At 59.0% G+C, this 55,357-nt stretch carries 55 protein-coding genes, 2 riboswitches and 1 other annotated feature; of the genes, 16 read left to right on the top strand and 39 right to left on the bottom strand.

Annotation, left to right across the window (positions count from 1 at the left end):
* Window positions 1-219 precede the first annotated feature (219 nt).
* The 12 genes from ACFFSY_RS17010 to cobJ all read right to left on the bottom strand — a co-directional run bounded on the left by ACFFSY_RS17010 (window position 220) and on the right by cobJ (window position 12,555).
* The gene (locus ACFFSY_RS17010) at window positions 220-771 is read right to left on the bottom strand and encodes a DUF1697 domain-containing protein (protein WP_377496130.1); all 552 of its coding nucleotides are present in this window, start codon (window positions 769-771) and stop codon (window positions 220-222) included.
* Window positions 772-923: 152 nt separating this feature from the next.
* On the bottom strand, window positions 924-1,484 hold the full coding sequence (locus ACFFSY_RS17005) for a nitroreductase family protein (RefSeq protein WP_377496128.1): 561 nt from the start codon (window positions 1,482-1,484) through the stop codon (window positions 924-926).
* 18 nt (window positions 1,485-1,502) lie between these two features.
* Complete coding sequence (locus ACFFSY_RS17000) at window positions 1,503-2,957, bottom strand: cobyrinic acid a,c-diamide synthase CobB (protein ID WP_377496126.1); 1,455 nt, start codon at window positions 2,955-2,957, stop codon at window positions 1,503-1,505.
* Entirely contained in the window at window positions 2,954-4,105 is a 1,152-nt protein-coding gene (locus ACFFSY_RS16995) for a cobalt-precorrin 5A hydrolase (RefSeq protein ID WP_377496124.1), read from the bottom strand. Before ACFFSY_RS16995 ends, ACFFSY_RS17000 begins: the two co-directional genes overlap by 4 nt.
* A complete protein-coding gene (gene cobM, locus ACFFSY_RS16990) occupies window positions 4,102-4,878 on the bottom strand; it encodes a precorrin-4 C(11)-methyltransferase (RefSeq protein ID WP_377496142.1) in 777 nt (258 codons plus the stop codon). The genes ACFFSY_RS16995 and cobM overlap by 4 nt, the downstream gene beginning before the upstream one ends.
* 8 nt (window positions 4,879-4,886) lie before the next feature.
* Complete coding sequence (cobI, locus tag ACFFSY_RS16985) at window positions 4,887-5,636, bottom strand: precorrin-2 C(20)-methyltransferase (RefSeq protein WP_377496121.1); 750 nt, start codon at window positions 5,634-5,636, stop codon at window positions 4,887-4,889.
* Window positions 5,633-6,871: a precorrin-6y C5,15-methyltransferase (decarboxylating) subunit CbiE gene (gene cbiE / locus ACFFSY_RS16980; RefSeq protein ID WP_377496119.1), complete on the bottom strand. Its 1,239-nt coding sequence runs from the start codon at window positions 6,869-6,871 to the stop codon at window positions 5,633-5,635. The genes cobI and cbiE overlap by 4 nt, the downstream gene beginning before the upstream one ends.
* Before the next feature lie 14 nt (window positions 6,872-6,885).
* On the bottom strand, window positions 6,886-7,995 hold the full coding sequence (locus ACFFSY_RS16975; RefSeq protein WP_377496117.1) for a cobalt-precorrin-5B (C(1))-methyltransferase: 1,110 nt from the start codon (window positions 7,993-7,995) through the stop codon (window positions 6,886-6,888).
* Between the two features lie 9 nt (window positions 7,996-8,004).
* Complete coding sequence (locus ACFFSY_RS16970) at window positions 8,005-8,655, bottom strand: precorrin-8X methylmutase (protein ID WP_377496115.1); 651 nt, start codon at window positions 8,653-8,655, stop codon at window positions 8,005-8,007.
* A 19-nt stretch (window positions 8,656-8,674) separates the two neighbouring features.
* Window positions 8,675-9,466, bottom strand: coding sequence for a precorrin-6A reductase (gene cobK / locus ACFFSY_RS16965; RefSeq protein WP_377496112.1), 792 nt, complete (start codon window positions 9,464-9,466; stop codon window positions 8,675-8,677).
* Window positions 9,463-10,626 (bottom strand): sirohydrochlorin chelatase, encoded by a 1,164-nt coding sequence (locus ACFFSY_RS16960; protein ID WP_377496110.1) that lies wholly within the window; start codon window positions 10,624-10,626, stop codon window positions 9,463-9,465. The genes cobK and ACFFSY_RS16960 overlap by 4 nt, the downstream gene beginning before the upstream one ends.
* Before the next feature lie 48 nt (window positions 10,627-10,674).
* Window positions 10,675-12,555 (bottom strand): precorrin-3B C(17)-methyltransferase, encoded by a 1,881-nt coding sequence (cobJ, locus tag ACFFSY_RS16955; RefSeq protein ID WP_377496108.1) that lies wholly within the window; start codon window positions 12,553-12,555, stop codon window positions 10,675-10,677.
* 194 nt (window positions 12,556-12,749) lie between these two features.
* A riboswitch (cobalamin riboswitch) is annotated at window positions 12,750-12,997 on the bottom strand.
* Between the two features lie 1,533 nt (window positions 12,998-14,530).
* Here cobJ and ACFFSY_RS16950 point away from each other — a divergent pair.
* Window positions 14,531-14,692: a hypothetical protein gene (locus ACFFSY_RS16950; protein WP_377496106.1), complete on the top strand. Its 162-nt coding sequence runs from the start codon at window positions 14,531-14,533 to the stop codon at window positions 14,690-14,692.
* A 317-nt stretch (window positions 14,693-15,009) separates the two neighbouring features.
* On the opposite strand, the gene erpA is transcribed toward ACFFSY_RS16950, so the two are convergent.
* On the bottom strand, window positions 15,010-15,372 hold the full coding sequence (gene erpA / locus ACFFSY_RS16945) for an iron-sulfur cluster insertion protein ErpA (RefSeq protein ID WP_377496104.1): 363 nt from the start codon (window positions 15,370-15,372) through the stop codon (window positions 15,010-15,012).
* 389 nt (window positions 15,373-15,761) lie between these two features.
* Between erpA and mqnE the strand changes: the two genes are divergently transcribed.
* Both mqnE and ACFFSY_RS16935 read left to right on the top strand, forming a co-directional pair.
* On the top strand, window positions 15,762-16,865 hold the full coding sequence (gene mqnE, locus ACFFSY_RS16940; protein ID WP_377496102.1) for an aminofutalosine synthase MqnE: 1,104 nt from the start codon (window positions 15,762-15,764) through the stop codon (window positions 16,863-16,865).
* A 90-nt stretch (window positions 16,866-16,955) separates the two neighbouring features.
* A complete protein-coding gene (locus ACFFSY_RS16935; protein ID WP_377496100.1) occupies window positions 16,956-18,023 on the top strand; it encodes an NAD(P)/FAD-dependent oxidoreductase in 1,068 nt (355 codons plus the stop codon).
* A gap of 15 nt (window positions 18,024-18,038) precedes the next feature.
* Here the strand turns inward: ACFFSY_RS16935 and ACFFSY_RS16930 are convergent, their stop codons facing one another.
* Window positions 18,039-18,311, bottom strand: coding sequence for a YuzB family protein (locus ACFFSY_RS16930; RefSeq protein WP_377496098.1), 273 nt, complete (start codon window positions 18,309-18,311; stop codon window positions 18,039-18,041).
* An 83-nt stretch (window positions 18,312-18,394) separates the two neighbouring features.
* Here ACFFSY_RS16930 and ACFFSY_RS16925 point away from each other — a divergent pair, with 83 nt between their 5' ends.
* A complete protein-coding gene (locus ACFFSY_RS16925) occupies window positions 18,395-18,637 on the top strand; it encodes a NifU family protein (protein ID WP_148931986.1) in 243 nt (80 codons plus the stop codon).
* 102 nt (window positions 18,638-18,739) lie between these two features.
* On the opposite strand, the gene ACFFSY_RS16920 is transcribed toward ACFFSY_RS16925, so the two are convergent.
* The 16 genes from ACFFSY_RS16920 to ACFFSY_RS16845 all read right to left on the bottom strand — a co-directional run bounded on the left by ACFFSY_RS16920 (window position 18,740) and on the right by ACFFSY_RS16845 (window position 36,406).
* Window positions 18,740-19,519, bottom strand: coding sequence for an SDR family oxidoreductase (locus tag ACFFSY_RS16920; RefSeq protein WP_377496096.1), 780 nt, complete (start codon window positions 19,517-19,519; stop codon window positions 18,740-18,742).
* Window positions 19,520-20,122: 603 nt separating this feature from the next.
* A complete protein-coding gene (locus ACFFSY_RS16915; RefSeq protein ID WP_377496094.1) occupies window positions 20,123-20,836 on the bottom strand; it encodes a Cthe_2314 family HEPN domain-containing protein in 714 nt (237 codons plus the stop codon).
* Window positions 20,837-20,940: 104 nt separating this feature from the next.
* On the bottom strand, window positions 20,941-21,870 hold the full coding sequence (locus tag ACFFSY_RS16910; protein ID WP_377496140.1) for a COX15/CtaA family protein: 930 nt from the start codon (window positions 21,868-21,870) through the stop codon (window positions 20,941-20,943).
* 267 nt (window positions 21,871-22,137) lie between these two features.
* On the bottom strand, window positions 22,138-22,482 hold the full coding sequence (locus tag ACFFSY_RS16905) for a thioredoxin family protein (RefSeq protein WP_377496092.1): 345 nt from the start codon (window positions 22,480-22,482) through the stop codon (window positions 22,138-22,140).
* Between the two features lie 47 nt (window positions 22,483-22,529).
* Window positions 22,530-24,068 (bottom strand): copper amine oxidase N-terminal domain-containing protein, encoded by a 1,539-nt coding sequence (locus ACFFSY_RS16900; protein WP_377496138.1) that lies wholly within the window; start codon window positions 24,066-24,068, stop codon window positions 22,530-22,532.
* Window positions 24,069-24,157: 89 nt separating this feature from the next.
* Window positions 24,158-25,801, bottom strand: a complete 1,644-nt coding sequence (locus tag ACFFSY_RS16895; protein ID WP_377496090.1) for a putative polysaccharide biosynthesis protein — start codon at window positions 25,799-25,801, stop codon at window positions 24,158-24,160.
* Window positions 25,802-25,828: 27 nt separating this feature from the next.
* Entirely contained in the window at window positions 25,829-26,551 is a 723-nt protein-coding gene (locus ACFFSY_RS16890) for a ThuA domain-containing protein (protein ID WP_377496088.1), read from the bottom strand.
* A gap of 44 nt (window positions 26,552-26,595) precedes the next feature.
* Entirely contained in the window at window positions 26,596-27,078 is a 483-nt protein-coding gene (locus ACFFSY_RS16885) for a DUF456 domain-containing protein (protein WP_377496086.1), read from the bottom strand.
* 7 nt (window positions 27,079-27,085) lie between these two features.
* Window positions 27,086-27,838: a Cof-type HAD-IIB family hydrolase gene (locus ACFFSY_RS16880; RefSeq protein WP_377496084.1), complete on the bottom strand. Its 753-nt coding sequence runs from the start codon at window positions 27,836-27,838 to the stop codon at window positions 27,086-27,088.
* An 842-nt stretch (window positions 27,839-28,680) separates the two neighbouring features.
* A complete protein-coding gene (locus tag ACFFSY_RS16875; RefSeq protein WP_377496081.1) occupies window positions 28,681-29,559 on the bottom strand; it encodes a metal ABC transporter permease in 879 nt (292 codons plus the stop codon).
* Window positions 29,556-30,500, bottom strand: a complete 945-nt coding sequence (locus ACFFSY_RS16870) for a metal ABC transporter permease (protein WP_377496079.1) — start codon at window positions 30,498-30,500, stop codon at window positions 29,556-29,558. The genes ACFFSY_RS16875 and ACFFSY_RS16870 overlap by 4 nt, the downstream gene beginning before the upstream one ends.
* A 2-nt stretch (window positions 30,501-30,502) precedes the next feature.
* Entirely contained in the window at window positions 30,503-31,300 is a 798-nt protein-coding gene (locus ACFFSY_RS16865) for a metal ABC transporter ATP-binding protein (protein ID WP_377496077.1), read from the bottom strand.
* Between the two features lie 33 nt (window positions 31,301-31,333).
* Window positions 31,334-32,302 (bottom strand): metal ABC transporter solute-binding protein, Zn/Mn family, encoded by a 969-nt coding sequence (locus ACFFSY_RS16860; RefSeq protein WP_377496075.1) that lies wholly within the window; start codon window positions 32,300-32,302, stop codon window positions 31,334-31,336.
* A gap of 300 nt (window positions 32,303-32,602) precedes the next feature.
* Window positions 32,603-34,657, bottom strand: a complete 2,055-nt coding sequence (locus ACFFSY_RS16855; protein WP_377496073.1) for a peptidoglycan D,D-transpeptidase FtsI family protein — start codon at window positions 34,655-34,657, stop codon at window positions 32,603-32,605.
* Window positions 34,658-34,722: 65 nt separating this feature from the next.
* Complete coding sequence (locus ACFFSY_RS16850) at window positions 34,723-35,883, bottom strand: transglutaminase domain-containing protein (RefSeq protein ID WP_377496070.1); 1,161 nt, start codon at window positions 35,881-35,883, stop codon at window positions 34,723-34,725.
* Between the two features lie 64 nt (window positions 35,884-35,947).
* A complete protein-coding gene (locus ACFFSY_RS16845) occupies window positions 35,948-36,406 on the bottom strand; it encodes a hypothetical protein (protein ID WP_377496068.1) in 459 nt (152 codons plus the stop codon).
* Between the two features lie 750 nt (window positions 36,407-37,156).
* Between ACFFSY_RS16845 and ACFFSY_RS16840 the strand changes: the two genes are divergently transcribed.
* Together ACFFSY_RS16840 and ACFFSY_RS16835 are read left to right on the top strand one after the other, a co-directional pair.
* The gene (locus tag ACFFSY_RS16840; RefSeq protein WP_377496066.1) at window positions 37,157-38,356 is read left to right on the top strand and encodes an MFS transporter; all 1,200 of its coding nucleotides are present in this window, start codon (window positions 37,157-37,159) and stop codon (window positions 38,354-38,356) included.
* A 410-nt stretch (window positions 38,357-38,766) separates the two neighbouring features.
* Entirely contained in the window at window positions 38,767-39,138 is a 372-nt protein-coding gene (locus ACFFSY_RS16835; protein WP_377496064.1) for a toprim domain-containing protein, read from the top strand.
* Here ACFFSY_RS16835 and ACFFSY_RS16830 read toward each other — a convergent pair.
* From ACFFSY_RS16830 to cyoE, 3 genes are read right to left on the bottom strand one after another with little or no spacing between them, the layout of a single operon-like run.
* Window positions 39,129-40,061: an AEC family transporter gene (locus tag ACFFSY_RS16830; RefSeq protein ID WP_377496062.1), complete on the bottom strand. Its 933-nt coding sequence runs from the start codon at window positions 40,059-40,061 to the stop codon at window positions 39,129-39,131. The genes ACFFSY_RS16835 and ACFFSY_RS16830 overlap by 10 nt on opposite strands.
* A 6-nt stretch (window positions 40,062-40,067) precedes the next feature.
* On the bottom strand, window positions 40,068-40,694 hold the full coding sequence (locus ACFFSY_RS16825) for an SCO family protein (protein WP_377496060.1): 627 nt from the start codon (window positions 40,692-40,694) through the stop codon (window positions 40,068-40,070).
* A gap of 59 nt (window positions 40,695-40,753) precedes the next feature.
* Complete coding sequence (gene cyoE, locus ACFFSY_RS16820; RefSeq protein WP_377496058.1) at window positions 40,754-41,614, bottom strand: heme o synthase; 861 nt, start codon at window positions 41,612-41,614, stop codon at window positions 40,754-40,756.
* 262 nt (window positions 41,615-41,876) lie between these two features.
* Here cyoE and ACFFSY_RS16815 point away from each other — a divergent pair, with 262 nt between their 5' ends.
* Together ACFFSY_RS16815 and gerQ are read left to right on the top strand one after the other, a co-directional pair.
* Complete coding sequence (locus tag ACFFSY_RS16815; RefSeq protein ID WP_377496056.1) at window positions 41,877-42,299, top strand: cell wall hydrolase; 423 nt, start codon at window positions 41,877-41,879, stop codon at window positions 42,297-42,299.
* Between the two features lie 80 nt (window positions 42,300-42,379).
* A complete protein-coding gene (gene gerQ, locus ACFFSY_RS16810; RefSeq protein WP_377496054.1) occupies window positions 42,380-43,063 on the top strand; it encodes a spore coat protein GerQ in 684 nt (227 codons plus the stop codon).
* On the opposite strand, the gene ACFFSY_RS16805 is transcribed toward gerQ, so the two are convergent.
* Window positions 43,060-43,341, bottom strand: coding sequence for a hypothetical protein (locus tag ACFFSY_RS16805; protein ID WP_377496052.1), 282 nt, complete (start codon window positions 43,339-43,341; stop codon window positions 43,060-43,062). The two genes, gerQ and ACFFSY_RS16805, sit on opposite strands and share 4 nt — an antisense overlap.
* A gap of 99 nt (window positions 43,342-43,440) precedes the next feature.
* On the opposite strand from ACFFSY_RS16805, the gene ACFFSY_RS16800 reads away from it, so the two are divergent.
* Window positions 43,441-44,427, top strand: coding sequence for a metal-dependent hydrolase (locus tag ACFFSY_RS16800; protein WP_377496050.1), 987 nt, complete (start codon window positions 43,441-43,443; stop codon window positions 44,425-44,427).
* 160 nt (window positions 44,428-44,587) lie between these two features.
* Here the strand turns inward: ACFFSY_RS16800 and ACFFSY_RS16795 are convergent, their stop codons facing one another.
* On the bottom strand, window positions 44,588-44,812 hold the full coding sequence (locus ACFFSY_RS16795) for an alpha/beta-type small acid-soluble spore protein (protein ID WP_148932012.1): 225 nt from the start codon (window positions 44,810-44,812) through the stop codon (window positions 44,588-44,590).
* A gap of 134 nt (window positions 44,813-44,946) precedes the next feature.
* On the opposite strand from ACFFSY_RS16795, the gene ACFFSY_RS16790 reads away from it, so the two are divergent.
* Window positions 44,947-45,123 carry a DUF5325 family protein gene (locus ACFFSY_RS16790; RefSeq protein ID WP_377496048.1) on the top strand — a complete coding sequence of 59 codons (177 nt, stop codon included), beginning with the start codon at window positions 44,947-44,949 and terminating at the stop codon, window positions 45,121-45,123.
* Window positions 45,124-45,167: 44 nt separating this feature from the next.
* Here the strand turns inward: ACFFSY_RS16790 and trpS are convergent, their stop codons facing one another.
* Window positions 45,168-46,154 carry a tryptophan--tRNA ligase gene (trpS, locus tag ACFFSY_RS16785; protein ID WP_377496046.1) on the bottom strand — a complete coding sequence of 329 codons (987 nt, stop codon included), beginning with the start codon at window positions 46,152-46,154 and terminating at the stop codon, window positions 45,168-45,170.
* 423 nt (window positions 46,155-46,577) lie between these two features.
* Window positions 46,578-46,826, bottom strand: a binding site (T-box leader).
* A 158-nt stretch (window positions 46,827-46,984) separates the two neighbouring features.
* Here trpS and ACFFSY_RS16780 point away from each other — a divergent pair.
* The 3 genes from ACFFSY_RS16780 to ACFFSY_RS16770 all read left to right on the top strand — a co-directional run bounded on the left by ACFFSY_RS16780 (window position 46,985) and on the right by ACFFSY_RS16770 (window position 49,309).
* Window positions 46,985-48,019 (top strand): permease, encoded by a 1,035-nt coding sequence (locus ACFFSY_RS16780; protein ID WP_377496044.1) that lies wholly within the window; start codon window positions 46,985-46,987, stop codon window positions 48,017-48,019.
* A gap of 34 nt (window positions 48,020-48,053) precedes the next feature.
* Window positions 48,054-48,980, top strand: a complete 927-nt coding sequence (locus ACFFSY_RS16775; RefSeq protein WP_377496042.1) for a TIGR03943 family putative permease subunit — start codon at window positions 48,054-48,056, stop codon at window positions 48,978-48,980.
* Window positions 48,981-49,078: 98 nt separating this feature from the next.
* A complete protein-coding gene (locus tag ACFFSY_RS16770) occupies window positions 49,079-49,309 on the top strand; it encodes an alpha/beta-type small acid-soluble spore protein (RefSeq protein ID WP_377496040.1) in 231 nt (76 codons plus the stop codon).
* 120 nt (window positions 49,310-49,429) lie between these two features.
* Here the strand turns inward: ACFFSY_RS16770 and ACFFSY_RS16765 are convergent, their stop codons facing one another.
* Window positions 49,430-49,852 carry an O-methyltransferase gene (locus tag ACFFSY_RS16765; protein WP_377496038.1) on the bottom strand — a complete coding sequence of 141 codons (423 nt, stop codon included), beginning with the start codon at window positions 49,850-49,852 and terminating at the stop codon, window positions 49,430-49,432.
* Between the two features lie 279 nt (window positions 49,853-50,131).
* Between ACFFSY_RS16765 and ACFFSY_RS16760 the strand changes: the two genes are divergently transcribed.
* Window positions 50,132-51,382 (top strand): methyl-accepting chemotaxis protein, encoded by a 1,251-nt coding sequence (locus ACFFSY_RS16760; RefSeq protein ID WP_377496036.1) that lies wholly within the window; start codon window positions 50,132-50,134, stop codon window positions 51,380-51,382.
* Window positions 51,383-51,479: 97 nt separating this feature from the next.
* Here ACFFSY_RS16760 and ACFFSY_RS16755 read toward each other — a convergent pair whose 3' ends face one another.
* Window positions 51,480-52,442 carry an alpha/beta fold hydrolase gene (locus ACFFSY_RS16755; protein ID WP_377496034.1) on the bottom strand — a complete coding sequence of 321 codons (963 nt, stop codon included), beginning with the start codon at window positions 52,440-52,442 and terminating at the stop codon, window positions 51,480-51,482.
* A 185-nt stretch (window positions 52,443-52,627) separates the two neighbouring features.
* Between ACFFSY_RS16755 and ACFFSY_RS16750 the strand changes: the two genes are divergently transcribed.
* On the top strand, window positions 52,628-53,524 hold the full coding sequence (locus tag ACFFSY_RS16750) for a polysaccharide deacetylase family protein (RefSeq protein WP_377496032.1): 897 nt from the start codon (window positions 52,628-52,630) through the stop codon (window positions 53,522-53,524).
* An 86-nt stretch (window positions 53,525-53,610) separates the two neighbouring features.
* Here ACFFSY_RS16750 and ACFFSY_RS16745 read toward each other — a convergent pair whose 3' ends face one another.
* Window positions 53,611-54,282 (bottom strand): 3D domain-containing protein, encoded by a 672-nt coding sequence (locus ACFFSY_RS16745; RefSeq protein WP_377496136.1) that lies wholly within the window; start codon window positions 54,280-54,282, stop codon window positions 53,611-53,613.
* Between the two features lie 108 nt (window positions 54,283-54,390).
* Window positions 54,391-54,702, bottom strand: a riboswitch (cyclic di-AMP (ydaO/yuaA leader).
* Window positions 54,703-54,979: 277 nt separating this feature from the next.
* Between ACFFSY_RS16745 and ACFFSY_RS16740 the strand changes: the two genes are divergently transcribed.
* Window positions 54,980-55,186: a DUF5316 family protein gene (locus ACFFSY_RS16740; RefSeq protein ID WP_377496030.1), complete on the top strand. Its 207-nt coding sequence runs from the start codon at window positions 54,980-54,982 to the stop codon at window positions 55,184-55,186.
* Window positions 55,187-55,357 lie beyond the last annotated feature (171 nt).

Below are 55,357 nucleotides of genomic sequence, written 5' to 3'. Positions count from 1 at the left end.
TAAGCAGTTCGAGGACGCACGTTAGGCGTCAGGACGGCCAGCATGCCACAAAGAACCGCCGGGGACGTTACGCGCCCCGGCGGTTCTATTTCATTCGCGCGGACTTGGCTTGACGGCAATTCCGCTTATATCGACGCATCGATTGCTGCTGCCAAGCTTAGTCCCCCGCGTCCGCGCGCAAGATCGACCCTAGCCTCATCGAGCATTCGTTTGCTCAAGCTAGCTGTCTCGCATCGCGTTCGCCATCTCCTGCAGCTTCAGCATCGTGCGCCAGTTGCGCGTCGTGACTGTATTGCGCAGCTTGACCAAATTGTCCGCCAGCTTCGATTCCGACATGCGCTGCCGAAGCAGCAGGTAGAGCTCGCGCCCGATGACCCGGTATTCGTCTTGCTCGTTACCGGGATCGAGCTTGCGCGCGATCTCCTCGGGACCCGGCGCGTCGTCCGCGAGCAGCGACACCTGGATGCTCTCCGCTTCGCCGAGCGCCGACGCCTCGTACGGACAATCGCGAATAATCGCATCCCACTCCTCGGCCGTTCGGATCATGACCCGAACGCGAAAGCCGAACCGGCTCTCGATCGCGTCCTCGATGCGAAGCGCCAGCGCCGGCGCTTCCTCCGCTTCCGCCTCGAAGACGACGTTGCCGCTCTGGATGTACGTCTGCGCACGGCCGTGTCCCATCCCTTGGAACATCAGACGAAGCTCGGCCATCGGTATTTTGTTGTGGCCGCTGACGTTAATGCCGCGCAGCAGCGCGATATACACCTGCATAGGGAACCCTCGTTTCCTTTTTGCACCAGTATACCATGTCCGGCCAAACGCAGCAGCCTATCCGCCCGCGATGGTTCCGCGGCTCCCGCCGCCTTCAACAGGCGTTAGCTCTCCCGTGAAGACGGCTATCGACCCTGCGGTATATCATCGGTTCAATTCAACCAGGTCGTCTTCGCGCCAGCATCCGTCCGCTTCGTCTCCGGCGTCTCCTCCGCCGGGTAGCCGACGAACAGCGTGCCGATGACTTGGCGCCCTTCCGGCGCGCCGAGCAGGTCGTGCATGCCGCCGTCGTGCACGAGACCGATGCCGCGCGTGCGCCAGACAAGACCGAGCCCAAGCTCCGAAGCGGCCAGCCACATACCGTGGATCGCGCAAGCCGCGGCGTATTCGTTATCGCGCGTTGCCGCAGGGTCGCCTTCCACGATATCGGCGGTGACCGCAATGACGACCGGCGTCCCGAGCAGGGCTTTCATCGATTCCTCCACGAGCTTCGGCTTCGTTGGAAACCGTGCCTGCAAGTAGGCGGCAGCCGCTTCCTCGTAACGACGCTTTGATTCGCCCCGCAGGACGTAGAAATGCCACGGCTCGCGCAGCCGGTCGTTGGGCGCCCACACGGCCGCCTCCAGCAGCGCGCGAATTCGCGCTTCTTCCACTTCGGCCGGCAGCAGCTGCCTCACCGCCCGCCGCTTGCGCAGCGCGGTTGTAATGGACATGAGGGATTCCTCCTCCGTTTATGATTGTACGCTATCTAGCGCAATTCGCCGCCGATTCTCCCGCTCCGCTTCGCACAAATCGAGCCAGCTGCCGACAAGCGCGGGGTTCGAGGCGAAATGCAAATGCGCGTAACCCGCCACAAGATTCCCGGTCGCCATGCCTTCCGGCTTGACGCCGCGCATGCCTTTGGACATGTAGGCGGGCGCTGGCGCAGCCGGCTGCCCGCCCGCTTCGGATTCGACCTCCGCTTGGGCAACAGGCGGTTCGTACACCGAGTAATGAAACTCATGCCCCTTCGCCAGTCCGCCCTCGCCGAGCAGCGCGTTGCCCGCCATGCCGGTAAGCTCCCGGTAGCCGAGCGCCGCCAGCTTGCGCTGCATCCGCACCTCGCCAGGCAGCACCCCGGCCATCGGATAGCGGCGTCCTTCCGTGTCGATAATCGCTTCGGTCAAATACATGAAGCCCCCGCACTCCGCGATGATCGGCATGCCGCTCATCGCTGCCGCGCGCACCGAGGCTTGAACCTTCTCGTTCGCCGACAGCACAGAGGCGAATTGCTCCGGGAATCCGCCCCCGATATACAGACCGGCCGCATCCTGCGGCACCGGCTCCCCGGCCAGCGGCGAGAAGTACGTAAGCTCCGCCCCGTTCGCTTCGAGCAGCTCGAGATTCTCGGGGTAGTAGAAATGAAAAGCCGCGTCCTTCGCGACCGCGACGCGCACGGGTCCGCCTGCGCGCGAATGGCCAGCCGCCGCGAACAGCCGATCCTGCACGTCGATCGCCGGCGACTCCGCGATGGCGAGAATGCGATCCAAATCAAAACCCGCTTCGATCCGTGCTGCGAGCCCTTCGAACAGCCCCGACAGCTCCCCGCGCTCGATGGCCGGCACCAGTCCCAGATGACGCTCCGGCATATGCAGCTCCTCGTCGCGCTTCAAATTCCCGACTACCGGGATGCCGCATTCCTGCTCGATAGCCGCTTGCACGAGCCGGTAGTGATTGTCGCTGCCGACCTGGTTGGCGATGACGCCGGCGATCCGCGCGCGCGGCTCCAGCAGCTGGAAGCCTCGCACGACCGCGGCCGCGCTGCGCGCCATGCTGCGGCAGTTGACGACAAGGAGCACCGGCGCATCCAGCAGCAGGGCGATCTCTGCCGTGCTGCCTTCGTTCGCGAGCGGGTCGCGCCCGTCGTAGAAGCCCATGACGCCTTCGATGATCGAGACGTCCGCATCCGCGCCGCCCCGCGCGTAGATCTCGCGTACCGTGTCGGCCGGGAACATCCAGCCGTCCAGGTTGCGCGACTGCCTACCCGTGACGGCGGCATGGAACGTCGGATCAATATAGTCCGGTCCGCACTTGAAGCCCTGCACGGCCAACCCCCTGCGGGCGAACGCCGCCATCAGCCCGATCGCAGCCGTCGTCTTGCCAACGCCGCTGCCTGTCCCGGCAATGACTAGTCTTCTGTCCGTCATGGCGCCCCGCTCCCTCCCTTGGCCGGAGGAAACGGCATGATGCCGACCGATATCGTCACATTGCCGGACTTTTTCTTCACGAGCGCAAGCTCGCTCGCTCCGGTGTACCGCTTGACGGCCGGCTCGCTGACGCCGTACGCTCCCGTGAATTTGAACACCGTCTCCGACGGCGCCTCCATCGGCATCTCGTTCAGCTCCGCGGCCGTATAGACGCGAAGCGGCCAGCCGTTCCGATCGCATACGGCGAGCAGGCCCTCCTCGTCCTGCTTCAGATCGATCGTACAGACGGCTTTGACGCTCTTGCGCGACATCCGCAGCTCGTCCAGCGTCTCTGCGATGACCGCCTCGATCTCCTCGGCGGAGGTGCCCCGGTTGCAGCCGATTCCGATGGCGATCACCTTCGGCCGGTACAGCACCCCGTTGCGCAGAATCGCTTCCTCTTCCGGCGCGAGCAGCCGGTGCGTTACGACGAGCGCCGCATCCGGCTCGTCCGCCAAAGCCTCCGCGACCGTGCCATAGACATGGATCGTCGCCGGCAGCGGCGCCTCATGCGTCCACCAGTCCGGCTCGCCGGACTCCTGCACGACCGCTACTCGCTCCTCGTTCACGACTGACGCGCTGACCGGCGTCAGCTTGTCCGCCGACTCCCAGCTCCAGCCGAAACGGCGGCCGAACAGGTCGACGGCGATCGTCTTCTGCACGTCGGAGGCGGTCGTGACGACGGCGCGCGCGCCAATGGCCGCCGCCACCTCCTGCGTCAGCTCGTTCGCCCCGCCAAGATGCCCGGACAGCACGCTGATGACGTGCTCGCCTTTGTCGTCGATGACGACGATGCCCGGATCTACTTTCTTGTCCTTCAAGAGCGGCGCGATCATCCGCACGACCGCGCCGAGCGAGATGATGCAGATAATCCCTTTATACCGGGGGAACAGCGCCGGGAACAGCAGCCGCACGCTGCCTTCGAACAGCTGAATCCCCCGCGCCGCCTCGTCGCCGCGCGCGAATTTGCCCATGTAATACGTATCCGAATTGCCGAATTCGTGCTGCATGCGCCTGGCCAGCTCGACGCCGTGCTTCGTTATCGCGACGACCGCGACGTCGCCGCTTACATCGATGCGCGGCATTTGCCCTTCGGTCAGCGCAATCATTCCTTCACCCCGCGGCGGAACCGATGCGTGAATGTCTTATCGTACAACTTGGAGCGATACTGCTCCTTATGGTGGATATCCGGATCGAGCGCCCAGCCCGCGAGAATCATCGCGTGCGAGCGGATGCCATGCTCGCGCATCCGCATCTCCAGCTCGCCCACCGTCGTCCGGATAATGAGCTGGTCCGGCCAGGTCGCCCGCTGCACGACGGCCACCGGCGTATCGTCGCTCCAGCCGGCCTCGCGCAGCTCGGAGATGACCTTCCGGACGAGCGTCGCGCTCAAGAACAGCGCGATCGTCGTATGATGAGCCGCCAGGTCGCGCAGCTTCTCGAGATCCGGCACCGGCGTGCGGCCCTCGGCGCGCGTAAGAATTAGGGTCTGCGTCAATTCGGGAATCGTCAGCTCCGCCCCGAGCGCTGCCGCGGCGGCGAATACAGAGCTGACCCCCGGCACGACCTCCACGCCGATTCCTTCCTTCTTCAGCAGCGCGACCTGCTCCATAATCGCGCCGAAGACGGACGGATCGCCCGTATGGACGCGCGCGACCATTTTCCCGGCCCGTACGCGTTCAACCATGATGCCGACCATCTCGTTCAGCTCGAGTCCCGCGCTCTTAATGACCTCGGCTTCCGGCTTTGCCTTCGCGATGAGCGCCTCGCTGACGAGCGAGTCCGTGTACATGACCACGTCCGCCTCCTGCAGCAGTCGCAGCCCTTTGACGGTAATCAAGTCCGGGTCGCCCGGTCCCGCTCCGATGAGATATACTTTCATGTCCGCGTTCATTTTCGCACCACCATCAGCGTCAAATATTCCAGCTCGCGCCCTTCCAGCTCTTCGACGCGCCGCCAAATCTGCTCCTCGCCCGAAGTGACTTTGGTCAGCACGGCTGCCTTGTCTACGAGCTCCAGATCGCGCAGCACGCGCAGCATGAGATCAATCACCTTCGCCACCTTGATAAACACGACGCACGCATGCGATTCGATCGCGCGGCGCATCGTATCGTAATCGCCTGTCGCCGGCACGATCGCTACCTGCTCGTCCCCGTCCGCAAGCGGCACGCCAAGCCGCGAAGCCGAAGCGTTCACGGACGAGATGCCCGGCACGGCAACCATCTCGACCTCGGGATGGCGCTCTGCCATGAGGCGCATGAGATGAATGTAGGTGCTGTAGATCATCGGGTCGCCTTCCGTCACGAACACGACGTCCTTCCCGGCCTGCAGCCGCTCCCAGACCGCCTCCACCGTCTTCCCCCACTGAAGCGCCAGCGCTTCAGGGTCCTTCGTCATCGGGAACGTTAGGCCGAGCATATCCTTCTCCGCCGTGTTGACGTACAGCTCGACGATCGCCAGCGCGTAGCTTTTGGCCCCCATCTTCTTGCGCGGGTATGCGATCACCGGCGACTCCTTCATGAGCCGGAACGCCTTGATCGTAATCAGCTCCGGATCGCCAGGACCGACGCCGACGCCGTACAGCCGGCCGAGCTTGGCCGGCGCTTGCGCTGCCGCGCCCGAGGTTGCTCCTCCATTCATCCTTGGTCCGCCTCCTCTTCCTCTCTTCGCCACGCCGTCACGATGAATACCGGGTTGAGCGCCTCGAACCGGGTCAAATCGAGAATCGGCTTGCTGCGCGACAACTGCGCCAGCGTCATTCGCGTCTCGTATCCTTCCGCCTCGAACGCCTGCGCCGCCTCGTGCAAGTTCTCGAGCGTGACCGCATTCAATACGATGCGTCCGCCGGCTCTCAGCCTCGCGCAGCACACGGATAGCAATTCGCGCATCTCCCCGCCCGTGCCGCCAATGAAAACGGCATCGGGATCGGCGAACGTCTCCAGCCCATCTGGCGCCTTGCCGTGAACGGCCGTGATATCGGCGCGGAACTTACGCATGTTCGCCTGACAATTCGCCAGATCGCCCTCGTTCTTCTCGATGGCGTATACGGCGCCGCGGGGCGCCAGCTTCGCCGCTTCGATCGCGACCGAGCCGGTGCAGCAGCCGATATCCCAGACGATGCTGTCTTGGCGCAGCGCGAGCTCGGCCAGACTCAGCACGCGCACCTCGCGCTTCGTGATCAGCCCCTTGTCCGGCTTGCGCTGCGCGAATTCCTCATCCGGAATGCCAAGCGGCCAGTGCGTCACGACATCCCCGGCGTCCTTCTTCAGGATGACGACGTTAAGCGGGGAGAACGCATCCGCCGGCTGCTCGGCCAGCTCCGCCAGTTCGTGCCAGCTTGTTCTCTCCGTCTCGCCGCCCAAATTCTCCGCCACGAATGCCCGGTATTCCGTCATGCCGAAATCGAGCAAATACCGCGCAATCGCCCCCGGATGATTGTCCGCGTCCGTCAGCAGCGCGGCCTTCGCCTTCCCGTCAAGCTGCTGGGCCAGGCCGCGCAGGCTTCTGCCGTGCACGCTGAGCAGCTCCGCGTCCTGCCAGCTTTCGCCAAGCCGCGCGAAGGCGAGCTGCACCGAGCTGACATTCGGGTAAATCTCCGCCTTCAGCTTGCCCCCCAGATAGCCGCCGATGCCATAGAAGAGCGGATCGCCCGACGCCAGCACGACCGTGTCGCGCGTCTCCTTGGCCAGCTCGTCCGCCAGCAGCGCGAGCCCGCCTTTAATGACCCGCTTCTCCCCCTCATATTCCGGGAAAAAGTCCAGCTGCCGCTCGCCGCCGACGAGCAGCCCGCTTCCCTTGATCCAGGCCAACGCCTGCAGCGGCAGGCTGGCCTGACCCTCGTCGCCGATGCCGATGATTCTTAGCGACCTTTCCATGTTCTTCATCTCCCTTACGCTTCCCCTTGCTTCTCTACCCGTCCTAGAATGACGCCCTTCATCGACATGATGACCGTCTCCAGCACATACGAAGCTTTTGCCTCTCTCAAACCGTTCTCGCAGCAAGCGGCGCACAGCTGGCCGAAGAACGCCAGCTGGCCGCGCTCCTGCATCATGTCCCCGACCTGCGCGGCGGTATTAGCGTCCCGGATCTCCGCGACCGTCCCCGGATCGGCCCCTGCCTGCTCCGCCGCGGCCGCAAGGAAGCCGAAGTCGACCGGCGCGCTCTTCGAGTGCACCATCATGACGCCCTGGGCCACCTTCGAGAACTTGCCCATCATGCCGGAGAGCGTCACCTTCCCGACGCCCTGCCTGGCGCACATCGTCAGCGCGAAGCCGACGAAATCGCCCATCTCGACGAACGCCTCCTCCGGCAGCTCCGGATATAACCCCATCGCGACCTTCTCGCTTCGTCCGCCGGTCGACAGCACGATGTGCGTGCAGCCGCTCTTCACCGCGACGCGAATCGCCTGCGCGACGCTCGCCTTGTACGCGGCCGTCGAGAACGGGACGACGATGCCGCGCGTGCCAAGGATCGAGATCCCCCCGATGATGCCAAGCCGCCCGTTCAGCGTCTTCTTCGCGATCTCCTCGCCGTCCGGCACCGAAATGACCACGCGAACGCCGCGTTCCAGCTCGAAACTGTCCAGCGCGGACTGGACCGACTCGCGAATCATTCGGCGGGGGACGGGATTAATGGCCGCCTCCCCGATGTCGACCGGCAGACCCGGCTTCGTCACGCGGCCGACGCCGATGCCGCCGTCGATCTCGATGCCTTCCTCGTCCCGCCACCGGACCTCGGCCACGATACGCGCGCCGTGGGTCGCGTCCGGATCGTCGCCGCCGTCCTTGATCACCTCGCACGCCGCACGATCCGAATCGTATTCGCAGCCATGCATCAAGAACGTGACCTCCTGCCCGATCGGCAGCATGATCGCGGACTCCCGCTGCGGCTCTTGGAGAATAAGCGCCGTTACCGCCGCCTTGGCCGCCGCCGCCGCGCAGGAGCCCGTCGTATAGCCGTACCGCAGCGGCTTAGCCTCTTTCTCCTCCTCCATCGCCATCCGCCGCTCCTATCCGAGTCGTTCCGCCATGAGCGAGATCGCGTTAACCGCCGCGACCGCCACCGGACTGCCGCCCTTGCGCCCCAGGTTCGTGATATATGGAATGTCGAGCTTCGCCAGCTCCTCCTTCGATTCCGCAGCGGAGACGAAGCCGACCGGCACGCCGACGACGAGCCCCGGCTTCGCTTCGCCTTCCTTCACGAGCCGAATTAGCTCCAGCAGCGCCGTCGGCGCATTGCCGATCGCGTAGATGCCGCCGTCCGCCTCGCGGATCGCCTTGCGGATCGAGATGATCGCGCGCGTCGTGTTCAGCCGCTTGGCCTCCGCCATGACATCCGGATCGGAGATGTACACCTTCACTTCGCCGCCGAATTTCTCGATGCGCGGCTTGCTGATGCCGACCTGCACCATCTGCACGTCCGCGACGACCTTGCGTCCTTGCCGGATCGCCTCGATGCCAGCGCGGATCGCGTCCTTGTGGAACAGCAGGCTGCGGCCCAGCTCGAAATCAGCCGACGCGTGGATGACGCGCTGCACGACCGGATACTGTTCCTCCGTGAACGGGTGCGGTCCGAGCTCCTCGGTAATCATCTCGAAGCTTCTCTCCTCAATCTCCTGCGGCTGTACCGTCAACGGTTTAAACTCCGTCTTGAAATCCATCTCTTCGCCACGCTCCCTCTTATGCATCGCCGCGGCCCGTATGTCCGCGCAGTCCGTCCAAATGCGCGATGACCGCGCCGTAATCCGAATACATCGTGCCGAACTCGATGTCCGGCCGGCCGATGACGATCGTCTCGATGCCCATCTCCGCCGCCGCTTCGAGCTTCTCGTCCACCGCGCCGGCTTTGCCGCTCTCCTTCGTAATCATGAGCGTAACACCGTAATGGGCATAGAGCGCCTTGTTCAGCTCCTTCGAGAACGGTCCCTGCATGGCGACGATGTTCCGCTGCGGAATGCCGAGCTCCTCGCATTTGACCATGTTGTCCACGCGCGGCAGCATGCGGGCGATCAGCGTCACGTCCGGCAGCCCGTGCAGCCGCGCGGCGAAAATATGCAGCGTCTTGCTGCCCGTTGTCAGCATGACGACGCCGCCTCGCCGGGCAGCCAATTCGGCCGCTTCCTCGTAGTCCGCGGCATACGTGATGAGGCTGCCGCGGCCGCCTCCGCTCTCGCGTTCCCGCTCGAAGCGGATGTACGGCACGCCGGCGATCGACGCCGCGGCGATCGCGTTGCGGTGCGCCTCTTCCGCGAACGGGTGGCTCGCGTCCACTACCGCCGTCATGCCCTTCTCCCGGACAAGCGCCGCCATCTCGGCGGCGGTCAGCCGGCCTGTCCGCACGGCGAGGCCTGCCGCCGCAAGGCTCGCGGCCGCGCTCTCCGTCACGACCGAGGCGAGCGGCTCATAGCCGCTTGCTTGGACCCGCACCGCCAGCTCGCGCGCATCGCTCGTCCCGCACAGCATGAGGATCATAGCAGTCCCTCCGACGCGAGCGCGGCAGGGCGGGCCTGTTGGCCGCGCTCATCATCATGACGACGACCATCGTCGCGGCCGTGATGATGATCATGGTCGTGATTTTGTTCATGATCGGATTCATGACGATGCTCGTGACCGTGATGATCATGGTCATGGTGGTGATGCTCATGATTGCCTTGGACATACTGGTGTTCATGGTCGTGCATGCGGTGATGCTCATGTCCGTGATGATCGTGATGGTGATGCTCGTGATCATGTTCGTGATTATGATCATGTTCGTGGTGATGCCCGTGATCGTGTCCGTGGTGTCCGTGGTGATGACCATCATCGTCATGATGGTGGTGGTGATGCCTATGCTCCGCGGCCGCAGCAAGCCGGTATTGGCACATGTCGCAGTTCATCTTCACTTCTTCACCAAGCGCCTCGCGCGCCCGTTCAAGCAATATCGTCTGCAAGGTCGGGTGGAAGCCGAAATACCGGGCGAGCGTGAAGACGTGCTCGGGATAACGCGCCTGCAGGCTCTCCAGCATATCCTCCATCCGCTTGATCAGCACGCCGGTGAACAAGAAATAAGGCAGCACGATGACATGCTTCGCCCCCAGCTTCAGGCATCGTTCCGCGCCAGCCTCTACGAGCGGATCGGTCACGCCCATGAAGGCGGTCTCGACATAGCCGACCTTCAGCCGCTCCCAGAACAGCCGCGAGATTTTGAACAAGTCGCTATTCGCGTCCGGATCGCTGCTGCCCCGCCCGACGACGAGCACCGCCGTATCGCGCAGCTCCGCTTCCGGATCAAGTCCGGATTCTCGCAGCCTGGCGGCGAGAATCTCCAGCACCTGATCATGCACGCCGATCGGACGGCCGTAGATGAATTGCACGCCTGCGTGCCGCTCCCTCGCTTCGTCGATCGCCGCCGGAATGTGCAGCTTCGCGTGGCCGGCAGAGAACAGCGTGATCGGAATCACCGCCACCCGCTTCGCGCCCAGCGCCGCGCACTTGTCAAGCCCTTGATCGAGCGTCGGCTTCTCGAATTCGAGAAAGCATGTCTCAACTAGAAGCCCTTCCAGCCGATCCGCAATCGCACTAACGAACGCCCTGACCTCATCATTTCCTTCGGCATCCCGGCTGCCGTGGCCAACAAATAATACTGCATCCATCTTTCGTCCGCTCCTCTTCCCCTGAGAATCCTGACGGTCTTTCGGCCGTCAGTCGCCGCATACCGCGTTATCGATCGCGAACACGGGCAAGTCCTGCTGCCTATAACCCTCGAGTTCTTTCACCCGCTTGAAAAACTTATGGAACCGCTCGTTCGGATGCCCTTCCTCCCGAAAGCGCGCCACGATCCGCTCCACCGTCGGCACGAGCGCGTCCGGTTCGATGCCTTCTGCGACGGGCTGGGCGGCATGCGCGTTGCGCCCAACCGTCTTCCCGCCCAAGAACAGATCGAACTTCCCCCGTCTGAACACGATGCCGATATCCTCGTTGACCGCGCCATAGCACGCCATCCCGCAGCCGTTGAAGCCGATACGCATCTCCTTGGGCACTTTCGCGCCGCCAAGTCCCGCGCCGAGCTGCTCCAAATACGGCACCGATTCCGCTTTCTCCATATCGCAAAAATCGCACGCCTTAATCTGCACGACGTCGCCGACCGGCGCAAGCGCAAGCCCGGCCTCGCGCAGCCGGACCGTCGCCGCAGCCGGGTCATCCGTCCGCAGGCGAACGATGAACTGATGATGCGGCGTATATTCCAGCTCGCCCGCTTCGCCGACGATTTCGGCGAGCAGCGTCATTTGGGCCGCGCTCAGCTTCTTGTTCGCAAGCCCCGGGCCGACCGCGAATTCGAAAATCGCTTCCTGCCGGAACGGCGCTCCGATGTCCGCCCCCGCGCCGATCGCATCAGGCTCCGCGCGTTCGACGCCTCGGCTTGCGTCGACAAGACGAATCGCCTCCATCGCAAGAGACAGCGGTGAAGTCTCGCCCGCGGAGATGTACGAAGTCGGTGAATTAGGCGAGGGAACCGCGGCCGTTCGAAGCGCTCTCTCCCCGAGCGAATGGCCAACGATTCGATCGACCGCTATCTCCCCCCTCGAAGCCGCCAGTCCTGCTGCCGTCTCTCCCGTCCCGATAACGGCCGCGCCGACTGCAATCGAAGTTGGCTCTTCGCCCAATTCCCCGTCCGCTCCTAGGCCTTCCTCGTCACTCGACACTCCGACCGGGCCCCAGTCGTCCTGTTCGCTCAAAACCCCGACTGTCTCCAGCGCCCAAGGCTCCGCTTCGGTCCGCAGCCGCTCGTGCGGGCGCAGCGGCTGCACGTCGGCGCCGAGCGTGTACTTCCGCTGATAGCCGCGTGGCGTGATCATTAGACCTTCATATACGCTCGTGGCCGAGTTGCCGATGATAACGGTCGTCAGCATCCCGATGTCGTGCTCCAGCATGTCGCCGAGCGTCGTAATCACGACATCCTGCCGGTCGCGGTACGCGCTTTTGACGATACCGACCGGCGTCTGCGGCGAACGATACTTGAGAACGATCCGCTGCGTCTCGACGATCTGGCGCGTCCGCCGCCCGCTGCGCGGATTATACAGCGCGATGACGAAATCCGCGGAGGCGGCCGCTTCGACGCGCCGCTCGATCACCCGCCAAGGCGTCAAATGATCGCTCAAGCTGATCGTGCACGCATCGTGCATGACAGGCGCGCCAAGCAGCGACGCCGTCGAATTGATCGCCGAGATGCCTGGAATGATTTCTACCGCGACGCCCGTCTCCCGCCGCCACCCCCGCTCCATCAGCACCTCGTACACGAGGCCGGCCATGCCGTAGACCCCTGCATCTCCGCTTGAGATTACCGCCACCACGCGCCCGGCTTCCGCCTGCCGCACCGCTTCCTGCGCCCGGCTGACCTCCTCGGTCATCCCGGTCCGCACGACCTGCTGCTCGCTCAACAATCCGCGGATCAAATCCACATACGTGTTGTAGCCGATGACGATATCGCTCTCCTGAATCGCTTCCTTCGCCCGTTTCGTGATATGCTCGAAGCTGCCCGGGCCGAACCCGACGATCAGCAGCTTGCCCGTTGTCCTCTCCATGCGATCCCGCCGCTCCTTCCTTGGCTTAGATGCCATTTTCCGCACAATACAAAAAGGCATCCCCAACACAAAATGTGTTAGAAATGCCTGTGGCTAACAAACGAATCCAAACGGCCGCCCCGCGCGCATGCGCATAGGGAGGCATCGTTCCTGCTTGTCCGATCTCTAACACCACCCTAATTCCGCGTAGGTTAACAGTGCTGTTGAAACAGGCAGGTCTCCTGACTTAAAGCGGTGCGGCGGCGGTCTTCCCGGGAGGCAGTCTCCCAGTGACTTCGGTTGCGTCGCACCTGTCGCCCGGCCTTCGATCGGCCGGCAGACAAGCTTCTTACAGTGGCGGGTCCGTGTCGGTTTTGCACCGAACTTCCCTATTAAGCCTCGGCGCGAATCATGCATTCCCCGCATGCTGCGCGCTCGTGGCACCTGTTCCCGATATGCAATTGTCTCGACCATCATACAAGAGCCTGCCATCATCTGTCTATGAAAATAATGGTACGAGCCCTGCGGCAGCGTTTCGCTTTCCCGGCGCATATCTTCCGCCCAATCCGGCCATCCTATTTTTGACGGCGTGAAGAGAGGTGTGGTTCCATTGAGCCAAATGGTGAAAGGACTCGACACGCGAGGTAAACGGAAGTAAACACATTTTGCATAGAAGCGAGGGGTTGTGCCGCAGAGCATTCTGAGGGACACGTTACCATCAGGTAAACCGGATTTCTAACGGATGTGAAACAGAAGTTGTCTCATTCTACGCATCGCCGTCGGAGAAGAGCCCTTAAAACGGGCTCTTTTTTCGTTCCCTTCCCTTCTCGTTCCCGTTCCCGACGTATTGCCCGTGGATCCATAAGCTGCCCGGCCTGAAGCATAAATACGCCGCATTGAGATCCATTCCGTCATGCATACAACCGACCGACTCGGGACATTCTAATTATCGACGGTGAGAAGAGAGGTGTGGTTCCATTGAGCCGAATGGTGAAAGAACACAACACTAGAGGTACACGGAAGTAAACACATTTTGCATAGAAGCGAGGGGTTGTGCCGCAGAGTATTCTGAGGGACACATTACCATCAGGTAACCGGATTTCTAACGGATGTGAACAGAAGTTGTCTCATTCTACGTATCACCGTCGGAAAAGAGCCCTTAAAACGGGCTCTTTTTTCGTTGCGCGCAAGGCCGCACGAGGTTTGACTGCCAACGCGTGACCGAGCACCGCACGTCGGAAGGCGAGCGCGGTGGCATCGCGGCTGCTTACGACACCCGGGTCACTCTGTAACATTTAGTCGTTCCCTCCCGCATAGAACCGCCCTTGTCCGGACATAATAATTTCGACGGTGAGAAGCGAGGTGTGGTTCCATTGGACGGCATAGTGCAAGGACTCACTAGAGGTAAACGGAAGTAACACATTTTGCATAGAAGCGAGGGGTTGTGCCGCAGAGTATCTCTGAGGGACACATTGCCATTAGGTAACCGGATTTCTAACGGATGTGCAGCAGAAGTTGTCTCATTCTACGTATCACCGTCGGAGAAGAGCCCTTAAGGGGCTCTTTTTTCGTTGCGCCCTAAGTCGAGCTGAGCTGTTGGTTGTGCTGATCCGTCGAGCTCCCAATAACCGGACGAGCGATTGGCTTGGCGCTTTGCCGCCTCTTCGTCTTTTCTTTGGCTCAATCCCGCATAGAACCGCCCTTGCCCGGACATGATAATATCGACGGTGAGAAGCGAGGTGTGGTTCCATTGGACGGCATAGTGCAAGGACTCACAAGAGGTAAACGGAAGTAACACATTTTGCATAGAAGCGAGGGGTTGTGCCGCAGAGTATTCTGAGGGACACATTACCATCAGGTAACCGGATTTCTAACGGATGTGCAGCAGAAGTTGTCTCATTCTACGTATCACCGTCGGAAGAGAGCCCCTGTAGCGGGCTCTTTTTTCCTGTTAACCACGGCCGTGCGGAGGCTATCGACTATTCCTAGGAGGATTATGATGAACGACGAATACCGCCCCGCCCAACTGAACGACGAGCAGCTGGAGGAACTGAGGCAGACCGAAGCGCATCTGCGCTCGGCCTCAAGTCCGAACATCGTGCTTATCGCTTATGACAAAGACGCCGCTTCCGCGGCGGACGGAAAGGGGCGCGGCTAATCCATGATCGCGCTATTCGATCTGTTTCGGGAAGTGCTGCTTGCCGGAAGCATCCATGCGCTGGAGCACACGTTCGAGCTGTTCGAGTCCTCTTAATCGCATAGGATGGACCAAGGAAAAGCCGTAGTCGGGGACTGCGGCTTTTCCTCACTCCTTCAAACAATCGACGCTCAATGTCCCGTCCCCTCAGCTTCCCTTTACGAGCGCCTCCCCACTCTCCAAGCCCGCTTATTCCCAGCGCAAAAAGCCCCCTGCCACGGTTCGAACTGCGCATTCTACCGTAGAGGGGACTTATCGTCATGACGCTTGATCGCGGATTAGCATTCGCCCGGCGCGCTTGGTTTGCCGGCTGCCGTGGCCGTGCGGAAGCTGGAGCCGCAGCCGCATGTCGCGGTTGCGTTCGGATTCTCGATGGTGAATCCGCCCCCCATCGCCGATTCCTTGAAATCGATCTGAAGGCCGTTCAAGTAACGGATGCTTTCGCCGTCGACGACGACTTTAAGCCCGGCAAACTCCATGACATTGTCATCGTCCTTCTGCTCGTCGTCGAAGCCCATGCCGTAGGAGAAGCCGCTGCAGCCGCCTTCCTTGACGCCGATACGAAGGAACAGATCCGGCGTTTCTTCCGCCGCGAGCATTTCTTTTATTTTCTCATTTGCGCTTTCGCTAATGGTAATCATTCGTATTCCCTCCCTGACTGCGGCGTTCGTCCCGTGCAGCTGACTGCGACTTCGGCAGGTCCGGTGGTCGAACGGCGCTTTATAATTTATAGTATACACCGCTTCCGGATATCACTCAAGGGACTCGCATCCGCCTCGATGCCGCCTTGGCGCGTTCGGCATGGTTCGACTTTTGTAGTTGCCGCCCCCCGAAGTGAAGGTTTATAATAGGGGGTAGCTTTTGCTCGGACGATCGGATGCGGCATCAACAGGCTGCGTATGTTATTTTTTTCACATAGTTGAATTTATTGCTCCCTTTGGCTGAAGAACGCCCGTGCGCGCAGCATTTCCCGCTCTACATTACCCATTGACCGGACCAGAAGCGCCCGGCGGACAAGGAGGAACCCTTCATGAACGTCGCAATACCGACAGAAGACAAACAGATGCAGGCTATTATCGAGAAAGTACGCGCTGGCGAACGCCTCTCCCGCGAGGATGGCATTTTCCTGTACAAATCCGACGACCTGCTCACGATCGGCCAGCTAGCCAACGAAGTCAACCTGCGCAAGAACGGCCGCAAGGTATACTTCATCGAGAACATGAGCCTCTACTTCACGAACGTCTGCGAAGCCCACTGCGCCTTCTGCAACTTCCGTAAGGACGAAGGACAGCCCGGAGCGTACACCCTCAGCGGCGAGCAGATGATCGAGTACGTCGAGCAGCACATCCATCCCGGCGTTCGCGAATTCCACATCGTCGGCGGCCACAACCCGCATGTTCCGTTTCAATATTATGTGGATTCGTTAAAAGCATTACATGAACGCTACCCGGACGTGACGCTGAAAGCCTATACGGCAGCGGAGATCGACTTCTTCTCCCGAATCAGCGGCCTCAGCTACCGCGAAGTGCTCCAGGAACTGATGAAGGTCGGCCTGAAGAGCTTGACCGGCGGCGGCGCCGAGATTCTGTCCGACGAATACCGCCGCAAAATGAAAGTAACCAAAGCAGACGTCTCCCAGTACCTGGACGTTCACCGCAACGCGCACGAGCTTGGCCTGCGCACGCACACGACGATGCTGTACGGTTCGGTCGAGAAGCACGAAGACCGCATCGACCATATGGCGCAAATACGCGAGCTTCAGGACGAGACGAACGGTTTCCTCGTCTTTATTCCGTTGTCCATGCAGCCGATCAGCCCGAAAGCCGGCATCCGCAGACGCAATTCCGCGTTCGAGGATTTGAAGACGATCGCCATCAGCCGTCTCATGCTCGATAACTTCCAGCATATTAAAGCGTATTTCATCAACATCGGAACCCAGCTGACCCAAGTCTCGCTCACGATGGGTGCGGACGACGTCCACGGCACGATCGTCAAGGAACGGATCAGCCACTCGGCCGGGGCGCTGACGCCGGAAGGCATTACGCGCGAAGATCTGATCTGGCTCGTCAAAGGCGCGGGCCGCATTCCCGTCGAGCGCGACACCTTCTACAACGAAGTCAAGGTCTACGAGTGATCGGATGCGCCTTATTCGCGCATACTACGCGTATGTTGCGGCGTATCACCAGGTTTACACACAATCGCTGAAACAAAGGTTGGGATTCAGATGAAACGTTTTGTAGTATTAGGCGGCGGATACGGCGGGCTGACCGTCGTACACGAGCTGCTCGAAGGCGAACTTCCGGATGATACCGTCATCGTCCTCATTGACCGGATGCCGCACCAAGGCCTCAAGACAGAGTATTACGCATTGGCGGCGGGAACGGTTTCGGATTTGGACCTTCGGGTACAATTCCCTTCCGATCCTCGTCTGATCGTCACGTACGGCGAGGTGACCGACGTCAATCTCGACGCGAAGCAAGTTATTCTCGCCGGCCAAGAGCCGCTCGAATACGAGCGCTTGGTTATCGCGCTGGGCTGCACGGACAAATATCACGGCATCGAAGGCGCGGAGCTGTATTCCAACAGCATCCAGACCTTCTCGTCCGCACGCAAGACGTACCAGAAGCTCAATGACATCAAGCCTTACGGGCAAGTGTCGATCATCGGCGGCGGCTTAAGCGGCGTCGAGGTGGCGGCGGAGCTCCGCGAAAGCCGGCCGGATCTCAACATCCGCATTATCGATCGGGGCGGCTCCGTCATGTCCGCGTTCCCTGGCAAGGTGCAGGAGTACGTCGCCTCTTGGTTCCTCGAACACGAAGTCGAGATGCGCAGCCACGTCTCGCTGAACCGCGTCGAAGAAGGCATCCTGTATGACGCCAACTCGCCGGATCCGATTTATACGGACGCCACCGTCTGGACGGCTGGCATTCAGCCGGTCTCGCTCGTACAGCGGATGGCGCTGCCTAAGGACAAACAAGGACGTCTTGTCATTAACGAATATCATCAGCTGCCGGACTATCCGGAAGTATTCATCGTCGGCGACTGCGCTTCTGTACCGTTCGCGCCGAGCGGGCAAGCCGCGGGCGCGCAGGGCAAGCAGGTCGCGCAGGTTATGCAGGCGATTTGGCATAACAAAACGCCCCGGCTTGGTCCAATGAAGCTCAAGGGCGTTCTCGGTTCGCTCGGCAAGAAAGCCGGCTTCGGTCTTATGGGCAAAACAACGCTCATGGGACGCGTGCCGCGCATGCTCAAGAGCGGCGTGCTCTGGAAATCCAAACACCACATCGGCTAATCGCCGGCGTGATCGCTACAGATCGTCAATTATCCGATCTAGCGCTTCCCGTTCCGCCTGTTGGGCCTTCACCTCTTCGAGGATGCGCTCTTCCAGCCCTTCGGCGGTTTCGGCCGCGACGATCTCGCCGTTCACCATGGCGAACGGGAACAAATAACATTCGCCGCAATTGCCCAGACAGCCGTATTCGATCACATCATAATCCGGATTTTGTTCCAGTCGCTTCATGACTTGATCGGTCCCGTGGTGCATATTGCTGGCGCAGAACTCTATAATTGGTTTTAACATGTTTGATCACCGGCCTTACGTTGATATCCATTTTCATTTGCGCGTCTTTGTACTATAATAGAGTAAGAAAGGAGTTGATTGCAATGAGCGAAAATACGGCAACGATGTATGATGAGGTACTGGATGTCCTCGATAAGCTTCGTCCGTTCCTGCAACGCGACGGCGGCGACGTTGAACTCGTAGACGTCGAAGACGGTATCGTCAAGCTGCGTCTGATGGGTGCATGCGGCAGCTGCCCAAGCTCCACGATCACGCTCAAGGCGGGCATCGAACGCGCCCTCCTGGAAGAGGTCGAAGGCGTACAAGAGGTAGTTCAAGTATTCTAATTGTCCCGACCGCTCGATGACGGTTTTGTTTGCACGAAGAGTCTTGCCCCAGCGCGGAAGCGTGAAGGCAAGACTCTTTTTCTTTGCCGATGGAGAAGACGACTAGCGGATGGACGTCTTGATCGGATCGAAGCCGCCGTTGACGTCGACGACGTTGCCGGTCAAATAATCCGAATGCGGCAGACAGAGAAAGGCGATTACGCGGGCCACGTCTTCCCCGCTGCCGGGCCTTGCGGTCGGCGTATCGTCCTCCTGCTCGGTCATGACATCCACGATGGAACGCTCCTTGTTCTTGCCCCTAATGTCGCCGGGACATATCATATGTACCGTAATGCCCGTAGCCGCTTCCTCGACGGCCAATGACTTCGTGAACGAGACAAGTCCCGTCTTCGCCGCCGCATAGACCGCCCTGTGGGGCCAGGCGCGTCCCTCTCCGGCATGGCCGAAGCCAAAATGGATGATCCGCCCCCACTTCTGCGCCCGCATCCCCGGCAGCATGCGGCGGTCGAGCAGCATGACGCCCAGCAAATTCCCGTTCACCAGGCTAATAATGTCCGTGTCTTCGTAATCCGCGAACAACTCGCGCTCCCTTCGGAACGGCCCTGCGTTATTGATCAGAATATCGATAATTCCCGTATTAGACCATTGGAGCGCCTGCTCCGCCATAGCGTCCACGTCATCCGGCCGGGCGACGTCTCCCCGAATAGCGGTCGCGCGGACGCCCACATGCCGAATCTCTTCGGCGAGCTGCTCCGCTTCTTCTTTGCTCGTCACATAGTTCAGCACGATATCGCAGCCCATCTTCGCCAGCGCGAGCGCAGTCATTTTGCCAAGACCCTTGGCGCTGCCCGTAATGAATGCCGTTCTCCCCTGCAGCTCCATCCTCGTTTCTCCCCTCTTGAACAAAAGGGCTTCGCCCTTCAAATCTTCTTGTTGCTCCCTCCCCCTTCCCCCTCCGCCGAAGGGAACCAAAGGACTTCGCCCTCTGGACTCCCTTCTTCGTGCGGACACCATTGTTCGCGGTCGACGGGTTGACTTGAGCGGGGCTCGCTTTTGCCCTAGCGGACAAAGCTTCAGTGGGTTTTGGTAGTCATTCCTAAGACATAAGCCTGTTAACTATAGGCCATTGGTGGCTTCACCCGTCGTTTTTCCTTAACCTGACAGCATTGCCCCGGCCAGGCTCTTGTTCGGGCTTCGTTCGTTACGTTTGGACTTCGGATGTTATCCTCTAGGTTGTCTACTTGATGAGCTCCGTGCTGACCTTCGCTTTCGCCGTTTCCGCGTACACGCTTTACGCTTTTATCCCTATCATGAGCGGTTGCATCTTTCCTTAGTTCTTGGCATCAAGGTGAAACGGATTCCGTGACAGGATGATTTATATGCGTGAAATGAATAAATTCTGTATGTAAACAAAGAAAAAGACTTAAAGCGGGCCGGATACCGGCGGCCGCTTAAGCCCTGTCGCTCATCGAAGAGTATAGCATATTATGAATACCGTTTCCTCAACTGACGAATCGCGTACTCGAACATAATCCGGAGGCTTCGCGTAGCAAGATCGAGCCCTTCCTGCGCATCCGCCAGCTGTGCTTTCAGATCCTCGATCTGGTGCGCGTCTCCGTAATGCTCATGGTTTTGTTTCAAATCATCCTGCAGCTCGGCGTTCATATGATGGATCTCGATATTGCGGCGCCGACGCAGCCGGTTGGTCGCTTCCTTGTGCTTCTCCTTCAACTCGTCCAGCCCAGCGGACAGCTCCGGATGCAGCTTGCGCTGGCGCATGTTGCGCAGCACGGTGAAATACGAGAAATGCGGCTTGATCCGCTCCGTCTCGAGCCCGAGAAAGTCGTTCAGCATATTGCCCATCTTGTCCAGGATGGCGAACAGACGGATGAATCCGTTCTTATCGAAATAGACATGCCGCTGGTAATTCAGCCGCTCGGCCGGGGACATCGCCTCCAGCGATTCGCTCTTCACGAGCTCGGCGAACTTCTTGGCCGCATAATGCGACTGCTCCAACTCATCGAGCGAAGCGATCAGCCCATGCGTCCATACTTCATACTTCCGAAGCGTATGATCGCGGTCGCGTCCGGCGGAGATGCGTTTGTGCACCGTCTGCGCGAATTGCTCCATCGTCCGGACCGTCTCGTACATATCGCCCTGCAGTTCGCGCGGCTTCTCGCCAAATATCATCCGCAGCATGGGACGAACCTCCTCCTCCGCGTGTGACTTATCGGCTTGTCATCTAGATTACCCCGACGCCAGACGCGTCAATCGTGGTAATATCCGAAGCGACGTTCGCGCGCCTACGGCCGGTAACGTCCTTCCCTCCACTTCCAGGAACGGATGGCCAGATCGCACATGAAGGCGAACAGGACCGAGATGATCGTATTATGAATCAGGCTCGTGAACAGGAACCAATCTTCGTTCGTCAGCGTCGCCGTCAGCAGCGCGCCGCTGAAGATTTGGCAGACGACCAGTATGAAAACGTGACGTGCACTGCGGCGGATGGCCGGCTGCGCTTGCGCGTAACGTACCGTTCTCGACCAGATCAGTCCAAGCAGCACGGTCAGAATAATCGCCCCAACCCGGTGGTAGAACACGATTCGGGTCGCGCCTTCAAGCTCCGGAATGAATTCGCCATTGCACAGCGGCCAACCAAGGCATCCGCCCGAGGAGTCCGTATGACGAATGAATGCCCCCAAATAAATGACTACGTACGAGAACACAAGCGCCGCGATTGTCAGGGTGAAAATTTGCGGATGTACGGGCGTAGACGGTCTGTCCGCTTCAATGCCGTCTTTCATGCGTCTCGCCCACATGACAAGCAGCAGCGTACATGTAAAGGCCATGATGGAGAACCCGAAGTGAAGCGCCATTACCGGCGGGGACGTCGGCCATATAACCGCTGCGGCTCCCAACAGCGCCTGCAGCACGGTGAAGAACCCTGTACCCGCCGAGTATAGGACCGCTTCCTTATGCTGCCGGTAGTCCTTGATCGTCAAGATAAAGACGGCCAGCACAATCAACCCGACAATGCCTGTGACGAGGCGGTGGGAATATTCAATCATCGATTCAATCGTATATGCCGGAATAAATTTGCCATGGCAGAGCGGCCAGTCGTCGCCGCAGCCTCTTCCGGACTCGGTGTTCGTCACCAAAGCGCCCGCGAGCAGCACGAGCAGCATCCCGATACAGGCGGCAAGCGCAAGCTTCCGATAGCGGTTAGAGATCATCGTCATCACCTGTTTCTTCCGTATAATTCTTCTCAATTATAGCGAGTCGGTTTATTAAATACCATGATGAAAATGTGAACTCAATCACAAAGTCCGAAGTTGTGACAATTTTCGAGCGACGATCCCCTTATGGTTCAGGCGCAGCCTTATCGTATATAGCATAACCAGAAAGAGGCGCGGTCAAATAAAACAGACCCGCTGTTTTCTCTTACCGCCACCGGGCGGATTGAAAAACAACGGGTCCATCATGTCACGCTTGACTATCCTTTACTTGCCAAGCGCCCCTGCCACTTCCAACGCGCGATCGAGGAACTGTTCGATCTCTTCCCGCGTCTTGCGAAGCTTGCTGACGAAACGAACGACTTCGCTTCCGCCGCGGAAGGCGATGAAGCTTGGAATGCCCAATATGTTCAGCTCGCTGCACAGATCCGGCAGATCGTCCCGGTCAATCTCGTAGAAGCGGATGCGTCCTGCATAGTTGGCCACGAGCTCCGGCATGAACGGATCGATGAAATGGCAATCCTTGCACCATGTTGTCTTGAATACGACCACGGTTAGATCCTCTGGCGCGGTCGCTTCGCGAAACGACGCATCATCACGGATTCTCTCCATTCGCATTCACCTCCTTGAGCGCTCATTAAAGCGCGAGTCCAGCCGTCTTACGGTTCGCGCGTAACGACGAGATAGCTGTAATCATCGCTCTCCGTCTCCCAGTATAACGTACCTTGGAGCGCCTTGACAAAGTCACGCGCCGGCACGTAGGTCGCGCCATTGATGACGGTCGTCGGGTACGACCATTTGACGTTCTTCCCATTCACGGATGCCCAGCTGCTGCCGACCGTCAGGCTCAGTTTCGTGCCTGTCGCGCCGTCCTTCAGCTCGATCTTCTTGCCCTTGGCGTCGGATTTGATCGTCGCGCCCAGTTGTTGGGCGGTATCGCGGAGCGGAATAAGTGTGATGCCCGAGGCCGTTACGATTGGTCCGTACAGGTCGTAATCCGGCATCAAGTATACCTCTTGGCGCGTGATGTGCAGATCATTGCGCAGCAGCGCATACAGATCGGACTCTTTCTCGAACAGCTCCAGCGCCTCGTAGCCTTGCAGCTCCGCCACTTGCTCGAACGCGATCGCGTCGTCGCCCGCTTGGACGGCATCCGGCACGACCGTCTCGTTGACTTTGGTTTTCTCGGATACGGCCTTGATGGAGATGCCCGTGAAAGGCACGCCTTCTTCCTCGGCCGCCGCGCCGAAATCGATCAATGCTTCGAATTCGGATTTGCGAATGTTCAGCTTCGTATCGACGTACAAGCCGAATTTCGCTTTGTTGTTCTTATTGAAAATCGCGTTGAACGATTCCGGGTCTTCCGTTTTCGCCTTGGCGAGCCCATCCTTGGCTTCTTTCAGGCCATCGATCATCGAGGCGACCGCCTCTTCGATGTCCTGATCGGACGTCTCTTCAACCGTTGTGCCGAACAGCTCCTCGGCGCCGCCCAATTCCTCGAGCGTTCCAGCTTGCTCTTCGAACAGCTTGACGAGTTCGGTCGTCACCGCCGTTAGCCCCGCCTTGTCGGCAACCAGCGCGTCGATGAACGAGTTCAGCCAGCCGAACAGCTGCTCGCCGTCGATCTCGGCCACCACGTGCATGGCGTTCACCGTCTCTCCGCCGATCGTCACGGAGGCTGGCTCCGCGCTGATGGACGATGGGTTCGGCAGGTGATCGATGACGAAGCCGGATACCGTATCGACCAGCTTCTCGGCCGCCGCCGTGATGCTCTCCGTCTCGGCCGATGCTTCATTGAGGTCGCTCATGTCCAGCACGAACGGCTGCTTGGCGCCTTCAAGCGCGATGACCGCCTGCTTCTCGTCGATCGAAGCTTCGAAGCCGATGCGCTTGCCGTTAAACTCCAGGCTGCCTTTCACCGAACCGTGCTCGGCGTCTTTCAACTTGACGCTTGTCAATTGCAGCTTCGTGTTTGCGAGCATGCGCGCGATCTCCGCATCTTCTTTCGACACGTCTTTGCTCTCGCTCGGCACGAGTTTGATTTCGACCGATTCCGTCCCCTCGTAGGAGTCGACCTTCAGCGATTGTTTGAGCATTTGGTTCAAATCGACGCCGCCGACGGCTTGACAGCCCGCCACGATGACCATGACAACGGCAAGCGCTGCCAGCAGCAGTGCTCTTTTTCCTTTTATGAACATTTTCAAAAAAATTCCCCTCCTCGGATAAAAAAGACCAAGGTCTATTCTATCACGAGGAAGGGATGCCTGAATAGCGCTTTTACGCTAGATTAACCTCGGGTTGCGGCACGTTTCGGCGCCAGTCGCATGAGCGGTCCGAGCAGCTTGCGAAGCGGCCCCGGGAACTGCTTGACCTCCTCCGGGCGTATAACGCGGAGCAGGATGAGCAAGACGGCATAGACGGCAAGAGAAGCGATGCCGGTCGCCGCCGCGGCGAAGAAATACGTCACCTTCGCGGGCAATCCGTCGAGCAGCGAACGCGCCAGTCGATCCACCGCGTAACCCGCTCCGGCCGACGCCGCGATCGTCACAAGATAACCGCCCCAACGGCTGCCGAGCACCGTATGGCGCACTTCGCGTCCAATCGCGCGGAGGTTCAACGTAGAGATGACGATAAAGCAAAGCGTGGATGCGATAATAAGCCCATATGCGCCGAGCAGCGGCGCGAGCGCCAGACTGCCGACGACTTTGACGACGAGCCCGATAATGGTATGACGCATCGGAATGCGCGCTCTGCCAAGACCGAACAGCACCGAGTTGCTTGTCATCATCGTAATTTGGAAGATCGTCCCCGCGGTCAAGGCGGCGACGAGCCCGCTGCCCCCCGTACCCTCGAAGAAGAAGCCGGTAACGGAGACGGCCGCCACGGTCAGCGCCAGCGCCGCCGGCACGCCGGTGAAGACGACGATCCGCATGACGAGCGACGTCTGGCGCTCCACCTCGTCCATATTCCGCACGGAATAAGCCGCCGAGATGACCGGGATGATCGACGTGCTGAGCGCGATCGCCAGGATCGGCGGAATGCCCGCCAGCGACTGCGCCCGGATAGCCAGCCAGTCGAGCGCTTCGCGCGCGGCGTCCTTGCCGCCATAGAAGCTGTCGGTCAGCATGTGGAACAGGTTCGTGTCGAAATTGTACATGAACTGCACCGTAATGGCGGCCACGACGATCGGCACCGAGATGGAGAACATCTCCCGGTAGATCGAACGGTAAGACAGCGCCGATGCCGCGCCAGGACGCTCCTTGGAGACAGGCGGCTCGGCTGCGTCTTGCAGGCGCAGTTTACGGGCGTAATACACCATGACCGCGAACGCCCCGATGCTGCCGAAGACCGAGCCGAACGTCGCGGCGGCGGCGATCCACCGGTCGCCCCAGCCCCAATTGAGCACGATCAGCGCGAGACCGACGGCCGTAAGCACGCGCGCGATCTGTTCGATGATCTGCGAGATGCCGCCGGCGGTCATCATCTGGCGTCCTTGGAAGTAGCCCCGCATCATCGCGATGACGGGGAAGAGCAGCAGCGCCGGCGCGATCGCCATGATGGATAGATCTGCGCCCTCTTCTTTGGATATGTACTCCGCATACAGCGGCGCGAGAAGAAACATCAATAAAGCCATGACGACGCCTGCGATCATGCCGAAGCGAAGCGCCGCGCCGTAGATGCGCTGCGCCTCCCACGGCTTGCCGAGGGCGTACCGTTCGGACACCATTTTGCTGATCGCGCTCGGAATGCCCCCGGTGGCGACGAGCAAAAGGAGCAGATACAGCGAATTGGCGATGCCAAAATAGACGCCGCCTTTGCTTCCCATCATATAATCGAGCGGAATGCGCTGGAAGAGCCCGAGAACCCGGGCTACCAGCGCTGCCGCCGCTAATATTATCGTGCCTTTAATTAGCGAATCTTTCTTAACCATGCGAACAACCTACCGCCTTCTGCCTCATTATTTCGGCTGGATTGCCTCAAGCGGCTGGTGATTGCCGCGAACCGGTGCCGCCGCGCCCGATGGCGCCGCCCAGCGGATGCCGTTGCGGATAACTTGACGTACGTTGTCGTTGTAGTACGTCGGGTACGTCTCATGGCCCGGACGGAAGTAGAAGATCTTGCCTTGGCCGCGGAAGAACGTCACGCCGCTGCGGAACACTTCGCCGCCCTCGAACCAGCTGATGAAGACCGTCTCGTCCGGGGACGGAATGTCGAAGTGCTCGCCGTACATTTCTTCTTGCGGCAGCTCGAAGTACTCCGGCAGGCCGCCGGCGATCGGATGCGCCGGGTTCACCGTCCAGATCCGCTCTTTCTCGCCCGCTTCGCGCCACTTCAAATCGCAGCCCGTGCCCATCAGCTTCTTGAAGATCTTCGAGAAGTGGCCCGAATGCAGCACGACCAGACCCATGCCGTTCATGACGCGCGCGTGCACGCGTTCGACGATCGCATCCTCGACCTTGTCATGGCCCATATGGCCCCACCAGATGAGTACGTCCGTGTTGGCGAGAACATCTTCGCTCAAGCCATGCTCGGGCTGATCCAGCGTCGCCGTGCGTACCATGAAGCCGTCCGTGCCTATGCCTTCCGCAATGACTTTATGTATGCCTTCCGGATATACCTTCTTGACTTCCTCATGCACGTTCTCGTGCAAAAACTCATTCCATACCGTTACCTTGATCACCGATGCCGCCTCCTAGAATGTTGATATGCTTGAACGATAATGCCTTAGTTGAAGAGCCAAATGAAGAAGATGACGATCATAATGGCTTGAAGCAATATCTTGACGAAGATGCTCGAGAATAACCCGACGACCGACCCGAAGCCGACCTTTAGCGCCTTCTCGAAGTTCGAGCCCGCGATGAGCTCCCCGATCACGGCGCCAAGCAGCGGACCGAGCAGCAGACCGAACGCGGGAATGACGAACGGACCGATCAACACGCCGATCGTGCTGCCGATGACCGATGCCTTGGAGCCGCCGAACTTCTTGACGCCCCACGCGTTCACCGCGTAATCGGCGATGAACAGCACCGCGACGATCATCGTTTGGAAGGACCAGAACCAGAAGCCGAAATGCTCGAACGACACGAAGAAGCCGTAGACGAAGAAAGCGGCGTAGATCGCAAGCGCGCCCGGCAAAATCGGGTACACCGCCCCCGCCATCCCGACGATGAACAACAGCGCGACGATAATCCATCCGGCAATGATCATGGCCGCATCACCCCTTCAGCACGTAATGCTCGATCAAGTGCGCCACCGCATGCTCCGTATTCTTCACGATGACCGCATCCGCCGCTTCCTTCACGACCTCCTGCGCGTTGCCCACCGCGACGCCCAAGCCCGCTTCGCGGATCATGGCGATGTCGTTCAAGCTGTCGCCCATCGTGGCGACCTCGCTCATATCGATGCCCAGCACGCCGCACAGCTCGCGAAGCGCGCTCGCCTTGGATACGCCTTCCGGATTCATCTCCCAGTTCCACGGCGAGGAATTCGTAATTTCGATGCCGCCCGAGCCGGAAGTTTCTTCGTAAATCTGTTGGCGGATCGCGTCATCCTCGGTGTAATAGCCGAACTTGAGCCAATGATGCGACTCGTAATCGTCCGCCGGCGCGATCCATTTCTCCTTATTGAAAATCCCGTTCACCGTGTACGCCCAATACCAAGCGCTCTCGTGCTTCAGCGCTACCTCGTGCAGCCGCTTGATCGTAGCCGCCGGCATGAGCGATCGCCGGTGCAGCACGTGCGGCTTATGCCAAATCTCGCCGCCGTTGACCGTGATCATCGGCGTGTCCAGTCCAAGCTGCTCCGCATACGGCAGCGCGCTCTGAAAGCCGCGGCCGGTGGCGAAGCAGACCAGCACGCCGGCGTCCAGCGCCTTGCGGATCCACGTCGCGTTCTGCTCGCTCACTTCCTGCACGTCGTTGAGCAGCGTGCCATCCATGTCGAGCGCCACCAGTTTGATTCGTCGCATTGATTCGTGCCCCCTTACGTTGCGGCTGCCCTTATCGCGCGCCTATTTCGCCGCTTCGCGGCTAGCGAGCGTCAAGGGGCCGGTCTAACGTTCACTAGAAGAATTTTAGCACAAAACGCGCGGATTCCAAACCGAACCGTGCTCTCTTCGGCGCCTCTACGCCGGGACTCATTCATTATAGAATCTCTCGCCGCGCCGCGCCCTACCGGATCTTGGGCAATTTGTGTCTGATTTTGTTCCCTCGCCGAACGTTCGAAAAAAGAAAATGCCGCCCGGCAAGCGAATTGGTTTGTGTGTACAGCCGAGGCTGGACATACGGCATTTCGCTGCTACGGACGGCAATTGGTTTGCGTGTACGGCCGAGGCTGGACATACGGCATTTCGCTGCTACGGACGGCAATTGGTTTGTGTGTACGGCCGAGGCTGGACATACGGCATTTCGCTGCTACGGACGGCAATCGCGAGCCGTATTCGTTCACGTTCGTGCGAGTTCAAAACGGCGGCCATTTAGCACCGAGAAGGTTGCGAGAAGGCGAAGAAGGAGGAGCGGAGTTTAGGCCAACCTAAATGAGCACCGGACTTCAAGCCTGAACGCAAGATGCGATGCCGCGTTACTTCTTGAATGGCTTCGTGATCAAATGGCGGCTTTTTGAACTACCTTTAAAATACCAGTTCAAAAAGCCGACATTTCAGCACCGAGAAGGTTGCGAGAAGGCGAAGAAGGAGGAGCGGAGTTTAGGCCAACCTAAATGAGCACCGGACTTCAAGCCTGAACGCAAGATGCGATGCCGCGTTACTTCTTGAATGGCTTCGTGATCAAATGGCGGCTTTTTGAACTACCTCTATGCGCGGCGGCTGTTCAACCTGCGCCACAACTGCCGGGCCAGAAGGCCATGGGTCGGCGAGAAGACGAACGCGATCGCGAACAGCAGCGCGGCCGCGCATACCATGCAGCCCGCAATCGACGCATCGAGCACGACCGCCGCCCCATAGCCGATCGCCGTGCTGGCGATGCCGATCGCGACGCTGATGACGATCATCCGACCGAGCCGATCCGTCAGCAGGTAGGCGGCGGACGCCGGAATGATCAGCATGCCGACGACGAGAATTGCACCAACGCTCTCGAAGGAGCTGACCGTCGCCATCGAGACGAGTCCCATCAGCAAGTAGTGGAACAGCGCGACAGGAATGCCGACGGCAGCGGCCAGCATCGGATCGAAGGCGCACAATTTGAACTGCTTGTAGAACAAGCCGACGACGAGCACGATGACCAGCAGCGTGAAGCCGAGCATCCAGACGGCCTTCGGCCCCATATCCGTGCCGTGTACCGTCCAGGTATTCCAATGCACGTGCGCGATCTCCCCGTACAGGACGCAGTCGAGATCAAGATCGACTTGGCGAAGATTCAAGCTGACGAGCACGACGCCCACGGCGAACAGCGCGGTGAACACGACTCCGATCGAAGCGTCCGATTGGACGCCGCTCTGCTGGAACAGCTGGATGAGGAACACCGTCACGAGCCCGAGCACCGAGGCGCCGAGCAGCATGATAATCGAATCGCGTGAGCCGCTCACCATGAAGGCGATCACGATGCCCGGCAGCACGGAGTGACTGATCGCGTCGCCAATAAGCGACATGCGGCGCAGGACGAGGAAGCAGCCGAGAATCGAACAGCAGGCCGCGACCAGCGAGCCCGTCAGCAATATCCAGAAATCCGTCATAATGGCCGCTCTCCCTTCCCGCTAACATTGACCTGCAGCGATTGTTCGTGAATAACCGTTCTGCGTGCCCTCGTATGGGCTAGCCGCTTCGCCAGCAAGCCCCGCTTTGGTCCAAGCAGCAGCGACGCGCCGAACAGCAGCGTCTGCGCCAGCACGCTCACCGGCCCCGTCGGCAAGCTCGCCGTCGTCGAGCTCAGCCAAGTGCCGACCGCGCCGCTCAATAGACCGAATGCCCCGGCCAGAATGACCATCGTGCCGAGCCGATCCGTCCAATAGCGGGCCGATACGGCGGGGGTGATCAGCAGCGCGGCGACAAGGACGACCCCGACCGCCTGGATGCCGGCGACGACCGAGACGACGATGAAGAACATGAGCAGTTGATCCAGGAACGCGACCCGGAAGCCGAGTCCGCGGGCAAATCCGGGATCGAAGGCGAGCAGCTTGAATTCCTTGAACAGCAGCGTGCACGCCGCGATGATGACGATGCTCACGATCAGCATGGCGTTCACATCCGAGCCGATCATCGAGGCCGCTTGGCCGAACAGAAATTTATCGAGGCCGCTCTGGTTGCCGTAATCGCTATGTTGAATCTGCGTCAGCAGCACGATGCCAAGACCGAAGAAGCTGGATAGGACGATGCCCATCGCCGCGTCCGTCTTAATTCTGGAATATCGGGTAATGAGGCCAATGCCGAAGGTAGCCAGCAGCCCGGCGGCCCCCGCGCCGAGCAGGAACAAGCCGATCGACTTGGTGCCCGTCAGCATGAAGGCGATGCAGATGCCCGGAAGCGCCGCGTGCGCAAGCGTGTCGCCCATCAGGCTTTGCTTGCGCAAATAGGCGAAGCACCCGATGACGCCGCTGCACAGCCCGAGCAGCATGCAGCCGAGCAGAATCCATTGGGCGTTCGGGTCGGTGACCATCGCCCGGAGCGAATCCAGCATGCTCACCCTCTCCCTTCGGCAGCCGAAGCGGGCTCGGCCGAATCGGCTTGCCGGTTCAGGAACGCGAAGCGGCCGCCGTACGTCCGCTGCAGGTTCTCCTGGGTGAACGCGTCTTCCGTCTTGCCGTACGCCTGCACGCTCACGTTCAGCAGCAGCACGGAATCGAAATACTCCTTCACCGTCGCCAGATCGTGGTGCACGACCATCACGGTCTTGCCTTCTTGCTTCAGCTCCTGCAGCAGGTTGATGATCGCCTTCTCCGTAGCCGCATCCACACCCGCGAACGGCTCATCCATCACGTACAGGCTCGCGTCCTGCGCCAGCGCTCTGGCGAGGAAGACGCGCTGCTGCTGCCCGCCGGACAACTGGCTGATCTGCCTGCTTGCGTAATCGGCCATGCCGACCTTCGCCAGACATTCCAGCGCGATCGCCTTCTCCTTGGCGCCCGGCCGCCGGAACCAGCCCAGCTGCCCGTAGCGCCCCATCATAACGACATCAAGGGCGTTCGTCGGGAAATCCCAGTCGACCGATTCCCGCTGAGGCACGTAGCCGATCAGCTTGCGCTGCTCCGCGCATGGTTTGCCGTACACCGTCACTTCGCCTGTCAGCTTCGGGATCAAGCCCAGCGCCGCCTTGATCAACGTCGACTTCCCCGCTCCGTTCGGGCCGATGACGCCGACAAGCTCCCCTTCCGCAATCTCGAATGAGACGTCGCGCAGAACCGGCTTCTTCTGGTACGCCACGCTTAAGCCCCGAATCGCAAGCGGCGGCTGCTTCGTCGTTACTGTGCTGCTTGGCATTTCGCCACTCTCCTCGTCATTTTCGTCTCTTTGTTATTTGAGCGCGCCGACTATGGTATCGACGTTATGCTTCACCATGCCAATATACGTACCTTCATTCGTCCCTGCTTTCCCGAGCGCATCCGAGAATAGCTCACCGCCGATTGCGACCTCATGCCCCATCTTGCTCGCGCCTTCGATAACCGCCTCGATCGATTTCTTCGGCACGCTCGATTCCACGAACACCGCTTTAATCTTGTTCTCGACGAGGAAATCGCGCAGCGTCGATACATCCTTCGATCCGTATTCCGACGCCGTGCTGATCCCTTGCAGCCCCATGACCTTGATGCCGTAAGCATCGCCGAAGTAACCGAACGCGTCATGGGCGGTGACGAGCACGCGGCTTGCTTCCGGGATGGAGGCGATTTGCTCCGCCGCGTAAGCGTCCAACTTCTTGAGCTCGGCGATATAAGCGTCCGCTTGCGTACGGTAGTCGTCCTCGTGGGCTGAATCCTTGGCGATGAACGTATCGCGAATAACCTCCGTCGCCGAAATCCAATTCTCCACGTCGAACCAAATATGCGGATCGTGCGCGCCAGACGGATCGGTTCGCAGCGACGATTCAGGCAGATTGCGCGCGACGGCGACCGTTGGCTTCTTCTTCTCCATCTTCTCGAACATCTCGGCCATTTTCCCTTCTAAGTGAAGCCCATTGTAGAAAATGATGTCGGCGGTATCCAGTTTCTTGATATCCCCTTGCGACGCCTTGTATAAATGCGGGTCGACGCCCGATCCCATAAGTCCGGTTACTTCCGCATGTTCGCCGCCGACTTCGGCTGCCGCATTGGCGATCATGCCCGTCGTCGCAGTCACCTTCAGCTTCCCGTCGCCCGCGGCGGGCTCGCTGCCACCGCTGCCGTTGCCGCCTCCTCCTCCGCAACCCGCCAGCACAACCGCGCTGACCACCAAATAGACCATCGCATACATCCACCGCCGGATGGCCGAATTCGTTCTCTTTCGCATCTCTCATCCCTGCCTTTGCCTTAATCGTGTTACTCCCGCGCCTACGAAGCGCTTCCGCATTGCCGGACAACTTTTACCCTAGACCAATACTATTTCCTTTGTACATACTATTTTACCTTATGCCTTTTTTTTAATAATATACAAAAAAGTTTCATTAGTGCAACAATTCGTCCGTATTTTTCTATTGCCGGCGACCTTCTCATTCGGCGAAATACCAAAAGACCAGCAAATACGGGCGATTCCCGTCTCTGCTGGTCTTTCTTATTCACGAAATCTTTAATCGCTAGCTTACGCCGACTCTTAATTCGTCGTATTCGACTGGCTCTCCGTGCCAGTCGTTGTATTCACTGCGGTGTTCGTCGTTGTCTTCGGCTTCTTCGGCACGCCGTTCATGCCGATCTCGTAGTCATAAGCATCGAGAATTTTGCGCGCGACCGGTGCTGCGCCGTCGGCCCCGAAGCCCCCGTACGGTATGACCACAGCTACGGCGATGCGCGGATTATCCGCCGGCGCGTAGGCGATGAACACCGAGTTATCGATGATCTTGCCGCCGACGACCTGCTGGGATGTCCCTGTCTTGCGTTCGACGCTGTACGCCGTGCCGTTGAGCACGGCCACGTTCACCTGCGACATGCCGCGCTTCACTTCGTTCCAATACGAGTCCGGGAAGTCAACCGTGTTCAGCACTTCGGGCTTCATCGTCTGGACCACATTCCCTTCCGCGTCCTTGATCATACTGACGAACTGCGGCTTCATACGCTTGCCCTTGTTAGCGAGCATCGAGGTGTACTGCGCCAGCTGCAGCGTCGTATAGCGGCCCTGCTGACCGAAGGACGCCTGGACGAGCGCGGACTGGGCGCTGCCGGCCTTCATCTCCTCGTAATAGTTGATGAACCCGGCGCTCTCGCCCGGCAGCCCGCTCTCGGTCAGGACGCCGAGCCCGAACATCTTCTCGTATTTGTCCCAAATGTCGACGCCTTTGGCGCCGTCTCGGGTGTAAAGTTCGTTACCGACCATCTTCGCCATCCACGGGTTGGAGGACTTGCCGATCGCTTTCGCCGGGTCGAGCAAGCCGTAGGCATGCCCTTTGGCATTACCGATCCGCACGCGGTGGACGCCTTCCTTGCCGTAATAGAAGGCCCCGGTGTCGTTCCACGTCGTGCTCGTGGTGAACAGCTTCTCGTTCAGGCCGATAAGGACGGTCAGCGGCTTCTGAGTCGAGCCGAGCGGCACCAGGGACGACGGAAGCTTGCTCACTTCCTTGTCATCCTTGTATGGCCCTGGGATCTGGCGGATCGTGCCGTTCAGAGAGATGCCCTGAATTGCGTTGTAATCGTCCGGGCTGATCCGTCCGCCTTCCCATACATTCGGATCGTAGTCGGGCATGCTCGCCATCGCGATCACTTTGCCCGTGTTGACCTCCATCGCCACCGCGTACCCGGAGCGGGCCATCGGCTGCCGCTTCGAAGAATCGGAGGTGTGGTGGAGGTAGTCGATTTGATCCAGAATCGCCTGCTCCGTCGCCAGCTGCACCTCGCGGTTGATCGTCAGGTACAAGCTGTCGCCTTTCTCCGGCTTGGTCACGACGGGCGGACCGATAATGCGGCCGCCGGAGTTGATCGGGTACGTCTTCAGCCCGTTCTTGCCGCGCAGCACGTCCTGGTACATCATTTCGAGCCCGTCGAAGCCGACGTCCTCCTGGCCCAAGTAACGCATGAGCGGATCTTCGTTATTGTCCCGGCCTTTGTACGTCTTCGTCTGATCGGCGCCGTTCTCGAACTTTTTCAAGTAACCGACCAGCTGCACCGCCACCGTGTCGTCGTCGTAATAACGAATGCTTTCCTCGACGATCTCGATGCCTTTGTACAAATCGCGGTGTTCCATGAAATACGCGATCTCCTCATTCGTCAGCCCGCTTTTAATTCGTCGCGGCACGGAAATCGTGTTTTTGCGGTATTCGAGGTCCATGTTCTTGATGATTTTGTCCAGCGTCAGCGCCTGCTTAGGGTCGCCGTACTTCTGAAAAACGCCGTGCAGCCGCGCCGCCAGCGCCTTGGAGTCGTCTTCCTTCGAGCCCGGCTCGATCGTATAATAGAGCGACTGCGTCGAAGTCGAATACGCGATCGCCTTGCCGCTCGAATCGTAGATGTTGCCCCGGATCGGCGGAATGAGCACGTCTTTCGAGCCGCGAGACGCCTCCTCTTCCTTCAGCTGAGGCCCTTCCACGAACTGCAAGATCGCCAATCTGACGATCAATACGCTGAATACGAAAAACGTCACGAAAAAAAACAGGTTCAACCGAAACGAGAAATGCCTGCGATTGCTAATCTCCCGTTTCTTCGGATCATCCTGCACGCCCGCTGCCTCCTTCATTCCTGTAGTCTATCCAATCGTCCCTATGATCGTCCCTATGGAGGACGTTATGTTTCGCGAATATGCGTCTGTTCGAAATTAGCCGGATTAAACCAGTTGCCCGAGGCTGCCCACGTCGCGTCCAGCGGGACCCATGCGCCGCCTTGGTCCGCCAGCCGCACCTCATTCCAAGCATGAGGGCCAAATCCGCCCCGGCCGTCCGCGCCCTGCCCGGTCACGACTCTTACTTCTATGCCGATCGAGCGCGCCATCATCGCATATAAGCGTGCGACGTCAATGCAGACGCCTTTTCGGGAAGCGAACGTATCGGCCGGCGTTTGTTCCTTCCATATGCCGCGTTCCTCATAATTACGGGCCTTCTCCCAATCATATGCAATCCGGGAGCCGAGCCAGTCGTAGAGCGCCCTCGCTTTGGCTTCGTCGCCGTCCGTTTTGGCCGTCACGACCTTGGCGGCTTCCTCAATATCGGCGGGTACGGCGGCATCGATTACATCGTACTTGCGCTGAAGCACCCGTTTGAATTCCGCCTGCACGGCCTCGGTCAACACCGGCCCCCGCTTGGCAAGCGTGTCGCCCGCTACGGGTTCCAGCAGCTCTGCGGCCGTCTTGGCATAGAACGAGGAACCGCGGATCTCGTCGACGAGCGGACCGGCAGGCAGCAGCGTGACATAAATGAACAGCACCGCGAGCGCCACGAACGACCGTCCAGCGCCGAGCATCGCTCCCAGCACCGCGCCTGTCGCGCGGCTGCCCGCTCTCACTTGACCCCGGCGAAGTCCAGCACCGGCTGCTCCTACCGGGAGCCGCTCGAACAATGCCGCGACGAGCGGATACAGCTGGCCGAGCAGCAAGCGAATCAACATATAGATCAGCAAGAACAGTACGCCGAACCGAAGCAGCTCGAAATCCCGCAAGCTTGTCGCGAACGTGTACCACAGCTGCTTGAACGCGCCTAGCTCCTCATGGGGAACGATTATTTCCCGCGCAATAAGCCAATCTCTTACATAGGGCGACAGCCACGCGGCGGATTTGCCTGCCAACGCGAGCGAGAGGACCGTGCTTGCGGTCTCCCACACAAAAAAGAAAAGGTGCTTCGCAGAACCCGACGCACCTCTCCTCACCCCTTGAACGAGCGACACCAGCAGGACGAGCAGCACGAGAAGCGCCACAGGCTCCGGCTTCATCAGCGCCTGTACCCATCCGTTCATGGCTCCTCCTCCTTCCATCGCAATGCCGAACCGGCCTACCCGTATAGGGGCGGCCTCGGCCAAGCTAGCCGTTCGTCTTCGCTTGCGTAATCAATGCTTGTATCGTATCGTCAATCTTCCAAGTGCCCAGCGAGGCGCCTTGGAACTTCACTTTCACTTCGCCCGATCCCGGCGTGCCGGTCAGCTCCACATTCTTGGACTTCACCGTAAAGGTGCCGTCGGCGTTCGTCGTGAACGTCGCTTCCTTCGCCTCGCCGGCCATCGCGGAGATGGCTTGTTCCTTCACTTTCTCCGTTACCGTCGCGCTGATTTCCTTCAGGTCAATGTTCTTCAGATCGTCGAGCGAATACCCGCTGTATACGATGATGCCCACGATGATGACCGCGACGATCAGCCACTTCACGACCGTCCTCACGATGCGAATGACGAGCCAGAGCACGACCAGCGCAATCACCAGCACGAACCAATTGTCTTGGAAAAACTGGACCCATGTGTCCCAATTTGCGTTCAAATCAAAGCCCATCCGATTGTCTCCTCCATTATACCGCTTGCTTACTTTGAATACAAAACATTATACCCGAAGCCCTTATGCCCGTAAACGGCTGGAAAAACGGGGTTTTCGCGGTTTTGGATGTCGGAGATTGCGTGAAGTTAGCGGCTATTGTAGACCCGTATCTGTGCTTCTTCGAAGCGCTCCCTACCAAACCCCTGCAGCGGAGATTTCCCGCAATAAGCGACTTTTGTGGCGGAGATTGCGCACGGCAAGCGACTTTTGTAGACGTGTTCCCACCGCTTCATGCGTTATCTAATCCAGGAACACGTCTACAACGGGAGCGGCTGGGCGCAATCGGAGCCCCAACGGGAGCGGTCGGGCGCAATCGGAGTCCGAGCGAAGCGAGCAACTCCGAAGCGCTACCCACACAACTGCAGCGGAGATTTCCCGCCGACAAGCGACTTTTGTGGCGGAGATTTCCCGCAATAAGCGACTTTTGTAGTCGTGTTACCACCACTTCGTAAGTTACCTAATCCAGGAACACGTCTACAACGGGAGCGTTTGCGGGAAATCGGAGTTCCAACGGGAGCGGCTGGGCGCAATCGGAGCCCCAACGGGAGCGTTTGCGGGAAATCGGAGCACATATCCAAGCCCCTCCAAGCGTACAAGTAGTAACAGCACAAGCCCTGCGGAGGCGTCCGGCCCGCCTTGCCGCAGGCGTCATTACGAAATACCCGGCGCAAGCCGCGACGCTTGCGCCGACGCCTGGGAGGAATTCCGTTGAAAACCGCAGTATGGCTGTACTTGTTTCTGTTCGTCGCATTTTTTGATTTGCATGCGCAGTACCCGATCCTGACGCCCTTCGCCATCTCGCTCGGCGCCGCCCCGTCGTTCATCGGACTGATGATGGGCATCTACTCCATCACCCATCTGCCGGGCAATCTGATCGCGGGCTTCGGCGTCGATCGGTTCGGCAGCCGGCTCTTCATCGTCCTGTCGCTGGCAGCCGCCGGCATCATCCTGGTGATCCAAGCCGGGATCACCAATCCGTGGCAGCTGCTCGTGCTCCGCTCGATCAGCGGGTTCGTGCTCGCCTTCCTGTCGCCGGCGTGCATGTCGCTGCTCGCCCGCATCGCCCGCAATCAGGTGGAGCAGCGCAAACTGATGGCCGGCAACGGACTTGTGCACACGCTGGCCTCCGTCATCTCGCCGGCAGCCGGCGCGTACATGGTCGCCCAGATCGGCTTTACGACCGCGTTCCTCATCCTGGGCTGGGTGCTGATCGGCACGGCTGCCTGCGCGTTGTTCTTCATTCGCGAAGCGCCAAGGAAAGCGCTGGCCGAGGCCGGCGAGTCGGATGCGGACGGCTTCGGCGCCCCGGCTGACGAACGGGACGACGCCTCGGGACTGCACACGGGAACCGCACAGTCGATCCCGTGGCTCGTCTACCTCGTCCCGATCGCGATGAGCTGCGCGCAAGGGATCCTCTCCTTCGAGCTGCCGCTCATGGCCAAAACCCAAGCGGCGATGCTGACGACCGGCCTGCTGTTCTCCGTCGTGAGCCTCGGCGCGCTGTTCACGCTCAGTCTGCTATTTCTCAATCGGATGTCGCCTTATTTGCGGACGCTATGGGGCGCGTTCATGCTGGCGATAACGTACTTCGCGATCGCGGCCGATGTGCCGGCGCCATTCTACGTGCTGCTCTTCGTGCTCGGCATGGCGAAAGGGATCATTTTCCCGGCGCTCTCTTCCCTGCTGATCGAGCTGAGCGGCGGCGCCCGGTACGGGCGGACGTTCTCGGTGCTATCGATCGCCTTCTCCATCGGCTCGTTCCTCGGACCGATGCTGGCCGGCCAGCTCAGGGATTACGTGTCGCCCTATTACATTGCCTTCATCGGACTCATGCTCGCTATCTCGATTCTGCCGTTTCACGCGATCCGAACGGCCGGCGGCAGCGCCCATTTTTCGAGAACTGGGTGAACGCACAGGGCCGCTACCCCTCCCGGACATAAGATACAGTGTGGCAAACGGCTAGCAAGGCAAAAAACGAAATCAGCAGGCCTTTGCCAAAGACAGATAAGTTGAAAGAGGGGTGAAACACCATGTCTCAATGCGTAGAACACGTCCACAAACACGGCGGACATTTCTCATCGGTCGGCATCATCCTCGTACTCTTCATCCTGCTCGTCATCGTAATCGGCGGTTTCTGTTACTAGGACCGCGTCACCCGCTACCACTAGGCGGCCTGCCAAGCAGGCCGCCTGCTTTATTTAGACGAAGCGCCGCGCCGAAAAGTAACAACCAGGCCGGAATGATTTTGCCGCCTTGCCTCCCCCGTCTTAATCAATCGCCGAAAATCGGCTACAATAAGCCGGTGAGGTGAAAATTGGATGGATATCGCCATTATCGTCGAAGGCAAAAACGATCGCAGCCGGCTGCGCCGCGTCCTTGCGGAAGAAGTGCCGATCTATTGCACGTACGGCACGCCAAGCACCAATCAGATCGAGACGCTGCGCAAGCAGGTCGGGGACAAGCAAGCCTACCTGTTCACCGACAACGATTCCTCGGGCAAACGCATCCGCGGCATGCTGCGCGACGCCTTCCCGGATGCCGAGCATATTTACACGAGACGCGGCTATCCCGGGGTCGAGAAGACGCCGGAGGACTATTTGATCGAGCAATTAGAAAAAGCGGGCCTTGAGGCGTACATCATGTACCCGCCGCAAGATCCCGCTCCCTGGAGCAAAGACGATCAAATTTGAATATCAAGCGCGAAAATAACGAACGTGACGGTGACGATGCTCAGCACCGTCGAGAGCAGCACCGCCTGCGACGCGTATTCGGGCTCGTTGTCGAACTCCACCGCGAGCAGCACGCTCGAGAGCGAGGTCGGGACGGCGGCGGAGACGATGAGCGCCTGCGCCATCAGCCCGTCCAGCCCCATCGCCCAGACGACGGCCGCCGCAAGCAGCGGCCCAGCAACAAGACGCAGCCCGCTGGCCAGCCAGACATCCGCATGGAGAAGCGCCTTCATCGACCACTTCATGCTGCCCAGCTGCACCCCGAGCGTAATGAGCGCCGTGCCGATGAACGCATTGGCCAAATAGCCGAGCGGCGCGGAGAGCGCCTTGGGCAATTCGATGCCCCAATGATGCAGCGCGAACCCGAGCGGAATCGCATAGATGACTGGCTGCTGAATAATGGTGCGCATCACGCCGCGCAGCGTGCTCTTATGGGCGTTGACGCTGTAGATGCCATAGGTGTTGGGCAGCAGCGACTGCGTCATCATGACGAGGATCTGGACCGAGAGCGTGAACGGATTGTTCGCGAAGACCAGACCGTTCAGCGGTATGGCGTAATTGGCGCTATTATAGAACAATACGCTGTTGCGCATAGCGGCCCGCATGCCCCCGCGGTGGCCGCGAAGGCGGACGAACGCTTCTGCGGCCCCGTACTGGAGCACCATGAAGATCAGGAGAAACAGCAGCACCTGAAGCGCCACGCCGGCCGAAATGGATGTCGAGTATAAGAGCTGAAAAATCATGGCCGGCGAGAACAAGTAAAAATTCAGTTTGCTAAGCGTGCGGATATCGAGCGAGAAGGCGCGCTGCAAGACGATGCCGAGCGCGATCATCACCGATAGCGGCAGGACGTTGTTCCAAACGATCGTGGACAGGACGCTCATGCTTCCTTAGTCGTCCAGCAGCGCGTCGGTGATTTCTTTCAGCTTGTCAGCCGTCATCAGCTCGTCGAGCGAGCCGCGCACATATTTGCGAATATTCCCCTTCTTGTCGACGAAGACGATCAAGTCGCTGTGGGTGTACAGCTTCGTCGCCGGGTCCTTCTGCAGCATCAGGCCGAATTCGGTCATCAGCTTGCTCGTCTCCTCCTCGTTATCCATGCTGAGGAATTTCCAGCCCGTCTGGTCGATCTCGTTCGGAATATTGGCGATAAACTTCCGTACCGCGTCCGGCTTGTCCCGCTCCGGATCGAAGGTGACCGAATGGAACTCCACGTCCTTGCCGAACGTGCCGTCCTTCTTCAGCTCGTTCTGCAGCTCGCTCATCAGGAACGTCGTCGGCGGGCAAATATCCGGACAATTCGCGTAATAGAAGTAGATCAACCGAACCTTGCCGTTCGAATCGGACAGCTGTACCTGGTTGCCATCCAGATCGGTCATTGCGTAATTCGGCGCGGGTTTGTCCATTTCAAAATTGACCGTGTTCTTCTCCTGCATGGAGACGAGCAAATAAATCCCCATCGCTGCGCACAGCGCGAACAGCGCGATTTTGAATGCATGTCTGCGTACGAATGCCATGTTTCGTTCCTCCCAAGCAAAAACGGCGCCATCTTGACCGAAGGTGCCGCTTCACGAATTTAAGACCAGGTTGTGTTGACGATCATTAGCAAAAAGACGACCATCAAGTAGTTAATGGAGTAGAAAAAGTTGACCTTCGCCCACTTCGTCTCTCTCTCGCCTTCTTTCCCGAACCCCATCACCGTCTGGACGAGCCAGGCGATACCGCACAGCGAACCCACGATCAGAAAGACAAGCCCTACGTAGCCGTATGTATAAAGCAAAATGACGTTCGGTACGAGCAGCACGATGTACGGCAGCATCTGCAGCTTCGTCCGTCGCACGCCCTTCACGACAGGCAGCAGCGGGAACCCGGCGGCGCGGTACTCCTCCACGCGTCGAATCGCAAGCGACCAGAAGTGCGGCGGCTGCCAGAGGAACAGCAGCGCGAACAATAGCCACGCGCCCATATCGACCTCGCCCGCGACCGCGCAATACCCGATCACCGGGGGCATGGCGCCGGAGACGCCGCCGATCGACGTGCTCCACGTCGACGAGCGCTTCAACCACATCGTATAAATCACCACATAGACGAAAATGCCCAGGACACCTAGCCAACCAAGAAGCGCATCGAGCGCGAACAAAATGGCAAGTCCGACGATACCGAGCACGATGCCGTATGCCAGCACGGCGCCCGGCTTCAGACGTCCTTCGGCGAGGGCGCGCTTCTGGGTCCGCTCCATCTTCTTGTCCAGTTCGCGGTCCCAGTAATTGTTGATGACGCAAGCGGACGCCATCGTGAACGTGGTTCCGATCAGCATATAGAGAAGCAGCAGCCAGTCGATATCCCATTTGGAAGCAACCCAGAATCCGCCGAAAGCCGCGAACGCATTCAGCCGCAGCAATCCCGGCTTGGTCAGGGCCACATATTCTTTTAACACACAGCGAGCCTCCCTGTTCCGATACCGCAAGAGACGCATCTAACGTCTCTTGGTAATAAATCGTAGTTAATCATACCTCAACCCGCGATCCTTTGACAATCTTCGAGCCCGTTGTTCAAGAATTTGTTGGTTTAGCGCGGGCGGCTGGGCAAGCGGTGGCAAGAAGCTGATATACGGGTGGAACCCTTTTGCTCCCAGCCTAATATGATGGTCTTGTGGTTAAACGCCCAACTGAGCGCAAAGGAAGTGAGATTCCACCAGCATGGGAGTCATTAAAGCGAACTCGGAGGACATTAAGATGCTAGCCCGGTTGATGCGGGCGGAGGCGGAAGGCGAAGGCGACCTCGGTATGCTGATGGTCGGCAACGTCGGCGTCAATCGTGTCAGAGGCGGCTGTCTTGACTTCAAGAATATTCGTTCAATCCCGCAGATGGTTTTCCAAAGTCCGGGAGGCTTTGAAGCGACGCAGAAAAGCTACTTTTATCAAGGCGCCCGCGACCGGGAGATTCGGCTGGCCAAACGGACGATCAACGGCGAACGGCAGCATCCCGCGTCCAACGCGCTCTGGTTCTTCAAACCCGCCGCCGGTTGCCCGGGCCAATGGTTCGACCAATGGAACGCGGGCCGGTTCAAGTCGCACTGTTTCTACCGGCCGACCAGTGCGGATTGCCCGAACGTGTATTAGTTGAAGGTAGCAAAGCAACGAGAGGCCGAAAAGCGCAAGACGAATTTATGTTCATGATCAGAAAGCGAGGAAATGGAATCATGTCTAACGGTTACGGGTACAAAGGTGCAGTAAGTCCGGCGAATACGGCAAACTGGGGAGGTTACGGCTACGCGACGCCATACCCTGGCATGGGGATGTCCCCATCCATAATGGGCAGTGCAGCACCATCCATGATGGGCGGAGCGGCTCCATCCATGATGGGCAGCGCGGCTCCGGCCATGATGGGCAGTGCAGCTCCTTCTGTGATGGGCGGCGCAGCTCCATCCATGATGGGCATGCCGACAATGCTGCCAACGGCCGTTGCCGGCGTCCAATCCCAGCAAGCCGGCGTTCCCACCGGCGTACCTAACGGATCGATTATCACGCCGGGCGGCGGCAATATCGTCACGGTTCCGGTCGTCGAGGAATCCTACATCGAGAATATTCTGCGCCTGAACCGCGGCAAGTTCGCGACGTTCTACATGACATATGAGAATAATCGCGAATGGAACGCCAAAATTTTCAAAGGCATCATCGAAGCGGCCGGCCGCGACCACATTATTATTAGCGATCCGACGACGGGCAAGCGCTTCTTGCTGCTGATGCTGAACCTGGATTACGTGGAATTCGAGGGCGAGATCAACTACCAATACACGTTCCAAGGCATGACGATCTCGAATATGACGCCAATGAACAGCGGGACGCCTGCCGCGACGACGCTGCCCGCGTCGAATGGGCGCTAAAGAGCGGGACGAAACGTCCATGCATGAAGCTTGGCGGCGCCGCCCGGAATCCAATCCGACATGATGCGCCATGAAGAACGCTCATTGCAGCGTTCTTTTTTTATCGCTTCGGCGGCTTCCGCGTCGCCAGCTTCCCACACTTCGACGAACAGCAGCGGCTGGTCGGTGCCCTCATATAGCTTGAACCCGCCGGGCTCCTCCGCCCGCCGCGCGATCCAAGACCGATATTCTTCTTCATGCTCCGGCATAATCCGGTACTCGACGAAACAGATTACCATGGGCGAAAACTTCCCTTCCGTTATAATAACCCGCGATTCAGATGATACTGAAACGTACAATATAGAAGTATAACATTTCACGGGCAGGTGCTTCTTATTATGGATAGCGGAACGCATTTGGTCATGGGACTCGGACTCGCCGGTCTCGCCTCCGTCGACCCCGTGGTCGCTTCCGATCAGACGGTGTACGCGGCGGTACTCATCGGTACCGTAGTCGGCTCCCAGGCCCCGGATTTGGATACGCTGCTTCGTTTCAAAGGCAATGCGATATACATCCGCAATCACCGCGGCATGTCGCACTCCTTGCCTGCTATCGCGATTTGGACGGCATTGATCACGCTGCTGCTGCAACTCGGCTTTAATTTCGGACTACCCTGGGCGCATGTCGCCGGTTGGGTATTGCTGGCCGTCGTCGTTCACGTCTTTTCGGATTTGTTCAATACCTACGGGACACAGGCGATGCGACCGTTCACGAAAAAATGGATTTCCTGGAACATCATCCATATTTTCGATCCCATTATTTTCACGTCGCATATTATCGCGATCGTTCTATGGGCGCTGCGGGCCTTCGATCCCGCCGACCTATTCCCGGCGCTGTACGCGCTGATCATCGTCTACTATATATGGCGAACCGTCTCCCATCGTATGATTTTGCGCAAGCTGCCGAGCTTGGATGACCAACACGAAGCGGAAGACGACTATATGATTATCCCGACCATCTCCCTCTATGACTGGAACGTCGTGAAGCAGCGCGCGGACGGCTCCTACGTGATCGGCGATCTGAAGCAAGGACGGCTCCGCTGGATCGACAGCGCCCGCTGCTCCACCCATGAGGCGGTCGAGCGGTCCAAGCAGGACATCTCCATCCGCTCGTTCCTCTCCTTCACCTCATTCGCCTGCGCGGAAGTGCGCGAGCATTCGTGGGGCTATGAAGTCCGCTGGTGCGACGTACGCTACCGGCATCGCAAGCAGTATCCGTTCGTCGGGGTTCTGCTGATGGACAGCGACTACAAGACGCTCGGGTCCTATGTTGGCTGGCTAAGCGACGAGAGGCTGCAGAAGCGGCTGCGCATGAATACCTATTGAATTCCGCCTTGCTGGATGCCAGTTGTTCACGCTTGACCAAAGCGATCCCTTCTTGCACAATGAAGAAGGGATTTTTGCTTGTCTGCCTATCTGGCTTTACGTTTGCGACGCAAACAAAAGGCTCAAGGTTTCCCTTGAGCCTTGGCCTTGCTTGTCCGAATTAACGGAACTGCGAACCCGACAGTTGTTGCTCGGCGATTTGCACCAGTTTGCGCGTGATGTAACCACCAAGCGAACCGGCGTCGCGTGTTGCGAAGTTGCCGTAGTAACCGTCAGCAGGAATTTGGATACCCAGTTCCTGTGCAGCCTCGTATTTCAGTTGGTTAAGTGCCGCGCTTGCTTGAGGTACGACCAGCGTATTGCTGCTGCGAGATTGTCCTGCCATGTGGAATTTCTCCTTTCATCCTCTTCACGTTGTATGTGTTGCAAGCTTGCAAGCTTATTATGATACGCAGGTCGCAAGAATATGCTCAAGATTTCACTTCATTTTTAAAAACTTTTCAAAGGAGCTTTTGCCCCATGTCCAAGTCTCTCTCCTTGCTGTTCGCCGTCGTCTCCGTCATCTTGATGACCGCAACGGCTATCTCGATCGCGCACAGCGCTTGGCTGACCCTTCTACTCTTCGTCCTGACGATGGGCTGCATCGGCGCGGGATTTATCGTAAAGGCCAAACAAAGACGCCGCGGACAGGGGTAATCCCCTCCGCGGCGTTTGTTTTTCGTCCTATGCCCTTAGCCGGACTATTGCGCCGGCAGGAAACCCATCTTCTCTTTCGCGTCGCGGACCGTCTTGTTCGCCACCTCGGCAACCCGCTCCGCGCCCTGCTTCAGAATCGCGTGGATTTCGCCCGATTCGCGGATCTCGCGGTAGCGCTGCTGCAGCGGCTCGAGCGTCGCGACGACGTGCTCGGCGAGATCTTTTTTGAACGCTCCGTAACCTTGTCCTTCATACTTCGCCTGAATCTCATCCAGCGAAAGACCGGAACAGTGCGAATAGATGCTCATCAGGTTGCTGACCTCCGGCTTCTCGGCGGGGTTGTAGATGACGTCTCGGCCCGAATCGGTCGTCGCCCGGCTAAGCTTCTTGCGAATGACGTCCGGCGGATCCAGCAGCGCGATATAGCTGGCCGGATTCGGGTTGCTCTTGCTCATTTTCTTCGAGGCGTCGTCCAGCGACATGATTCTCGCTCCGACCTTCGGAATATACGGCTCCGGAATCGTGAAGTAGTCGCCGAACCGCGCATTGAACCGGTGACCCAGATCGCGCGTCAGCTCCAGATGCTGCTTCTGGTCGTCGCCGACCGGCACGAGATCCGCATTGTAGAGCAGAATGTCCGCTGCCATGAGCGTCGGGTAGACGAACAAGCCCGCGCCGACGGAATCTTTGCCGGACGATTTATCTTTGAACTGTGTCATGCGCTCCAGCTCGCCCATATAGGCCAGCGTCGTGAACAACCAGCCGAGCTCGGCGTGTGCCGGGACATGCGACTGCATGAAGACGCTCGCTTTCGCAGGATCGATACCCGCCGCGATGAACAGCGCCGCGACTGACTCAGACTGCTCGCGCAGCGCGGCCGGCTCCTGCGGCACCGTGATGGCGTGCAGGTCGACGACCATGAAGAAACATTCGTGCGTTTCTTGCAGCTTGACGAAATTTTGCATCGCGCCGATGTAGTTGCCCAGCGTAAGCTGGCCGCTCGGCTGGATGCCGGAAAGTACTCTTTTCATAATAGTTGCCTCCTTAAGGTTGTCGCTCCCCCCACCCCCTCCGTCGAGGGGGCCCCAAGGGCTCCGCCCTCTGGACACCCGCTTTCGCGATGGATAGCTAGGTTGGTGGACGGCGGTTGCTTTCGATCAGGGCACGCTTTTGTCCTTTCGGACAAAGCTCACGTGGTTGTCGCTCGTGACGCGACCGTCTTTGCGCTAGCTGGAGAGTTGGACCCGCACGTTTCCTCATCCAATAGTCGGCTGTACGCCACTATTGCAATCCTCACGCACGTTCCCATGCTCAATAGTCGGCTACATACCACTTTCGCGATCTTCCCGCGCGTTTGCACGTGCATTAGTCGGCTGTACGCCACGATTACGCTCGCACCGCTTACTTTACCTAATGCAAATACCTAAAAAGAACGCAAAAAGGTCCTTCATCCGCAAAGGGACGAAGGACCGTGGTGCCACCCTAATTCGTTCGTATCCGGCTTTCTGCTGCAAGCGGAACGAACCTTGAGTTCCTTAACGCGGAACGACGCGTGCGCCGCATACTTGTCCCGCTTACTTGCGCGGGTTTCCTCGGCCCTGCTCCGGGATCCATTCCGCATCGCGCTTCCGCACCGGTTCGCACCGACCACCGGCTCTCTGACGCTTCCTCGCGCGCGTACTTGTTCCCTTCCTTGCATTTAGGATGATTATACTCGCACACCCGCCGCATTTCAATATGGAAGTCCCTTCCTTTTCGCTTACCCTTCCCTTAAAAAAAGAAAGTTCCCCGTTGTCCTGCCGGGGCCATGCTCCGCATATTCTTTCTATAGACTAGTCCATCCCGAAAGGAGTGATTACCGATGACCGCTGTTTACCGGATCGGCATGCCGCTGCTGACCGCCGGCTGCTTGGCCATGCTGGCGCTGATCCTGGCGGATAACGGCTGGCTGAGCGCCATCGCGTCGCTCGATCCTGCCACGGTGCAATCGTTCAAGCTGCTGCTGCTCGGCATTATTCTCGAGACGTTCCCGTTCATTCTGCTCGGCGTGTTCGTCTCCGCGCTCCTGCAGGTGTTCGTCTCCGACGCGACAATCGCGCGGCTGACGCCGAAACACCCGGTGGCCGGCGTACTGTTCGGCAGCCTGCTCGGTTTGCTCTTCCCGCTGTGCGAATGTGGCATGATCCCGGTCGTGCGCAGGCTAATCCGCAAAGGCATGCCCCCTTACATCGGCATGGTCTTCATCTTCGCCGGCCCCGTCATCAATCCGGTCGTGTTTACCTCTACCTACGCGGCCTTCCGCGGCCAACCTGGCATGGCGTACGCCCGGCTTGGGCTCGCGCTTGCGATCTGCCTCGTGCTGGGCTTGCTGCTGAGCCGTTTCTTGAAGCGCAATCCGCTTAAGCGGGACGCCTACGAACTGGCCGCCGCGAACAACGGCTCGACCTCGATTTATGAGCACGACCACTCGCAAGGGGCCAAAGGATTGTGGGGCCGCATGACCGCGACGCTTGCGCATGCTTCGGACGAACTGTTCGACATCGGCAAATACGTGATTCTTGGCGCGTTCCTGACGGCGATCGTACAGACGTCGGTCGACCGCGAAGTGCTGGCCGGCATCGGCAGCGGCACCTGGTCCGGCAGCGCGTTCATGATGGGTCTGGCCTTTCTGTTGTCGCTCTGCTCCACCTCAGACGCCTTCGTCGCCGCTTCGTTCAACGGTGTCTTCGCGCCATCTGCGCTGCTAGCCTTCCTCGTCTTTGGGCCGATGGTCGACCTGAAAAGCGTGCTCATGCTGCTCGGCACCTTCCGCACCAAAGTCGTCGCCGCCGTCGTCCTGCTGCTGTTCGCGCTCGTGTTGGCGGGCTCCCTGCTGACGGGACGGTTTTGGTTGTAGCGTTCACCCCATCGTTCATAAAGGAGGGATTCCAATGGCCGCTTCCGACCGCAGACGCATGGTCCATTACTTAATAAGAGCCGTCTTGCTCGGCGGCTTCGCGCTGTTCATCGTCCATCTTGCCAGAGGCGACGGATTATCGCTCTATATCGCTCCCCGGATGGCGCCGATGGTCAAACTATCCGCGCTCGTCCTCTATGCGGCCGCCATCTATCAAGTGTACGCCGCATTTCAGGCTTCGAAAGGCCAGCAAATCGCCGACTGTGGGTGCGACCACGAACCGCCGGTGTCCATCCCGAAAAACGTCATCGTCTACGGCTTGTTCGTCCTGCCGCTCGCGCTTGGCTTCCTGCTGCCGGAAGCAACGCTCGGCAGCTCCCTCGCCGCCAAGAAAGGCATCACGTTCGCCGGTGCGCAGACGATCGCGAACGCCCGTCCCGGCGAGAGCGGACCTCCCTCTCTGCCCGCTTCGGGAATCCGCGATGGGGACGGGTCGGCCGGCTCATCGGAAGCGGCGTTCCCCGCCGACGAGTATACGGCAAGCTACGCCGCTTATGGCAAACGGCTGTATGCCCAGCCCGCGATCGCCGTGCCCGACCAGTGGTTCATCGAGACGCTGACCACACTGGACTTATACCGGCAGAACTTCATCGGCAAGCAAGTCGAGCTGAGCGGGTTCGTCTACCGCGACGAGGCGATGAAGGCGGATCAATTCGCCGTCAGCCGGTTCGCAATGAACTGCTGCTCGGCCGACTCGCTGCCTTACGGGCTGGTCGCGACCTTCGATAAAGCCGCCTCCCTCCGGAAAGACGCCTGGGTGAAAGTGTCCGGGACGCTGGAGGAAGGGCAGTATGACGGCGAGACGATTTTGCAGCTGCTCGTCACGCACATTGAATCCATTCGAACGCCGGACTCGCCGTACGTATATCCTGATTACAACTTTGACAAGCAGTTCGAATGAATTTGGTAAAAAATACATGTAATGCCTCTGTATCCGTTTTCGTATAAACGCCCTCCCAACTTAGCCATACTATCTCTACACAAGGGAGGTGAATTCAGATGGCAGGACAAGGTCAATCCCGCAGCAGCAATACACTGGTGGTGCCTCAAGCATCTCAAGCGCTGGACCAACTGAAATACGAGGTCGCGCAAGAGCTCGGCATCCAAATCCCGCAGGACGGTTACTACGGTTACATGGCGACCCGTGACGCCGGCGCGATAGGCGGCTATATTACGCGCAAGCTCGTTCAAATCGCGGAACAGCAAATCTCCGGTACATACGGGCGTTAAGTATTCCCGGCATCCTTCGTGTCTCCCCGGGCAAGGATGACCGGATTGCATTAGAGGACAAGACAAGAAGACCTGACGCAGGCGAACCTAGTCAGGTCTTCTTCGCCGTCACGGTCGACGTTATGGCGCATCCCGCAGCGCGTGCGGCGCGCCATACTTCGGCTGCAGACGGAACATGCCATTGGCGATATTCGCCATATTGTAATTGGATTCGAATGTGATGCCAGCCGACCACGATCCTTTGCGAACGCTGAAATCAAAACGGATCTCCCCGTGCGTCCAGCCCCGTTTATATTGGAGCGCGTCAAGCGCCAGCTTCCGGAATGCCAGCACTTGGTCGGCCTTTAGCCCGGATTCGGAGGACTCCTCTTCAATTACGCCGTTGCGGCTCTCGATCGGATTATGACAGATCCCATACTTCCCAATTACGTCATTGCGAATTTGAATCGTGACTGTTCCTGCTGCCGAATGAATCAGCTCCGACTCCATTTGTCGAAACGCGTAATCCATTTGCCGCGCAAGCGGCGTTGATTCCATCCCCATCGTCTTCTACACCCCATCACCATTTTTTCATAAACTTACCATTTAGTACTTCGGACTCATTATAAGACGAAAGACTCACATATTTCAATTATTTTTTTACAATATACTTACACATAACTTCATTATTTCTTTCAAATCGCCTTAATGCGTGCCATTACGACCGATTCAATCGACTCATTCGCCACTTTTTAGACAAATATAGACAATCCCCGTGCCGGTGATATAATAAGGAAAAAGATACCTATACGGGTGAAAAACGAAAGGGGCCTGGGTCGGTCTATGAATTGGCTGCATGCTTTATCTGTCCGTAAGAAGCTCATGGTTGGATTTTATGCGAACGTTGTCCTTTTTGCCGTTCTTCTGCTAATCGCGCTTCTCGTCTTTGACGGTAATGTCTGGTCAGGGCTCGTTATCATCGCCGTCATGGCAGCGGTTACGTACCCTGTCGTGCTGTTCTTCGAAAAGACGCTCTCGCATTCGTTCGAGGAACTACGGAACGCCGCTTACTCCGTATCCAAGGGCGATTTCACGCAGTCGCTCGATACGTCCTCGACGGGCGAGCTCGGCCATTCCTTCAACAGCATGGTCGTCAAGATCCGCGACATTCTGAAAGAAACATCCGGTATCTCGAACGTCGTCAACGACTCCAGCCGCACGATCTACTACAAGAATACCGACTTGAAACAAATGATGGACCAGGTATCGACTTCCGCGGCGGAACTAGCTACGGGCGCAGCCGAGATTTCGGCCGACATCAACGTCATGGCCGACTCGATCCGCGAGATGGAAGCAAGCTTCACCAGCTACGCCGACTCGACCAAGCAGATGAATGAACGTTCCGAGCTTGCGCTCACGCTCGTGGACAAAGGCCGTCAGGCCGTTGAAAGCCAGGCCGAAGGGATGAAGCGCAACATTGACGCGACCGCGAATGTAGCCGCTTCCATTGAAGATTTGGCGCATAAAGCAGACGGCATCTCCGCCATCACGCACACGATCTCCGAGATTGCGGAGCAGACGAACCTCTTATCGCTGAATGCCTCCATCGAGGCTGCCCGAGCAGGCGAGCACGGACGCGGCTTCGCGGTCGTCGCGCAGGAAGTCCGGAAGCTTGCCGAGGAATCGAACGCGGCAACCAAGGAAGTGTTCACGCTCGTGAAGAGCATCGACGCCGCCGTTAAGCAAGCCATCAACGGCATTCAAGTGAACGAGGAAGTCGTCAAGACGCAGACGGAAGCGCTGCACCAAACCGAGCAATCGTTCGCGGAGATTATCGGCAGCGTGAAATTCATCTCCGAGCAAATTGCCCAGTTCGCCAGCGACAGCGCGGCGATGCTGGAGAGCACAAGACGCATCTCCTCGACGATCCAGAACATCTCGGCGATTACGGAGCAATCGGCGGCCGGCACCGAAGAGGTGGCCGCTTCGATGAGCGAGCAGATCGCGTCTGTCCAATCCGTCATTCAAGAGACCGAGCGTATGCAGCAGCATGTGAATCAGCTCCAGCGCACGATGTCCGTCTTTAAAGTGTAAGGTCCTAACACCAAAAAGCGCCTTCCAGTGCAATCTGGAAGGCGCTTTTTTTGGCGCTTAAGCCGCGTTCGATGGCCGTCGTCGATCAGTAAGCCCCTTATTCCTCGCTCAAGAAAAATTGAATGATCGTGTCATGGAGTCCGGGCAATCCTTCATGTCCGAAGTCCGGATACACTTCCAGCCGCTTGCGGGCTTGAATTTTGTTGTATGCCGCGAACTGGGTCGAAGGCGGGCAGATTGTATCCATCAAGCCTACGCCCATCACCACGTCCGCCTGTATGCGCCCTGCCAAGTGTTGAATGTCGATGTAGCCCAGACGAGTGAACACCTCGTCTTCCCGCTTGTGCTGCGGATCGAACCGGCGGAAATACCCGCGCAGCTCCTCGTACGCATCCTTCGCCAAGTCCATCTCCCATACCCGTCTGTAGTCGCTCAAGAACGGGTACACCGGCGCCGCTTTCCGAATGCGGGGTTCGAGCGCTGCGCAAGCGATCGTCAGCGCCCCGCCTTGCGACCATCCCGTCGCATAAACGCGGTTCTCGTCGACCTCCTCCATCTCGATGGCGATAGCCGCGAGTTGGGCCGTATCAAGGAAAATGTGACGGAAGAGCAGACTTTCCGGTTGGTCGTCCAGCCCACGAATGATATGGCCGTGATGCGTGTTGCCCTTCACGCCACCCGCATCTTCTGAAGATCCGCCCTGCCCTCTGCAGTCCATGGCGAACACGGAGAAACCCAGCGATACGTAAGCCAGACGGTCGTTCCAATCGCCGGCGCTGCCCGTATAGCCGTGAAACTGGAGCACAGCCGGATGAGGCTCGGACGCTCCCCGCGGACGCGCGTATTTCGCATGTATGCGAGCGCCTCCGACGCCTGTGAAGTACAAGTCGAAGCATTCCGCGGCCGGTGTTTGGAAGTCGCTTGGAATCAGCTCGACCTGCGGATCCGTCGCGCGCATTTCCGCCAGCGCCCGTTCCCAATACTCCTCGAAGTCCGCTGGCTTCGGATTGATTCCTGTATACGTTTGCAATTGCGCGAGAGGCATATCGATTTGCGGCATGCTCATGCTCCTTTAACGGTGGTTTGGTTTCCTGATTTTCTCATGTTACGCCCGATGGTGCGCCTATGTAAAGCATGAAAACCCTCATTTCCCTGCATTTATTCAAGAAACCGGGCGCATGTTCGCCCCGTCCTGGTGGGAAAATGAACAAACCGTCACTCGCCACCGAAAAGGAGTGAGACCAGATGGCTGACGCAGACGGCATCCGTAAACCGGGTGCAGGAAAACAGCTTACCGTTCTCGTCCTCCTTGCGATTCTGCTTTCGTGCGAGGCGGCCGCGCCTCCGCTGCATGAAGCTTCGCTTGCCGCCGGCGAGAAAGTCGTTCAAGCACCTACGGCAACGCCCGAGGGGGCCGTCTTCGAAACCCTTGCCGATGCTCGCAACGGCAATCGATCGGCCGGCTCCTTTTCGTGGCTCGAGCTCCAGCGGCGATACCCTGGCACGTTTTTCGTCCGGGGCTCCCGGGGCAGCATGAAGGTCGCGCTGACGTTCGACGACGTGCCGGATCCCCGATATACGCCCAAGGTGCTCGATATTTTGGCCAAATACCGGGTGCGCGCGACATTCTTCGTGCTCGGGTCCAAAGCGAAAGCCTATCCGGCAATGGTCGCGAGAATGCGGAAGGAAGGCCATATGATCGCCAACCACTCCTACGACCACCCGGTGTTCCCCAAAATCTCGGTTCACCAGTTCAGCCAGCAAATCGCCCAGACGGATCTGCTGCTGCGCTCGCTGGCCGGCTACAGCCCTCGTTATCTCCGTCCGCCCTACGGAGCCATCACGCCGAAACAGATTGAATGGGCGCAAGCGAACGGCTACACCGTCGTCAATTGGGACGTGGACTCGGAGGACTGGCGCAGCATCGGCAGCGCGCGCATCATGGCCAATATCAAAAGCACGCTCCAGCCAGGCTCGATTATTCTGCAGCATGCGGGAGGCGGCGCAACCCAAGACTTATCCGGCACGGTGAAGGCGCTCCCTCAGCTTATCCAATACTTGCGAAAAAAAGGCTACGAGATCGTCCCGCTGCCGGAGCTGCTCGGCCGCCCAGTAGCGCGATCGGCACGGCCGAAACGGTAGCCCGCAACGAACAAAAGCGCTGCCCCGAAACGGGGCAGCGCTTGCGCTATGCAGGTTGGCCCGATCGGGCGCAAACGTCATCCATGCTATTTCAGCACATACACATGGACATATTGATAACCGAACGTGCGCGCTTGCTGCTGCGATGACGGCACGTAGATATCGATGCGGTTGCCCTTGATCGCGCTGCCCATATCGGACGCGACGGCAAACATGCCGCCTACTGGCAGACCGTTGTAATCATACCCGGTCACGTACAGTTTGGTGCCGAGCGGAATGAGCGCCGGGTCAACCGCAACGGTCCCGACCTTCAAGGGGTTGCCGAAATAATCCACGGCGCCCCAACCATTCTCGCCCGCCGCGGCCGTATAAGCGCTCGCTTTGACATGCAGCGCATCCGTGTACGCCACGGATTTGCCTTTCACTGTCAGCGTCGGCTCGGATTCGACCGCCGGAAGCTCGGCCGCCATCGTTCTCATGACGGGTTGAGCTTTTGCTTTCACAATAGACTGCTGCTGCGGCTTGCTGTCGCCGTCCGGGATCGAGATCGTAAGTCCCGCGTAGATGTTCAGCGGATTGACCGTCGGGTTGGCATTCATCAGTTCTTCCACCGACACGCCATACTGCTTGGACAAACTCCAGAACGTATCATCGTCCGTCGCTTTGTACGACGCTGCTTCCGCGCTTGCGGCGCCAGCCGTGGCCAGCAGCGCAAGCCCGAGAACAGCGGCTGCCGCGCATTTTTTCCATGACTTCATTGTAAACAATGGACATCCTCCTTTATTTACGAGAAACGCGCCGTCATTCGCGACGCTCGCCTCTCGTCAACGCGAACGGAAGCAGCGGTCTGATACAGCCCGCAAACGATCCGCTCATGCATGTGGCCTACGAGGTTAGTTGTCGGATTCGGGTCGAGGAGTTCGACCCTACGCGCGCACCCGGCTTGCGCCGCTCGCGATTCACCCCAAGCTTTGCATCCTGACGTTATCCGGTTGACCGCTTGCGGCCTACCCGGACAGCCCCTAGGACGAATTGCAGAATCCGTGTCGTCACGACGACACGGCGGGAGGCACCAGCCCTCCGATCCGCGTGTCGTCATAACGAACACGGCGGGTAGCACTGGCCTTCCAATACTCCCGAAGTTCCCCCGTACATTTAAGTTTCGGCTCGTGTTAAAGGTTACAGTGTCGCTAGCCCGATGCCTACCGGTAAATTGCGGCAGCATGCGCCGTGTCAGCTATAAACACAGTGTTCATAAACGTTTGGCGGGCATTTGGGAAAATAGTCCAGGTCATGTGCGAAAGGCAAATAACGCGGTTGCCCGGATGAGAGTTATAAGCAGCAGCAACGAAATCCATTGGCTGACAGACCTCCGCGCGGCCCGGGGAGCAGGAACGCAACTTCCATATGGATCTTGCGTTATACAGGGTAACGAAGGTTCAGGAGGAGAAGCGGATGAACGTGTTGATCGGCGCAGGCGTAATCGGTCTGCTAGTGGCCGGCATTCTGGCCGGTGCCTTTACATCCGGCGACCAGAACCGGGCCAACTTCTATATGGAGAGCAAGGAAGACCGACGGGCGAGACTGAAAGCCTCCGGTTGGGTCGGATCGGCAAGCCTGCTCGCGCTGGGAGCGGCCGCGATCTGGAATTGGCTGGTTTAGCCATGCGTACTAAGGCATCCTAGCGCTTGCGGCGTACCGACAAAAGGGGGTGTCCCAAAAGTCATCGAAAAGATGACGTCGGGACACCCCCGTTTTCAAATGCAATGTTTGGGTTACCGCATCCACTGCGCGGTCGCATGTTCTTCCGATCGCTGTTGTTCCCGGATTCCC

The organism is Paenibacillus aurantiacus (genome assembly GCF_042431225.1).
In the GTDB taxonomy this organism is placed as follows: Bacteria; Bacillota; Bacilli; order Paenibacillales; family Paenibacillaceae; genus Paenibacillus_Z; species Paenibacillus_Z aurantiacus.
The sequence above is the reverse complement of the archived record's forward strand: the minus strand, read 5'-3'. Positions and strand labels throughout refer to the sequence as shown.

What these genes read in the sequence shown, in the direction of transcription:
- ACFFSY_RS16885 (WP_377496086.1), bottom strand. Translation starts at nt 27,078, where the DNA reads ATGATCATTGCCGGATGGATTATCGTCGCGCTGTTGTTCATCGTCGGG.
- ACFFSY_RS16740 (WP_377496030.1), top strand. Translation starts at nt 54,980, where the DNA reads ATGAACGTGTTGATCGGCGCAGGCGTAATCGGTCTGCTAGTGGCCGGC.
- ACFFSY_RS16880 (WP_377496084.1), bottom strand. Translation starts at nt 27,838, where the DNA reads ATGCGACGAATCAAACTGGTGGCGCTCGACATGGATGGCACGCTGCTC.
- mqnE (WP_377496102.1), top strand. Translation starts at nt 15,762, where the DNA reads ATGAACGTCGCAATACCGACAGAAGACAAACAGATGCAGGCTATTATC.
- cobI (WP_377496121.1), bottom strand. Translation starts at nt 5,636, where the DNA reads ATGAATGGAGGAGCAACCTCGGGCGCGGCAGCGCAAGCGCCGGCCAAG.
- ACFFSY_RS16970 (WP_377496115.1), bottom strand. Translation starts at nt 8,655, where the DNA reads ATGGATTTCAAGACGGAGTTTAAACCGTTGACGGTACAGCCGCAGGAG.
- ACFFSY_RS16790 (WP_377496048.1), top strand. Translation starts at nt 44,947, where the DNA reads ATGTCCAAGTCTCTCTCCTTGCTGTTCGCCGTCGTCTCCGTCATCTTG.
- ACFFSY_RS16815 (WP_377496056.1), top strand. Translation starts at nt 41,877, where the DNA reads ATGGGAGTCATTAAAGCGAACTCGGAGGACATTAAGATGCTAGCCCGG.
- ACFFSY_RS16765 (WP_377496038.1), bottom strand. Translation starts at nt 49,852, where the DNA reads ATGGGGATGGAATCAACGCCGCTTGCGCGGCAAATGGATTACGCGTTT.
- ACFFSY_RS16920 (WP_377496096.1), bottom strand. Translation starts at nt 19,519, where the DNA reads ATGGAGCTGCAGGGGAGAACGGCATTCATTACGGGCAGCGCCAAGGGT.
- ACFFSY_RS16770 (WP_377496040.1), top strand. Translation starts at nt 49,079, where the DNA reads ATGGCAGGACAAGGTCAATCCCGCAGCAGCAATACACTGGTGGTGCCT.
- ACFFSY_RS16930 (WP_377496098.1), bottom strand. Translation starts at nt 18,311, where the DNA reads ATGTTAAAACCAATTATAGAGTTCTGCGCCAGCAATATGCACCACGGG.
- trpS (WP_377496046.1), bottom strand. Translation starts at nt 46,154, where the DNA reads ATGAAAAGAGTACTTTCCGGCATCCAGCCGAGCGGCCAGCTTACGCTG.
- ACFFSY_RS16830 (WP_377496062.1), bottom strand. Translation starts at nt 40,061, where the DNA reads ATGAGCGTCCTGTCCACGATCGTTTGGAACAACGTCCTGCCGCTATCG.
- ACFFSY_RS16875 (WP_377496081.1), bottom strand. Translation starts at nt 29,559, where the DNA reads ATGACGGATTTCTGGATATTGCTGACGGGCTCGCTGGTCGCGGCCTGC.
- ACFFSY_RS16760 (WP_377496036.1), top strand. Translation starts at nt 50,132, where the DNA reads ATGAATTGGCTGCATGCTTTATCTGTCCGTAAGAAGCTCATGGTTGGA.
- ACFFSY_RS17005 (WP_377496128.1), bottom strand. Translation starts at nt 1,484, where the DNA reads ATGTCCATTACAACCGCGCTGCGCAAGCGGCGGGCGGTGAGGCAGCTG.
- ACFFSY_RS16805 (WP_377496052.1), bottom strand. Translation starts at nt 43,341, where the DNA reads ATGGTAATCTGTTTCGTCGAGTACCGGATTATGCCGGAGCATGAAGAA.
- ACFFSY_RS16775 (WP_377496042.1), top strand. Translation starts at nt 48,054, where the DNA reads ATGGCCGCTTCCGACCGCAGACGCATGGTCCATTACTTAATAAGAGCC.
- erpA (WP_377496104.1), bottom strand. Translation starts at nt 15,372, where the DNA reads ATGATTACCATTAGCGAAAGCGCAAATGAGAAAATAAAAGAAATGCTC.
- ACFFSY_RS16835 (WP_377496064.1), top strand. Translation starts at nt 38,767, where the DNA reads ATGGATATCGCCATTATCGTCGAAGGCAAAAACGATCGCAGCCGGCTG.
- ACFFSY_RS16750 (WP_377496032.1), top strand. Translation starts at nt 52,628, where the DNA reads ATGGCTGACGCAGACGGCATCCGTAAACCGGGTGCAGGAAAACAGCTT.
- ACFFSY_RS16900 (WP_377496138.1), bottom strand. Translation starts at nt 24,068, where the DNA reads ATGTTCATAAAAGGAAAAAGAGCACTGCTGCTGGCAGCGCTTGCCGTT.
- ACFFSY_RS16925 (WP_148931986.1), top strand. Translation starts at nt 18,395, where the DNA reads ATGAGCGAAAATACGGCAACGATGTATGATGAGGTACTGGATGTCCTC.
- ACFFSY_RS16860 (WP_377496075.1), bottom strand. Translation starts at nt 32,302, where the DNA reads ATGCGAAAGAGAACGAATTCGGCCATCCGGCGGTGGATGTATGCGATG.
- cobK (WP_377496112.1), bottom strand. Translation starts at nt 9,466, where the DNA reads ATGATCCTCATGCTGTGCGGGACGAGCGATGCGCGCGAGCTGGCGGTG.
- ACFFSY_RS16935 (WP_377496100.1), top strand. Translation starts at nt 16,956, where the DNA reads ATGAAACGTTTTGTAGTATTAGGCGGCGGATACGGCGGGCTGACCGTC.
- ACFFSY_RS16865 (WP_377496077.1), bottom strand. Translation starts at nt 31,300, where the DNA reads ATGCCAAGCAGCACAGTAACGACGAAGCAGCCGCCGCTTGCGATTCGG.
- ACFFSY_RS16960 (WP_377496110.1), bottom strand. Translation starts at nt 10,626, where the DNA reads ATGGATGCAGTATTATTTGTTGGCCACGGCAGCCGGGATGCCGAAGGA.
- cobM (WP_377496142.1), bottom strand. Translation starts at nt 4,878, where the DNA reads ATGAAAGTATATCTCATCGGAGCGGGACCGGGCGACCCGGACTTGATT.
- ACFFSY_RS16755 (WP_377496034.1), bottom strand. Translation starts at nt 52,442, where the DNA reads ATGCCGCAAATCGATATGCCTCTCGCGCAATTGCAAACGTATACAGGA.
- ACFFSY_RS16850 (WP_377496070.1), bottom strand. Translation starts at nt 35,883, where the DNA reads ATGAACGGATGGGTACAGGCGCTGATGAAGCCGGAGCCTGTGGCGCTT.
- ACFFSY_RS16745 (WP_377496136.1), bottom strand. Translation starts at nt 54,282, where the DNA reads ATGAAGTCATGGAAAAAATGCGCGGCAGCCGCTGTTCTCGGGCTTGCG.
- ACFFSY_RS16950 (WP_377496106.1), top strand. Translation starts at nt 14,531, where the DNA reads ATGATGAACGACGAATACCGCCCCGCCCAACTGAACGACGAGCAGCTG.
- ACFFSY_RS17000 (WP_377496126.1), bottom strand. Translation starts at nt 2,957, where the DNA reads ATGACGGACAGAAGACTAGTCATTGCCGGGACAGGCAGCGGCGTTGGC.
- ACFFSY_RS16975 (WP_377496117.1), bottom strand. Translation starts at nt 7,995, where the DNA reads ATGGCGATGGAGGAGGAGAAAGAGGCTAAGCCGCTGCGGTACGGCTAT.
- ACFFSY_RS16780 (WP_377496044.1), top strand. Translation starts at nt 46,985, where the DNA reads ATGACCGCTGTTTACCGGATCGGCATGCCGCTGCTGACCGCCGGCTGC.
- ACFFSY_RS16915 (WP_377496094.1), bottom strand. Translation starts at nt 20,836, where the DNA reads ATGCTGCGGATGATATTTGGCGAGAAGCCGCGCGAACTGCAGGGCGAT.
- gerQ (WP_377496054.1), top strand. Translation starts at nt 42,380, where the DNA reads ATGTCTAACGGTTACGGGTACAAAGGTGCAGTAAGTCCGGCGAATACG.
- ACFFSY_RS16800 (WP_377496050.1), top strand. Translation starts at nt 43,441, where the DNA reads ATGGATAGCGGAACGCATTTGGTCATGGGACTCGGACTCGCCGGTCTC.
- ACFFSY_RS16995 (WP_377496124.1), bottom strand. Translation starts at nt 4,105, where the DNA reads ATGATTGCGCTGACCGAAGGGCAAATGCCGCGCATCGATGTAAGCGGC.
- ACFFSY_RS16895 (WP_377496090.1), bottom strand. Translation starts at nt 25,801, where the DNA reads ATGGTTAAGAAAGATTCGCTAATTAAAGGCACGATAATATTAGCGGCG.
- ACFFSY_RS17010 (WP_377496130.1), bottom strand. Translation starts at nt 771, where the DNA reads ATGCAGGTGTATATCGCGCTGCTGCGCGGCATTAACGTCAGCGGCCAC.
- ACFFSY_RS16905 (WP_377496092.1), bottom strand. Translation starts at nt 22,482, where the DNA reads ATGGAGAGAATCCGTGATGATGCGTCGTTTCGCGAAGCGACCGCGCCA.
- cobJ (WP_377496108.1), bottom strand. Translation starts at nt 12,555, where the DNA reads ATGGAGAGGACAACGGGCAAGCTGCTGATCGTCGGGTTCGGCCCGGGC.
- ACFFSY_RS16825 (WP_377496060.1), bottom strand. Translation starts at nt 40,694, where the DNA reads ATGGCATTCGTACGCAGACATGCATTCAAAATCGCGCTGTTCGCGCTG.
- ACFFSY_RS16870 (WP_377496079.1), bottom strand. Translation starts at nt 30,500, where the DNA reads ATGCTGGATTCGCTCCGGGCGATGGTCACCGACCCGAACGCCCAATGG.
- ACFFSY_RS16845 (WP_377496068.1), bottom strand. Translation starts at nt 36,406, where the DNA reads ATGGGCTTTGATTTGAACGCAAATTGGGACACATGGGTCCAGTTTTTC.
- ACFFSY_RS16910 (WP_377496140.1), bottom strand. Translation starts at nt 21,870, where the DNA reads ATGATCTCTAACCGCTATCGGAAGCTTGCGCTTGCCGCCTGTATCGGG.
- ACFFSY_RS16795 (WP_148932012.1), bottom strand. Translation starts at nt 44,812, where the DNA reads ATGGCAGGACAATCTCGCAGCAGCAATACGCTGGTCGTACCTCAAGCA.
- cbiE (WP_377496119.1), bottom strand. Translation starts at nt 6,871, where the DNA reads ATGGAAAGGTCGCTAAGAATCATCGGCATCGGCGACGAGGGTCAGGCC.